Origin of the sequence: Polynucleobacter sp. JS-Safj-400b-B2 (assembly GCF_018881975.1) — a bacterium.
Taxonomy (GTDB): domain Bacteria; phylum Pseudomonadota; class Gammaproteobacteria; order Burkholderiales; family Burkholderiaceae; genus Polynucleobacter.
This window is the reverse complement of record NZ_JACVPJ010000005.1, coordinates 1-56689: the sequence shown is the minus strand read 5'-3', so window position 1 is coordinate 56689 and position 56689 is coordinate 1. Positions and strand designations below refer to the sequence as shown.

At 44.2% G+C, this 56689-nt stretch carries 59 protein-coding genes, 1 tRNA gene and 1 pseudogene (1 of these 61 cut by a window edge); 41 read left to right on the top strand and 20 right to left on the bottom strand.

Translation table 11 applies throughout. The annotated features are described in order from the left end of the window. The 8 genes from ICN48_RS07630 to ICN48_RS07595 form a co-directional block, all read left to right on the top strand. A protein-coding gene (locus ICN48_RS07630) for an ABC transporter ATP-binding protein (protein WP_216153115.1) crosses the window boundary here: on the top strand, positions 1-1184 show its 3' portion. The gene continues 1162 nt to the left of window position 1, outside the view; only the last 1184 of its 2346 coding nucleotides appear in the window; its start codon lies beyond the left edge, outside the window; it ends in the stop codon at positions 1182-1184. Next, entirely contained in the window at positions 1181-1660 is a 480-nt protein-coding gene (locus ICN48_RS07625; RefSeq protein WP_216153114.1) for a DUF1854 domain-containing protein, read from the top strand. The genes ICN48_RS07630 and ICN48_RS07625 overlap by 4 nt, the downstream gene beginning before the upstream one ends. A gap of 546 nt (positions 1661-2206) precedes the next feature. Further along, positions 2207-3469, top strand: coding sequence for an oxalate/formate MFS antiporter (oxlT, locus tag ICN48_RS07620; protein ID WP_216153113.1), 1263 nt, complete (start codon positions 2207-2209; stop codon positions 3467-3469). 77 nt (positions 3470-3546) lie between these two features. Next, entirely contained in the window at positions 3547-3918 is a 372-nt protein-coding gene (locus ICN48_RS07615; protein WP_216153112.1) for a DUF2946 domain-containing protein, read from the top strand. A 79-nt stretch (positions 3919-3997) separates the two neighbouring features. After that, positions 3998-6190 (top strand): TonB-dependent receptor, encoded by a 2193-nt coding sequence (locus ICN48_RS07610; RefSeq protein WP_216153111.1) that lies wholly within the window; start codon positions 3998-4000, stop codon positions 6188-6190. Positions 6191-6192: 2 nt separating this feature from the next. Beyond that, complete coding sequence (locus ICN48_RS07605; RefSeq protein WP_216153110.1) at positions 6193-7440, top strand: sialidase family protein; 1248 nt, start codon at positions 6193-6195, stop codon at positions 7438-7440. Beyond that, entirely contained in the window at positions 7437-7913 is a 477-nt protein-coding gene (locus ICN48_RS07600) for a TlpA disulfide reductase family protein (protein WP_216153109.1), read from the top strand. The genes ICN48_RS07605 and ICN48_RS07600 overlap by 4 nt, the downstream gene beginning before the upstream one ends. A 39-nt stretch (positions 7914-7952) precedes the next feature. Continuing rightward, on the top strand, positions 7953-8432 hold the full coding sequence (locus ICN48_RS07595; protein WP_216153108.1) for a copper chaperone PCu(A)C: 480 nt from the start codon (positions 7953-7955) through the stop codon (positions 8430-8432). A gap of 84 nt (positions 8433-8516) precedes the next feature. On the opposite strand, the gene ilvD is transcribed toward ICN48_RS07595, so the two are convergent. Next, the gene (ilvD, locus tag ICN48_RS07590; protein WP_216153107.1) at positions 8517-10208 is read right to left on the bottom strand and encodes a dihydroxy-acid dehydratase; all 1692 of its coding nucleotides are present in this window, start codon (positions 10206-10208) and stop codon (positions 8517-8519) included. A gap of 228 nt (positions 10209-10436) precedes the next feature. On the opposite strand from ilvD, the gene ICN48_RS07585 reads away from it, so the two are divergent. Together ICN48_RS07585 and ICN48_RS07580 are read left to right on the top strand one after the other, a co-directional pair. Beyond that, on the top strand, positions 10437-11066 hold the full coding sequence (locus tag ICN48_RS07585) for a response regulator transcription factor (protein WP_216153106.1): 630 nt from the start codon (positions 10437-10439) through the stop codon (positions 11064-11066). A 109-nt stretch (positions 11067-11175) separates the two neighbouring features. After that, positions 11176-12177 carry a RodZ family helix-turn-helix domain-containing protein gene (locus tag ICN48_RS07580; protein ID WP_216153105.1) on the top strand — a complete coding sequence of 334 codons (1002 nt, stop codon included), beginning with the start codon at positions 11176-11178 and terminating at the stop codon, positions 12175-12177. Between the two features lie 60 nt (positions 12178-12237). Here the strand turns inward: ICN48_RS07580 and glnK are convergent, their stop codons facing one another. From glnK to ppa, 3 genes are all read right to left on the bottom strand, one after another. Then, positions 12238-12576 (bottom strand): P-II family nitrogen regulator, encoded by a 339-nt coding sequence (gene glnK / locus ICN48_RS07575; RefSeq protein ID WP_216153104.1) that lies wholly within the window; start codon positions 12574-12576, stop codon positions 12238-12240. 72 nt (positions 12577-12648) lie between these two features. Continuing rightward, positions 12649-14268 (bottom strand): NAD+ synthase, encoded by a 1620-nt coding sequence (locus ICN48_RS07570; protein ID WP_216153103.1) that lies wholly within the window; start codon positions 14266-14268, stop codon positions 12649-12651. A gap of 47 nt (positions 14269-14315) precedes the next feature. Further along, entirely contained in the window at positions 14316-14852 is a 537-nt protein-coding gene (ppa, locus tag ICN48_RS07565) for an inorganic diphosphatase (protein ID WP_216153102.1), read from the bottom strand. Between the two features lie 194 nt (positions 14853-15046). Here ppa and ICN48_RS07560 point away from each other — a divergent pair, with 194 nt between their 5' ends. Together ICN48_RS07560 and ICN48_RS07555 are read left to right on the top strand one after the other, a co-directional pair. Next, positions 15047-17107 (top strand): sodium-translocating pyrophosphatase, encoded by a 2061-nt coding sequence (locus tag ICN48_RS07560; RefSeq protein WP_216153101.1) that lies wholly within the window; start codon positions 15047-15049, stop codon positions 17105-17107. Between the two features lie 114 nt (positions 17108-17221). Further along, on the top strand, positions 17222-17479 hold the full coding sequence (locus ICN48_RS07555; RefSeq protein ID WP_216153100.1) for a hypothetical protein: 258 nt from the start codon (positions 17222-17224) through the stop codon (positions 17477-17479). 41 nt (positions 17480-17520) lie between these two features. On the opposite strand, the gene trxB is transcribed toward ICN48_RS07555, so the two are convergent. Beyond that, positions 17521-18477, bottom strand: coding sequence for a thioredoxin-disulfide reductase (trxB, locus tag ICN48_RS07550; protein WP_216153099.1), 957 nt, complete (start codon positions 18475-18477; stop codon positions 17521-17523). A 39-nt stretch (positions 18478-18516) separates the two neighbouring features. Here trxB and ICN48_RS07545 point away from each other — a divergent pair, with 39 nt between their 5' ends. Genes ICN48_RS07545 through serS form a run of 3 tightly spaced genes read left to right on the top strand, consistent with a single transcriptional unit; the run spans position 18517 to position 22877 of the window. Beyond that, positions 18517-20829: a DNA translocase FtsK gene (locus ICN48_RS07545; protein ID WP_216153098.1), complete on the top strand. Its 2313-nt coding sequence runs from the start codon at positions 18517-18519 to the stop codon at positions 20827-20829. A 9-nt stretch (positions 20830-20838) separates the two neighbouring features. Next, a complete protein-coding gene (locus tag ICN48_RS07540) occupies positions 20839-21519 on the top strand; it encodes an outer membrane lipoprotein carrier protein LolA (protein WP_216153097.1) in 681 nt (226 codons plus the stop codon). A 47-nt stretch (positions 21520-21566) separates the two neighbouring features. Beyond that, complete coding sequence (gene serS, locus ICN48_RS07535; RefSeq protein WP_216153096.1) at positions 21567-22877, top strand: serine--tRNA ligase; 1311 nt, start codon at positions 21567-21569, stop codon at positions 22875-22877. On the opposite strand, the gene ICN48_RS07530 is transcribed toward serS, so the two are convergent. Both ICN48_RS07530 and ICN48_RS07525 read right to left on the bottom strand, forming a co-directional pair. Further along, on the bottom strand, positions 22874-23296 hold the full coding sequence (locus ICN48_RS07530) for a type II toxin-antitoxin system VapC family toxin (protein ID WP_216153095.1): 423 nt from the start codon (positions 23294-23296) through the stop codon (positions 22874-22876). The genes serS and ICN48_RS07530 overlap by 4 nt on opposite strands. Then, the gene (locus ICN48_RS07525) at positions 23296-23541 is read right to left on the bottom strand and encodes an AbrB/MazE/SpoVT family DNA-binding domain-containing protein (protein WP_072583827.1); all 246 of its coding nucleotides are present in this window, start codon (positions 23539-23541) and stop codon (positions 23296-23298) included. Before ICN48_RS07525 ends, ICN48_RS07530 begins: the two co-directional genes overlap by 1 nt. A gap of 136 nt (positions 23542-23677) precedes the next feature. Here ICN48_RS07525 and ICN48_RS07520 point away from each other — a divergent pair. From ICN48_RS07520 to ICN48_RS07510, 3 genes are all read left to right on the top strand, one after another. After that, a tRNA-Ser gene (locus ICN48_RS07520) sits at positions 23678-23767 on the top strand. 119 nt (positions 23768-23886) lie between these two features. Next, complete coding sequence (gene recQ, locus ICN48_RS07515; protein ID WP_216153094.1) at positions 23887-25725, top strand: DNA helicase RecQ; 1839 nt, start codon at positions 23887-23889, stop codon at positions 25723-25725. Positions 25726-25848: 123 nt separating this feature from the next. Continuing rightward, entirely contained in the window at positions 25849-27147 is a 1299-nt protein-coding gene (locus tag ICN48_RS07510) for a lipase family protein (protein ID WP_216153093.1), read from the top strand. Positions 27148-27446: 299 nt separating this feature from the next. On the opposite strand, the gene ICN48_RS07505 is transcribed toward ICN48_RS07510, so the two are convergent. The 3 genes from ICN48_RS07505 to ICN48_RS07495 form a co-directional block, all read right to left on the bottom strand. Further along, complete coding sequence (locus ICN48_RS07505; RefSeq protein ID WP_216153092.1) at positions 27447-28430, bottom strand: hypothetical protein; 984 nt, start codon at positions 28428-28430, stop codon at positions 27447-27449. A gap of 2 nt (positions 28431-28432) precedes the next feature. After that, complete coding sequence (locus tag ICN48_RS07500) at positions 28433-28852, bottom strand: hypothetical protein (RefSeq protein WP_216153091.1); 420 nt, start codon at positions 28850-28852, stop codon at positions 28433-28435. A gap of 84 nt (positions 28853-28936) precedes the next feature. After that, on the bottom strand, positions 28937-29767 hold the full coding sequence (locus tag ICN48_RS07495; RefSeq protein WP_216153090.1) for a hypothetical protein: 831 nt from the start codon (positions 29765-29767) through the stop codon (positions 28937-28939). Between the two features lie 112 nt (positions 29768-29879). Between ICN48_RS07495 and ICN48_RS07490 the strand changes: the two genes are divergently transcribed. The 8 genes from ICN48_RS07490 (at position 29880) to phoR (ending at position 37695) form a co-directional block, all read left to right on the top strand. Further along, positions 29880-30893: a CorA family divalent cation transporter gene (locus ICN48_RS07490; RefSeq protein ID WP_216153089.1), complete on the top strand. Its 1014-nt coding sequence runs from the start codon at positions 29880-29882 to the stop codon at positions 30891-30893. 184 nt (positions 30894-31077) lie between these two features. Then, positions 31078-32100: a phosphate ABC transporter substrate-binding protein PstS gene (gene pstS / locus ICN48_RS07485; protein ID WP_216153088.1), complete on the top strand. Its 1023-nt coding sequence runs from the start codon at positions 31078-31080 to the stop codon at positions 32098-32100. An 88-nt stretch (positions 32101-32188) separates the two neighbouring features. Then, a complete protein-coding gene (pstC, locus tag ICN48_RS07480) occupies positions 32189-33175 on the top strand; it encodes a phosphate ABC transporter permease subunit PstC (protein ID WP_216153087.1) in 987 nt (328 codons plus the stop codon). Positions 33176-33180: 5 nt separating this feature from the next. Continuing rightward, on the top strand, positions 33181-34038 hold the full coding sequence (gene pstA, locus ICN48_RS07475; protein WP_370624183.1) for a phosphate ABC transporter permease PstA: 858 nt from the start codon (positions 33181-33183) through the stop codon (positions 34036-34038). An 8-nt stretch (positions 34039-34046) separates the two neighbouring features. Then, entirely contained in the window at positions 34047-34883 is an 837-nt protein-coding gene (pstB, locus tag ICN48_RS07470) for a phosphate ABC transporter ATP-binding protein PstB (protein ID WP_223146599.1), read from the top strand. 13 nt (positions 34884-34896) lie between these two features. Beyond that, a complete protein-coding gene (phoU, locus tag ICN48_RS07465; RefSeq protein ID WP_216153085.1) occupies positions 34897-35604 on the top strand; it encodes a phosphate signaling complex protein PhoU in 708 nt (235 codons plus the stop codon). A gap of 14 nt (positions 35605-35618) precedes the next feature. Continuing rightward, positions 35619-36332, top strand: a complete 714-nt coding sequence (phoB, locus tag ICN48_RS07460; protein WP_216153084.1) for a phosphate regulon transcriptional regulator PhoB — start codon at positions 35619-35621, stop codon at positions 36330-36332. Positions 36333-36396: 64 nt separating this feature from the next. After that, positions 36397-37695: a phosphate regulon sensor histidine kinase PhoR gene (phoR, locus tag ICN48_RS07455; RefSeq protein ID WP_216153083.1), complete on the top strand. Its 1299-nt coding sequence runs from the start codon at positions 36397-36399 to the stop codon at positions 37693-37695. A gap of 4 nt (positions 37696-37699) precedes the next feature. Here the strand turns inward: phoR and ICN48_RS07450 are convergent, their stop codons facing one another. Together ICN48_RS07450 and ICN48_RS07445 are read right to left on the bottom strand one after the other, a co-directional pair. Further along, complete coding sequence (locus ICN48_RS07450) at positions 37700-37900, bottom strand: hypothetical protein (protein WP_216153082.1); 201 nt, start codon at positions 37898-37900, stop codon at positions 37700-37702. Positions 37901-37982: 82 nt separating this feature from the next. Further along, positions 37983-38459: an MgtC/SapB family protein gene (locus tag ICN48_RS07445; protein ID WP_216153081.1), complete on the bottom strand. Its 477-nt coding sequence runs from the start codon at positions 38457-38459 to the stop codon at positions 37983-37985. 470 nt (positions 38460-38929) lie between these two features. On the opposite strand from ICN48_RS07445, the gene ICN48_RS07440 reads away from it, so the two are divergent. The 8 genes from ICN48_RS07440 to ppx all read left to right on the top strand — a co-directional run bounded on the left by ICN48_RS07440 (position 38930) and on the right by ppx (position 46084). Next, on the top strand, positions 38930-39103 hold the full coding sequence (locus tag ICN48_RS07440) for a hypothetical protein (RefSeq protein WP_216153080.1): 174 nt from the start codon (positions 38930-38932) through the stop codon (positions 39101-39103). 26 nt (positions 39104-39129) lie between these two features. Beyond that, the gene (locus ICN48_RS07435; RefSeq protein ID WP_216153079.1) at positions 39130-39627 is read left to right on the top strand and encodes an arsenate reductase ArsC; all 498 of its coding nucleotides are present in this window, start codon (positions 39130-39132) and stop codon (positions 39625-39627) included. Positions 39628-39650: 23 nt separating this feature from the next. After that, entirely contained in the window at positions 39651-40091 is a 441-nt protein-coding gene (locus tag ICN48_RS07430) for a tautomerase family protein (RefSeq protein ID WP_216153078.1), read from the top strand. 60 nt (positions 40092-40151) lie between these two features. After that, positions 40152-41582: a DUF2252 domain-containing protein gene (locus ICN48_RS07425; RefSeq protein WP_216153077.1), complete on the top strand. Its 1431-nt coding sequence runs from the start codon at positions 40152-40154 to the stop codon at positions 41580-41582. 91 nt (positions 41583-41673) lie between these two features. Then, complete coding sequence (locus ICN48_RS07420) at positions 41674-43419, top strand: alkaline phosphatase (protein WP_216153076.1); 1746 nt, start codon at positions 41674-41676, stop codon at positions 43417-43419. 11 nt (positions 43420-43430) lie between these two features. Further along, positions 43431-44147, top strand: a complete 717-nt coding sequence (locus ICN48_RS07415) for an MgtC/SapB family protein (RefSeq protein ID WP_216153075.1) — start codon at positions 43431-43433, stop codon at positions 44145-44147. 54 nt (positions 44148-44201) lie between these two features. Next, entirely contained in the window at positions 44202-44411 is a 210-nt protein-coding gene (locus ICN48_RS14075; protein ID WP_370624175.1) for a GDCCVxC domain-containing (seleno)protein, read from the top strand. A gap of 110 nt (positions 44412-44521) precedes the next feature. After that, complete coding sequence (gene ppx, locus ICN48_RS07410; RefSeq protein WP_216153074.1) at positions 44522-46084, top strand: exopolyphosphatase; 1563 nt, start codon at positions 44522-44524, stop codon at positions 46082-46084. 114 nt (positions 46085-46198) lie between these two features. Here ppx and ICN48_RS07405 read toward each other — a convergent pair whose 3' ends face one another. Genes ICN48_RS07405 through ICN48_RS07390 form a run of 4 tightly spaced genes read right to left on the bottom strand, consistent with a single transcriptional unit; the run spans position 46199 to position 49410 of the window. Next, entirely contained in the window at positions 46199-47122 is a 924-nt protein-coding gene (locus ICN48_RS07405) for a GNAT family N-acetyltransferase (protein ID WP_216863767.1), read from the bottom strand. A 36-nt stretch (positions 47123-47158) separates the two neighbouring features. Continuing rightward, positions 47159-47563, bottom strand: a complete 405-nt coding sequence (locus tag ICN48_RS07400) for a diacylglycerol kinase (protein WP_216153192.1) — start codon at positions 47561-47563, stop codon at positions 47159-47161. Between the two features lie 12 nt (positions 47564-47575). Further along, on the bottom strand, positions 47576-48607 hold the full coding sequence (locus tag ICN48_RS07395) for a glycosyltransferase family 1 protein (protein WP_216153073.1): 1032 nt from the start codon (positions 48605-48607) through the stop codon (positions 47576-47578). Next, entirely contained in the window at positions 48604-49410 is an 807-nt protein-coding gene (locus ICN48_RS07390) for a UDP-2,3-diacylglucosamine diphosphatase (RefSeq protein WP_216153191.1), read from the bottom strand. The genes ICN48_RS07395 and ICN48_RS07390 overlap by 4 nt, the downstream gene beginning before the upstream one ends. Positions 49411-49518: 108 nt before the next feature. Here ICN48_RS07390 and ICN48_RS07385 point away from each other — a divergent pair, with 108 nt between their 5' ends. Beyond that, positions 49519-50313, top strand: a complete 795-nt coding sequence (locus tag ICN48_RS07385; protein ID WP_216153072.1) for a 1-acyl-sn-glycerol-3-phosphate acyltransferase — start codon at positions 49519-49521, stop codon at positions 50311-50313. A gap of 51 nt (positions 50314-50364) precedes the next feature. Further along, positions 50365-51270 (top strand): polyphosphate kinase 2, encoded by a 906-nt coding sequence (gene ppk2, locus ICN48_RS07380; RefSeq protein WP_216153071.1) that lies wholly within the window; start codon positions 50365-50367, stop codon positions 51268-51270. Positions 51271-51274: 4 nt separating this feature from the next. Here the strand turns inward: ppk2 (ICN48_RS07380) and ppk2 (ICN48_RS07375) are convergent, their stop codons facing one another. Then, positions 51275-52048 (bottom strand): polyphosphate kinase 2, encoded by a 774-nt coding sequence (ppk2, locus tag ICN48_RS07375; protein WP_216153070.1) that lies wholly within the window; start codon positions 52046-52048, stop codon positions 51275-51277. 5 nt (positions 52049-52053) lie between these two features. Next, positions 52054-52251 (bottom strand): annotated as a pseudogene (locus ICN48_RS07370) (serine/threonine protein kinase); the annotation flags it as partial. A 241-nt stretch (positions 52252-52492) separates the two neighbouring features. Here ICN48_RS07370 and ICN48_RS07365 point away from each other — a divergent pair. From ICN48_RS07365 to ICN48_RS07350, 4 genes are all read left to right on the top strand, one after another. Then, entirely contained in the window at positions 52493-52822 is a 330-nt protein-coding gene (locus ICN48_RS07365) for a helix-turn-helix transcriptional regulator (protein WP_216153068.1), read from the top strand. Further along, a complete protein-coding gene (locus tag ICN48_RS07360) occupies positions 52819-53298 on the top strand; it encodes an arsenate reductase ArsC (RefSeq protein ID WP_216153067.1) in 480 nt (159 codons plus the stop codon). The genes ICN48_RS07365 and ICN48_RS07360 overlap by 4 nt, the downstream gene beginning before the upstream one ends. Continuing rightward, positions 53295-54347, top strand: coding sequence for an ACR3 family arsenite efflux transporter (arsB, locus tag ICN48_RS07355; protein ID WP_216153066.1), 1053 nt, complete (start codon positions 53295-53297; stop codon positions 54345-54347). Before ICN48_RS07360 ends, arsB begins: the two co-directional genes overlap by 4 nt. Positions 54348-54721: 374 nt before the next feature. Next, positions 54722-54985, top strand: a complete 264-nt coding sequence (locus ICN48_RS07350; RefSeq protein ID WP_216153065.1) for a hypothetical protein — start codon at positions 54722-54724, stop codon at positions 54983-54985. Between the two features lie 36 nt (positions 54986-55021). On the opposite strand, the gene ICN48_RS07345 is transcribed toward ICN48_RS07350, so the two are convergent. Next, positions 55022-55900: a hypothetical protein gene (locus ICN48_RS07345; RefSeq protein WP_216153064.1), complete on the bottom strand. Its 879-nt coding sequence runs from the start codon at positions 55898-55900 to the stop codon at positions 55022-55024. Between the two features lie 217 nt (positions 55901-56117). Here ICN48_RS07345 and ICN48_RS07340 point away from each other — a divergent pair, with 217 nt between their 5' ends. After that, positions 56118-56333: a YdcH family protein gene (locus tag ICN48_RS07340; protein ID WP_216153063.1), complete on the top strand. Its 216-nt coding sequence runs from the start codon at positions 56118-56120 to the stop codon at positions 56331-56333. A 38-nt stretch (positions 56334-56371) separates the two neighbouring features. On the opposite strand, the gene ICN48_RS07335 is transcribed toward ICN48_RS07340, so the two are convergent. Beyond that, positions 56372-56575, bottom strand: a complete 204-nt coding sequence (locus tag ICN48_RS07335; protein WP_216153190.1) for a zinc ribbon domain-containing protein YjdM — start codon at positions 56573-56575, stop codon at positions 56372-56374. Between the last annotated feature and the right edge of the window lie 114 nt (positions 56576-56689).

Sequence of the window (56689 nt, the reverse complement as noted above, 5' to 3'; positions counted from 1 at the left end):
GCGAACTCAAGCGCTTTGTAGATTCAAACAAACATAATTTGCAGATTAATGATCGTGTAAATCGCGTGTGGGGATTGTTCTCACCAACAGTAACTTTGCTTACTGAAACCGGTTTGCTCGTAGTGTGGGGGTTTGGTATTTGGCAAGTGGCTCATCAGAAAGTTACAGTAGGTGTCCTGATTGCTTTCTTGGCATATATCGGCCGTTTTTATATTCGGCTAGATTCAATGAGTCGCATTGTTTCTCATACACAGAAAGCGGCTGCTGGCGCTAAGCGAATCTTTGATATTTTGGATCACGTTTCCAGTGTTCCGGAGCCAATTAATCCGCCTCCTTTGGGTGAGGTGAAAGGCCGTATTGCTCTGCGTGGCGTGGGTTTCCGCTATGGCAACCGCGCGGTTACGAAAGGCATTGATTTAGATATTGCTCCGGGAGAAATGATTGGCTTAGTAGGTCATAGCGGATCTGGAAAAAGTACTTTGGTGAATTTGATCTGTCGTTTCTATGACGTAAGCTCTGGATCAATTTCATTGGACGGGCGCGATATTCGCAGCATTGGAATTGCTGACTATAGAAAACGTATTGGACTGGTATTACAAGAGCCGTTCTTATTCTTTGGCACGATTGCTGAGAATATTGCTTACGGTAAACCAGATGCCACGCGCGAAGAGATTATTGAGGCAGCACGTGCTGCCCATGCTCACGAATTTATTCTCCGCCTTCCCTTAGCTTACGACTCATTGGTAGGGGAGCGTGGCCAATCCCTATCTGGTGGTGAGCGCCAGCGGATTTCAATTGCACGTGCACTACTGATTAACCCAAGCATTCTGATTTTGGATGAGGCAACTTCCTCAGTTGACACTACGACTGAAAAAGAAATCCAGCGCGCTTTGGATAACTTGGTTAAGGGCCGCACGACGATTGCAATTGCACATCGCCTCTCTACCTTAAGAAAAGCAGATCGCTTAGTAGTGTTAGATAAAGGTGAAATTGTGGAGATCGGCTCACATGACCAATTGATGGAAGCCCAGGGTGCCTATTACACCTTGTATCAAGCCCAGCTGCGTCATGCTGCAGAGCTTGTAGAAGGCGGCGCTATTGGCGAAAGCTTGGAAGAAGATCAAGCAGAAAAACAAGAAGAGCAGCTCGAAGAAATTGCCAAGAAAATTGGGGGTGGGGTATGACGCAAGTCAATCAATCAACTCAACAACTCGAACGTGATGCGCTAGGCCGCCTCGTCTTTATTGATAACAAGGGCGAGCGTCACGTTGGCGTTCATCCGGTACGCCCTTTTCCAATCACTGCACCTGGTGCTGGCATTGGCATCATGAACCAATCAGGCAAAGAGCTTTGTTGGTTCCCAAACATGGCTGCGATCTCTGAAGCAGAGTTAGGTTTGATCGAGGAAGAGTTGGCTGAGCGTGAATTCATGCCAGTCATCCAAAAAATTACCAATGTCTCAACGTTTGCTACCCCAAGCATTTGGGATATCGAAACGGATCGTGGTCCAACCCGAATTCGTCTTAAGGGTGAAGAGGATATTCGCAGAATCGCAGGTAACACCTTGCTCATTGCCGACTCCAACGGACTGCAATTTCTCATCAAAGACTCTACGCAATTGGATAAAGTCAGCAAAAAACTGCTAGATCGGTTCCGCTAAAAAAGGACTTACCCTGCCAATCCCAGTTCGGCAGGCGTCACAAGGGCATCTCCCCAATTGAGTTAATTCCCTGTCAAAACAGAGGGTTACGACTTGCGAATCCGTGTTTTGGGCCTGTTGCACTGCAATAGTATTAGGGTTATAATCTAGGTACTAACCCTTAAGGAGATTCAAATGACTGTTTTATTGAATATGATTAACCAGCTTTTTTCTGAAAGCAAACCAAGCCAAGACAAGCCTGCTCGTCACTATGATTTCGACGGCGCATATCGCGGCATGTAATTTAAAAAATTACAGCAATTCAAAAGCCACCTTCGGGTGGCTTTTTTGTTTCCTATCATCACGCCTAAGTTGTGTCGCATATCTGATGATTAACCCTTGTTAAGCTTATATTTCAAAGGGTTAAGGCAAGGGTAATCACTAGTGGGGAATTGAAGAAAACTTGATTAGTGTCAAGTATCCCAATGTGTAAATGCTTAAAAATCACACAACCCAAATTTTTGGGCGTGATAAGTATTTATAAAAAGTAAAAATAGGAGATTCAGGATGAGCGGCGAGAAAACTGCAGGACCTTTAGGAGGTCGTTGGTTTCAGCTACTAATTGGCATCATTTGTATGTCGATGATTGCAAACTTGCAATACGGTTGGACTTTGTTTGTAAACCCAATTGACGCTAAGTTTGGTTGGGGTCGCGCAGCGATTCAAGTTGCTTTCACCATTTTCGTATTGACTGAAACTTGGTTAGTTCCGATTGAAGGTTACCTCGTTGATAAGTTTGGCCCACGCCCTGTTGTTTTCTGCGGCGGTATTTTGTGTGGCCTTGGCTGGATCATGAACTCCCATGCAGATACATTAACGATGCTTTATATAGCGGCTGCTGTTAGCGGTGTTGGTGCTGGCGCTGTTTACGGTACTTGCGTTGGTAATGCGCTCAAGTGGTTCCCAGATCGTCGCGGTTTGGCTGCTGGTATGACTGCTGCTGGCTTTGGTGCTGGCTCTGCTTTGACAGTGATTCCAATTGCAAACATGATTGCTAATCAAGGCTACCAAGAGGCTTTCTGGTACTTTGGTATTTGGCAGGGTGCAATTGTAGTTGTATTGAGCTTGTTGCTTTCTAAGCCGATCAAAGGCGCTATCACTACTGTTAAGGCAGCTGTTGCTCAGACTCGTAAAGATTTCCGCCCAATGGAGATGGTTAAGCAGCCTGTGTTCTGGATCATGTACCTCATGTTCGTGATGGTTGCTGCTGGCGGCTTGATGGCTACTGCACAATTAGGCCCAATCGCTAAAGACTTCCAGATTGCTGGCGTAACAGTGAGCTTGATGGGCTTGGCATTACCTGCCTTGACTTTCGCCTTGACAGTTGACCGGGTATTGAACGGCTTGACACGTCCTTTCTTTGGTTGGGTATCTGACAAGATCGGTCGCGAGCAAACCATGACTCTTTGCTTCACATTTGAGTGCTTAGGTATTCTTGGTTTGTACTACCTCGGTCGTGACCCAGTGATGTTTGTTCTGTTAACTGGTTTAGTGTTCTTTGCATGGGGTGAGATTTATAGCTTGTTCCCATCAACTAATGCCGATACTTTTGGATCAACATACGCTGCTGGTAACGCAGGTCTTCTCTACACAGCAAAAGGAACTGCTTCATTGTTAGTGCCTTTGTCTAGCGTATTGGTAGCTACTACTGGTGGTTGGGAAGTGGTGTTCTGGGTTGCGAGTTTCTTGAATGGAACTGCTGCAATCTTGGCTTGGTTTGTATTGCGCCCAATGCGTCGCAAACTCATCGAGCGCTCTGCTTCTATGTAATTCAGGTTAAAAGCCTAATCAAAGGGGTCTTCGGACCCCTTTTTTTATTGCTGAAAATCAGATAAAATCTCCCAATCATGAATGCCTCCAAAAACCGCTTCGTTCACTGGATTGCTGCCTTGGCAATCGCAATGAGCGCGCTTGCGCCGGCTGCATCTCAAGCGGTTTCAGTGGCCAAGCATGGCGAAGGTTTTGCAATGGAGATTTGTTCTGTCGATGGCAGCAAGATGCAAATCGATATTCAAGATGACGGTCAAGATGTTGCCAACCAAATGAAGCCTTGCCCGTATTGTGTAGCGCAGAGTGTTATCACTCCGGCATTCAATACTAATCTCAGATTTGAAGCTCCGCAGACTTTAGCTCTGCTGCCTCAGCTTTTCTATCAATCACCCAAGCCACTTGTTGTTTGGGTAACTCCACCTTCAGCAGCTCCACCAGCACTAGCCTAATCAATATTAGGGCATAGCCTAGCTATGTAGTGGGCAACGAAAAAATATTACGTTGTCATAGTAATCAGTGGAGTAGTAAATGTTGTTTGAGCAAAAGAAAATCAGCGCATGCGTGGGCGTGCTATTTGGGTCGGTACTAATCAACGCGCAAGCACAAATTGCGCAGCCACCCGACTACGGTCAAAAAATAGGTGATGTGGTTGTGAGCGCTACTCGCTCTGGTACTGAGTTAAAGGACATGACTCAAAATACTTCTATTTTGACGAATGAAGATATTCAAAACGCCCCGGAAATGACGGTTGACCAGGTCTTAAAGAATCAAGCAAGTGTATTTTTAAATGATCAACCGTATTATGAAAAGGACCCCACCGGTCAGAGTTTGAATGTCCGTGGTCTTGGTGCTGCGCGGACTCTGGCATTGATCGATGGACTGCCTGCAAACGACGCTATGTATGGAACTATTCAATGGAATCTGGTCCCGCTCTCAGCAGTGCAGGATGTAGAGCTGGTTCGCGGTGGCGTCTCCAATCTTTATGGCAACTATGGCATGGGTGGTTTAATCAACATCACTACCAAGCCCATTAACGATAACAAAGGCGAAGTGTCTGCCAGTTATGGTTCATACAATACAAGCAATGTGGCCGCTTCAAAAGAAGTGGCAGTAAATGACGTATTAAAGCTGCGAGTATCTGCGGACTACTTTAATACGGATGGTTATATTAACCAGCCCACTATCTCTCCGGCAACAGTCTACCCAGTAAAGAATAAAGTAGGGCAGTCTGCACCACTATTGCCTGGGATGGGTCCTGAAAGCGCTAACAGTACAAATTACCGACTTCAAGGAGCCTTGAAATTAAGTTCTGATGCGGATGCATTTTTTAATCTTGGTTCCCACAATATGCAAAATCTACCAACTGGTGGATATAACTTTGCTACCAAGACAACTCAAGAAACTACTTTTTCTGGAGGAGCAACTACGCGTTTGAGCGCAGCGCAAAAGGTTCAGGTAAATGCGTTTTATGAAAACACCACTCTTTGGCAGCAAAATGTCAGCAATAGCGGTGCAACCCCAGCTTATATAAGTGCCAACTATAACGATCCTTATTCAACGCTAGGGGCATCTGCGCAATATACCCATGACTTAAAGGATCAAACCATCAATCAGGTGGTGGTAAGCATTGATGGAAGACAGGTGGCTGCTCAGAATTTAACGAATACCTTTAGCTCTGCTGCTGGATATGCAAATGGGGTGGTTACCTCTTCTGATTACGCAAAAGGTCAGCAGCAATTTTATGGTGTGATGGCGCAAATGAAGGCTAAAACAGATGTCATCCCATTGCAAGCCACACTCTCGCTTCGAGAGGATCTATGGCAAAGTCAGACTCCAACCTATTGGATCGCGGGTGCAAATGGTGTTCAAAATTACACCAATGTCCCTAATCAAACTGCATATAAGTTCAGCCCTAATCTGGGCTTGTTATTGCAGGCTACTAAGGAATGGGATTTTAGGGGTGCGGCCTATCAGGGCTTCCATGCACCTGGTTTGAACAATACGCTTCGTACTTATGGGAATTCAACGAGCGTTAGCCTGGCCAATCCTTTGCTGAGCCCCGAGAACATGACTGGCTATGAACTAGGAACCGACTATCGTTGGAATGCGGGCTTTGTTCAGATTACTGGCTTTAATGCGAATGTAAAAAACGCAGTTTATGCACCCAATGTTTCTCAGGTGCAAGCTGCTGCTGCAGGTTGTCCAATCTCAGTTTGTACCGGAGCTAATGGCCAAACATATAGTTTGTATGGCAATAATCAGAATCTTCAAAGTCGTGGACTTGAGGTGCAGGCACATCATGATCTCAATGCTCAGTGGGCTGTTGATGGCACATACACCCATACGAACACCATCCTTACTTGGATTGGTTCGGGGGTTAATGCATCCTTAAATCCAATCGGATCTCAGGTTGGTGGTGTGCCACAAAACATGGGTTATGCAGGAGTGACCTATATGCCGCTTCCAAAGACCAGTCTGACAGCCAATATTCGTTATATTGGTAATTCTTGGTTGGATGGCGCACACACCTTACCAGTTCCTTCCTATGCAGTTGTTGGTTTAAAGGTGAACCATCAATTAACGCCAGAAGCCTCAGTATTTGCCAGTGTGATTAATATGTTCAATCGAAGCTACATCACTTACGGTACGGGAACTAGTCAAGGGAGTTATATCGCTGGGCAACCACAGAGCATTACTGTCGGTGCACGTATCATCTTCTAATCATGAATCCGACCCCATCCTCTCTTAATCGATTCTTATTGCTCGGAACGCTTCTTTCGGGAGTGCTGAGCCTTCCTGCGCAGGCACAAATGCAAATGGATCATTCTTCTATGGTTAGTGCAAAGCCTAGTAATGCCTGTCAGGGCGCTGGTTTGGAGTGCGCCAATGCTGCAACCCCATTTTTTACGCAGGATGGAAAACTCTTGTTAGCATGGACGGCAAGTGGGGTAGTTGCTGTTGCGCAGTCTTCTGATTTGGGAAAAACATTTTCACCAGCAGTCAAAATTGCTGAGCATGGTAAATCATTAGACGCTGGCGCTGATGCACGTCCGCAAATTGTTGCTGATAAACAAGGTAATATCTTTTTGGCATATGCTTTTTTCAAAGATACTAGTTGGAATGCTCAAATTAATACTGCTAGATCGACTGATGGGGCTAAGACATTCACTAAACCAGAGCCCTTGGTCAGTGACAGATCCAGTCAGCGTTTTCCATCGGTTCTGATAAAGCCAGATGGCGATATTTTTATCTCTTGGATCGATAAGCGTTTAGTTTCTGCTGCCAAGCAGGGTGGACAAAATCGTCTTGGCGGCTCAATTGCTTATTCTTTTTCTCAGGATGGTGGCAAAAGCTTTCAGGCAGAACGCTTTGCAAATGAGAGTAGTTGTGAGTGCTGTCGCATCGGCGGTAGCCTTGATCCGAAAGATAATCCTGTGTTAGCGTACAGGGCAATATTTCCCGGAGGTATTCGGGATCAAGCTAGCCAAGTGATTTTAGCTTCAGGTGCTGGACCAATCCGTAAGGTGGCTGATGACAACTGGAAAACTGATGCTTGCCCACATCATGGACCATCCATAGCAGTATCAAACGCCGGCACATACCATGTAGCTTGGTATACCCAAGGCAGTAAGCGCTCTGGAGTATTTTATGCAAACTCTAGCAACCAAGGGGCTAGCTATACTAAGCCTAGTCGCGTAGGCTCTGAAAGTGCCAATGTATCCAGGCCATATCTATTGGCATTGGGCCAGCAAGTTTGGTTGGTATGGAAAGAATTTGATGGCGTGCAATCTTCCGTATATTTAAAAGAATCTAGCGATGATGGAAAAACTTGGGCAACTCCTAAAATACTATCCAGCACAGCAGGGTACAGCGACCATCCATTATTGCTAGCCCAACGGAACAATGTATTTTTATCTTGGCTTACGCGTCATGATGGATACCAGTTAATTAATATTGGACAAAAGCAATGAAAAGATATTGGCTCTTTTTTATACTCGCCTTATCAGTGACTGGGTTTGCCTTTGCAGATCCAATTTCTCTGAAGCAGTATCAGACTGGAGATTGGAAATCGATCATCAAAGCAGCCAACGGCGGACCGCTAGCAATCAACTTTTGGGGCGTGACTTGCCCATCCTGCGTTAAAGAGATGCCGCAGTGGGGTCTTTTTATCAGAAACAATCCAAGTGCTAAAGTAGTTTTTATTCAGGTTGATGATGTCTCAATTGAGTCGATGAAAAAAATGTTGAGCAAAGCAAATCTAGATAAGGCCAATAATTATTATGTCGCAGCGCCTTTTGATGAGCGCCTGCGCTATGAAATCGATCCTAAATGGCATGGCGAAACACCTACAACCATAGTGATTGATAAAAATGGCAAAGCTACCAGAAAAACAGGCTTAGTAGACTTTCAGCAATTACAAAAAGCTTTGATAGTTAAGCCATAATTAAATGAATCGCTTTTCAATTACCGGGAGAATAGAAATATGAAGACAAAATTATTATTAACAATATGTACTGTTACAGGAATGGCTTTAGTAGGATCGGCATGGGCACAAAACGTTTCCAAAACTGTCACTACTAACGCTATCAAGATTGAAGATGCCTATACCCGTGCTACAGTTCCTGGCCAGCAGGTAGCCGGCGGCTTTATGAAGATTGAAAACAAAGGGGCAGCCGATCAACTCGTTTCAGCAAGCTCATCAGTTGCCGGCGAAGTGCAATTGCATGAAATGGCCATGGATGGCAATGTGATGAAGATGCGCCAAGTTAAAGATATTCCTTTGCCGGCGGGCAGCGCTGTTGAGTTAAAGCCAGGCGGTTTACATCTCATGTTTATAAATATTAAAGCGCCTTTAACAGCAGGTGAGACTGTGCCAGTGAAATTGAAGTTTGCTAAAGCCGGTGAAGTGGAAGTGAAGATGCCTGTAAACGCGATGGGCAACCCAGGCGTAATGAAGCACTAAGGCATTAATTGAGCGGTAATGCTGAAGTAATAAAAAAGCCCCTAGTTTTACTTAGGGGCTTTTTAGCAAGAACGATTAACTCAATTAGATTTTTAAATCTAAATCCGTTACCGCTCCTTTGCTCGCACTGCTTGCAAGACTTGCATATTTAGCAAGCAATCCGCGGGTATAACGCGGCTTAGGTTGTACCCAAGCTGCGCGACGTTTCGCAATTTCTGCTTCATCAACGTTCAATTGAATCAGTAGTTGATGGGCATCAATGGTTACCGAGTCCCCTTCATGAATGAGGGCAATCGTACCGCCTACATAAGCTTCAGGAGCTACGTGACCGACAACCATGCCCCAAGTGCCACCAGAGAAGCGACCATCGGTAATCAGGCCTACTGATTCACCTAGGCCTTGACCAACAAGGGCAGAGGTGGGGGCAAGCATTTCACGCATACCAGGACCGCCTTTAGGGCCTTCATAACGAATCACAACAATGTCGCCATCCTTGATTTTCTGAGCCATAATCGCTGCCATTGCATCATCTTCTGAATCAAATACACGCGCTGGGCCTGTAATTGATGGATTCTTGAGACCAGTGATCTTAGCAACGCAACCCTCAGGGGAGATATTGCCTTTGAGAATGGCTAGGTGACCTTGTTTGTATAAAGGATTGTCTAAAGTGCGAATCACTTTTTGATCAGCGCGTGGTACAGATGGAACATCCTTTAAGACTTCAGCAATCATTTTACCAGTGATGGTCATGCAATCGCCATGAAGCAAGCCACCATCGAGCAAAATCTTCATTACTTGTGGAATGCCACCAGCTTGATGCAGGTCAGTTGCAAGATAAGTACCAGATGGTTTCATATCAACGATCACTGGAACGCGTTTGCGAATACGCTCAAAGTCATCAATTGTCCAATCGATTTCAGCTGCGCTGGTAATAGCCAAGAAATGCAATACCGCATTGGTTGATCCACCAACTGCCATGATTACGCTGACAGCATTCTCAATGGATTTTTTGGTAATGATGTCGCGTGGACGAAGGTTATTCTTGACAGCCTCTACCAGGACGCGCGCTGATTCAGCGGCGCTCACTACTTTCTCTTCATCAACATTGGCCATAGTAGAAGAGTAGGGCAAGCTCATGCCTAAAGCCTCAAACGAAGAGCTCATGGTATTTGCTGTGTACATGCCGCCACAAGAGCCGCTACCAGGGCAGGCATGCTGTTCAACACCCTTTAAGTCTTCTTCACTTAATCGACCAGAAGTAAACTCACCAACCGCTTCAAATGCAGAAACAATATTGAGTTCTTTACCCTTGTAATGACCTGGCTTGATCGTACCGCCATAGACATAGATGCCCGGTACATTGGTACGCGCTAAGGCCATCATGCCACCTGGCATATTTTTATCGCAACCACCAATGACGACAACGCCATCTTGCCAAAGACCATTTACACAAACCTCAATACTGTCGGCAATCACTTCGCGTGAGACAAGGGAATATTTCATACCCTCGGTACCCATGCCGATACCATCAGAAACTGTTGGCGTACCAAATACTTGCGCTTTTGCACCAGCCGCTTCTAAAGCATTAACAGCGGCATCAGCTAATTTTTGTAAACCACTGTTGCATGGAGTAATAGTGGAGTGACCATTCGCAACACCAACCATTGGTTTTACGAAATCCTTTTCTTCGTAACCCATGGCGTAATACATCGAACGATTAGGTGCGCGAGCAACCCCTTCGGTGACCATGCGCGAGCGTTCATTAAGGCGTTTCATGCTTATTACTCCAGAAAAGGTTTGTGTCGAAAGACTCTATTGTGCCGTGAGATGAGCTCAAGGGTGACTAAGTTGCAGTAGCCTTCCTTGACTGATCTTTATGTTGCAATGCAATATAAAGATATCAATGAAATCATTGATTTAGACCTAATATTAGCTAAACAGCTAATAGCTTAGTAAAAGATGCTGCAGTACATTAAGTTATCGATCACTTTTCCTTTGAAATCAATGACTAAAGTCGGCCATATTTACCTAATTGATGATGACGAGTCAATGCGCATTTCTCTATCCAGAATGTTGCGTGAACTGGGATATATCGTAGATGACTATGCATCTGCTACTGTTTTCTTGGAAAAATCCGTTCCAGTCTCACCTGCCGTCATTCTGTTAGACATGCAAATGCCAGATATGAGTGGGCTAGATTTGCAAGAAATGCTGCAAAAGTTTGGTCGCAAGACGCCTATTGTGTTTGTCAGCGGCCAAAGTCATCCCCACCAAATCGTTCAGGGCCTGAAGAAGGGGGCGTTGGATTTCTTATTTAAGCCATTTAATTTGGAAGAGCTCTTAAAGGCAGTTGCAGATGCGATTGAGTTTGATGGCCGCCAACTGAAGCGCATTTCTTTGGATATTGAAGCTAAAAAAGGTTACGAGAGCTTAACCCCGAGAGAGCATGAAGTCTGTGGATGGCTGGTTAAAGGACTTTTAAACAAAGATATCGCTCTAAAGCTAGGAACTACGGATGCCACGATTAAGGTTCATAAAGCCAGAGTGATGGAAAAAATGCACGCAGATTCAGTGCAAAATTTAGTAAAGAAATACTTAGAGTCTGATTTAGAGAGTCACCCCTTGACTAGCTAGTCTCAGAGCTAATTTATTCATTGGTATAAAAGTACTAATATCTTAAAAAGCATTAAATTGAGCAATGCATTAGAGTTATACGATTAACAAATAGTGAGACAAATCTGCAGTGGTAATTAAAGCCAAACTTCCCGAGATTCGTAAAGAGGTATTTACCAGGGCTAGAGAAAGTCTAGGATTAAGCACGAAAGATCTATCGGGGATGGCTTGCCTGTCTGTTCGTCAAATAGAGCAGATTGAAAATGGCGAAAGCAGTAGTTTCTATGGTGATCAAGTTAAATTTACCGCAGCAAAAAAAGTAGCTGGCCTACTAAAGCTCACTCCAGAAGAAGCATTTGATTTTGGTGATTTTCCACAATCTGTAAGAGCAACAGAAGTCGAAGAGAAATTGCAGGAGGGGACAAATGCCTCTGCGGTAGAGAAAAAACCAAAGCCTGAAAAAGCAAAAGAAACAGAACAGGCAAAAGCCCTCGACCCAAAACCCGAAAAGGTCAGCGCAAGCACAATATCTGAAAGTGCTCTTGACTACAGAGTTAAGTCAAAATCTTCAGCCGACCCCAAAAAGAAACTCTTCCTACTATTAGCAATTGGCGCAGCGCTTATTTTTGCTGCGGTGAACTTGCAGCCTCTATTTTTTCCGGAGCCAGTTAAAGAAGAGGTAGTCATTATTCAAGAGGCGGCGCCAGAGCCTGCGCCGGCAGAACCCATAGCAGATGCAAGGCCAGTACCAGCGGTAGCCCCAGAAATTGTTTCTGCCACCGTTCCAGCTGAATGCCCGCCTATAGATGTCTCAGTCATCAATTACAAGCCTGAGGCGCCTAAAAAGGCCGGCGATATGGTTTACCTACAATCAAAGACTGAACAAACAGTTTGCGTAGTCGATGCTACTGGCAAGACCCAGAATAAAGCTTTGGAACCTGGTGTTGGTGTGAGTGTTTTCGGTAAGCCTCCGTTAAAGGTTCTTACTGGCGGCTTAAATCAGGTGGATTTGTACTACCAGGGTGCAAAGGTGCGTATCGGCAATACGACTGGTAAGACAATTATTTTGGAGCCAGCTGAAATCATTCAGCCAGTAGCTCCATCAACAACTTCAGATTCTCAGTTGCGTTAATCCAAATAAAAACAGCGGCTCGTCAAGCCGCTGCATTTGTTTGCTACGTTAAGCCTACTCTTACACTGCTGCGTTATCAGTTTCACCGGTACGAATACGAATCACTTGCTCTACTGCAGTAACAAAAATTTTGCCGTCACCAATCTTGCCAGTACGTGCAGCTTTCGTTATCGCTTCGATAGCGGCTTCAACGCGGTCATCCGCAACCACGGCTTCTACTTTCACCTTAGGTAAAAAATCGACTACGTATTCAGCGCCACGATAGAGTTCGGTATGACCCTTTTGACGACCAAAACCCTTCACTTCAGTAACGGTTAGACCTGTAACACCTACTTCCGCTAATGCTTCACGGACTTCGTCGAGCTTGAATGGCTTAATGATGGATGTAATTAATTTCATTTATTCCCCCTATTGGAGCAATCATACCTAGAACTTGAATGACTTGCCAAAAAGCCGGCAGTTTTTGGGTGTCTAGGCTCTAAATTGCGATGTGATTGGGTAGCGCCAATCCCTCCCAAAGGCGCGCGTAGTCACACGGACTCCTGGAGGTGCTTGACGACGCTTGTATTCATTAAGCTTAATTAAGCGGGTCACCTTCTCAACGCTTTCAGGATCAAAGCCAGCGGCAATGATCTGGGTAATCGATTGATTTTGCTCCATGTAGCGCTCAACAATCCCGTCCAATACTTCGTAGGAAGGAAGACTATCTTGGTCTTTTTGATCGGGACGTAATTCGGCGGAAGGGGCGCGAGTCAAGATTCGCTCAGGAATAACGGCGCCAATACTATTGCGGTAAGCACATAAGCGATACACCAAAGTTTTGGCAATATCTTTAATGACGGCAAAGCCACCGGCCATGTCGCCATATAGAGTGCAATAACCGACAGCCATTTCACTCTTATTACCAGTGGTTAAAACCAGTCGACCCGTTTTATTAGAAAGAGCCATCAGCAGTGTTCCACGTACGCGCGCCTGAATATTTTCTTCAGTAGCATCAACATTGAGGCCTTTGAATTGCTCGGCTAGCGATGCCTCTAAAGCATCTACTGGTCCGCTAATCGGAATCTCATCGTATTGGACGCCCAGGTTTTGAGCCATCTCACGAGCATCGATCCACGAGATATCGGCGGTGTAGCGTGAAGCCATCATGACTGTACGCACTTTGTCGGCGCCGAGGGCATCCACAGCAATAGCAAGGACCAGGGCTGAATCTACGCCGCCAGATAGGCCAATAATCACGCCGGGGAAGCGATTTTTGGTGACATAGTCACGTACGCCTAAGACAAGCGCTTGATAGGCTTGCGCTTCTACTGATTGGGGTGGAGTAATTAAACCTTTTTCTAGTTCACCAGAAGGAGAGACTGCAACAAGACCTAAGCCTGTTTCAAACTGTGGCATTGCCATGACAACCTCGCCACGACTATTTAGCGCAAATGAGCCGCCATCAAATACCAATTCATCTTGACCGCCAACTGCATTAACGTAAACCAGCGGCATATTGGTTTGCGCAATATGCCCACGCAATACTTCAATACGAAGCGCCTCTTTCTTGAGGTGATAAGGCGATGCATTCGGAACTAGTAATACCTGCGCTCCAGCAGCATGCGCCTGTTTAGCGGGACCTGCATGCCAGGCATCTTCACATAAGATCAAGCCGTAATGAATACCTTCGCATTCAAATACGCAAGCTTGATTGCCGGGAACGAAGTAGCGGACCTCATCAAATACTTCGTGATTGGGTAATTCTTGTTTGGCATAGCCTACGATCACTTTGCCGCTTCTTAAGACGGATGCGTAGTTTTGCAAACCTGCAGATGTCTGTTTGGGGTGACCAACGATGACGGTCAGATCTGAGTGCTGAGCTAACTCTTTCATTAAGAGCTCGAGCTGTAATTGCGCCGCCTCAATGAAAGCAGGGCGGAGCAATAAGTCTTCTGGGGGATAGCCCGTAAGCGAAAGCTCAGGGGTGACTACGAGTTTGGCGCCCTGATAGTAGGCGTCTAGAGCGGCTTTGTGAATGAGTTGCGCGTTGCCAGCCAAATCACCCAGTAAAGGGTTGATTTGGGCTAAAGCAATTTTCTGTGCACTCACTCCGACTCACAAAGCCTTTACTAATAACTATTTAAATAAATACTAAATTAACCGTGCTCTTTGTTGTAACGATCGATACCCTCAAGAATTTCCTTATGAGCATCTGCAACGCCACCCCAACCTCTCACTTTTACCCATTTTCCTGCTTCGAGATCTTTATAGTGTTCGAAGAAGTGTTGGATTTGATTTAAGCGAAGTGGGTTCATGTCTTCTGGTTTTTGCCAGTGTGTATAGATTGGCAAAATTTTGTCTTCTGGGACGGCCAATAATTTGGCATCTTCACCACCTTCATCTTCCATTTGCAATACGCCAATTGCGCGGCAAGAAACAACTACACCTGGAATGAGTGGGAACGGGGTAATGACGAGTACGTCAACAGGGTCACCATCACCGGCGATGGTTTTGTTGATATAGCCGTAGTTGCATGGGTAGTGCATTGCAGTGCCCATAAATCGGTCAACGAAAATTGCGCCAGACTCTTTATCCACCTCGTACTTCACTGGATCAGCGTTCATTGGGATTTCAATAATGACGTTGAAGCTTTCAGGGATCTTTTTACCTGGCTTGACCTTTTCGAGACTCATAAATACTCCGAATAATGATTAGTAAATACCCTGATCCTATCAAGGGGGCGCAGGGGTGATTCTGCTACATACTGGTACAGCTTAAAGACCTTAGTTTAAAGCTTTCGGGAACCAGGTCTACCTAAGTGCAAGTTATACAGAACAATAAAGATTAACAAATGATTAACAAATGATTAACTTTAGGGAGTTAAAGCATGAGTAATGTCACTTTAGGCTTGTATTTTGCCTTGGCGTGCGGTGTCATAGCCGTGATTTACGGTTTTGTGATGCGCGGCTGGATTTTGAAGCAAAGTACAGGAAACGCCAAGATGCAAGAAATTGCTGAGGCGATTCAGCAGGGCGCGGCAGCGTATTTGTCACGTCAATATAAAACGATTGCCATAGTTGGGGTGGTTTTAACCATTCTGATGGCGCTCTTTCTTGATTTTGCAACAGCGATTGGCTTTGTCGTCGGTGCGGTACTTTCCGGTGCTTGTGGCTTTATTGGCATGAATGTTTCTGTACGCGCAAACGTGCGTACTGCAGAAGCTGCTACTAAGGGTATGAATGAAGCGCTCAATGTGGCATTTAAAGGTGGCGCTATTACCGGCATGTTGGTAGTTGGCCTTGGTCTATTGGGTGTTGGCTTGTTCTTCATGTTCCTCGTGTCGATTGGTGCAGGGCAAGACCTTTCTTCTGTATTGCATCTATTGATTGGTTTGGCATTCGGCTCTTCTCTGATTTCGATCTTTGCCCGTTTAGGTGGTGGCATCTTTACTAAGGGTGCAGACGTTGGCGCTGACTTAGTTGGTAAGGTTGAAGCAGGTATTCCAGAGGATGATCCACGCAATCCTGCAGTGATTGCTGACAATGTTGGTGACAACGTCGGTGACTGCGCAGGTATGGCTGCTGATTTATTTGAAACTTATGCGGTGACTTTGATTGCAACCATGGTCTTGGGTTCCCTCATGGTGTCTGGCGCGCCAGTCGCGGCAATTATTTATCCATTAGTACTTGGCGGTGTTTCCATTATTGCTTCCATCATTGGTTGCTCATTTGTAAAAGCCACGCCTGGCATGAGAAACGTCATGCCAGCTTTGTATAAAGGCTTGATCATTGCTGGTGGCTTGTCGCTGATCGCTTTCTACTTCGTAACCAACTTCATCATGCCAGACGATGCATTAGGCATCCCCGGAAGCCAATGGCGTTTGTTTGGTTCAACTGTAGTGGGCTTGTTGCTTACAGCAGGCTTGGTATGGATTACCGAATACTACACCGGTACCCAGTTCAAGCCAGTTCAACATATTGCTGAAGCTTCTACCAAAGGACATGGCACCAACATCATCGCTGGTTTAGGTATCTCGATGAAGTCAACTGCTTATCCAGTTCTGTTTGTATGCGCAGCGATTTTTGCCGCATATTGGTTAGCCGGTTTGTACGGCATTGCGATTGCAGCAACAGCTATGTTGTCCATGGCAGGTATTGTGGTTGCGCTTGATGCCTACGGCCCAATTACGGATAACGCTGGTGGTATTGCAGAGATGGCAGGCTTGCCACAATCTGTGCGCGACATTACCGATCCATTGGATGCGGTTGGTAATACCACTAAAGCGGTTACCAAAGGCTATGCGATTGGTTCAGCTGGTTTGGCATCGCTCGTCCTCTTTGCTGACTACACCCATGCTTTAGAGGGTATGGGCCAACAAGTGTCTTTTGACTTGTCTAACCACATGGTGATCATTGGTCTGTTTATTGGCGGCATGATTCCTTACTTGTTCGGTGCGATGGCGATGGAAGCAGTTGGTCGTTGTGCTGGCGCTGTGGTTGAAGAAGTGCGTCGTCAGTTCCGTGATATCCCTGGAATTATGGAAGGTACTGCCAAGCCTGAGTACGGCAAAGCGGTAGATATGCTCACCTCAGCTGCTATTAAAGAGATGATCGTTCCTTCCCTCTTGCCAGTAGTTGCCCCAGTTGTCGTTGGTCTCTTATTAGGACCTGCTGCATTGGGTGGCTTACTCATGGGAACTATCGTGACTGGCTTGTTTGTAGCGATCTCGATGTGTACTGGTGGCGGTGCTTGGGATAACGCCAAGAAATATATCGAAGAAGGCAACTTCGGCGGCAAAGGTTCTGAAGCTCACAAGGCTGCAGTGACTGGCGATACCGTAGGCGACCCTTACAAAGATACCGCGGGCCCTGCTGTTAATCCACTCATCAAGATCATTAACATCGTGGCATTGCTCATCGTGCCACTCTTGCCAGTAGTCTCACGTTAAGCAATACAAGTGCAACAAACAAAAACGCCTAGCAATGCTAGGCGTTTTTTTGTCCACAAATTATTTGGGTAATTATTAAATGCAATACTACTATTTTATTTATAAAGGGGCTCTATGACTAAGAGGAATTTGTGGACCTCATTTTTTCTCAATGACTCGAATGTATCTGAAGATTTTTTTGGCGATCAAAGTATATGTCCAGAAGGAGAAATTACGATTAAGATACCTGTGGATCCTAATAATCCGGAGACATTTCCCAAAGGCTTTGTAAATAAAGATGCTCTTGATGCAACTACTGATATTGAAGTTGGGTTGCATAAAAAAGAAGATGATGATCAGGCGAAATTAGATGCCCTAAATAAAAACACCTAGCAAAGCTAGGTGTTTTTATTATTGCTCAGTTACTTAGATTCTTATTCCAAGGTTTCTAAGTAACGCTGCGCATCTAATGCAGCCATACAGCCTGTTCCAGCACTGGTAATCGCTTGACGGTAAATATGGTCTTGCACATCGCCAGCAGCAAACACGCCAGGGATATTAGTAGCAGTGGCATTGCCTTCAAGGCCTGAATGGGTCTTGATGTAGCCATTGTTCATATCGAGCTGACCAACAAAGAGTTCGGTATTCGGTTTATGGCCAATGGCAATAAAGGCGCCGGTTACAGCAAGATCTTCAGTGCTGCCGTCTTGCTTCTTAATGCGTACACCAGTAACGCCTTTTTCATCGCCCAGAACTTCGTCGAGAGTGGAGTTCAGTTTCAGTTCCACTTTGCCTTCAGCAACTTTTGCCATGAGGCGATCATTCAAGATTGGCTCAGCGCGGAATTTATCGCGACGATGAATCACTGTGACTTTTTTAGCAATGCCAGTGAGGTAGAGCGCTTCTTCAACTGCAGTGTTACCACCTCCGACTACGCACACATCTTGATTGCGATAGAAGAAGCCATCACAAGTTGCGCAACCTGAAACACCTCGACCCATAAATGCTTCTTCACTAGGTAAGCCAATGTATTGTGCTGAAGCGCCAGTGGAAATAATCAAAGCATCGCAGGTATAGACTCCAGAATCACCAACCAGGCGAATGGGTTTTTCTGTGAGTGCTGCCGTATGAATGTGATCAAAAATGATTTCAGTATTAAAGCGTTCGGCGTGCTTTAAAAAACGCTCCATGAGTTCCGGGCCTTGAACGCCATCTGCATCCGCAGGCCAGTTTTCCACGTCTGTGGTGGTCATTAATTGACCGCCTTGAGCCAGGCCAGTAATGAGGGTGGGGTTTAAATTGGCGCGGGCGGCATAGACAGCCGCTGTGTAGCCAGCAGGGCCAGATCCGAGGATGAGAACTTTGGAGTGTTTTGGGGTATTTGTAGTCATATTCAAATTATAGGTTTGCTTGATTACAATCGGTAGAACATGGCAAGAACCGCATACCCGAAGTCCAAGGCTCCTTTGAGCCCTCAGCCCCCAGAGAATGGCGGTCAGGGCAGGATGCCCCGCCTTTTATTAGAGGCCCGTTGGTTCATCTCTTTAGGCCTTTGCCTGGGTTTATTTGCTATTTTGCTCACGTATTCCAAGGCAGATCCAGCCTGGTCGCATGCCAGTTTTGAGACCCCTAAGAACTTGGGAGGTCGTTTTGGGGCCTATTTAGCCGATTTAATGCTCTATATCTTTGGCATTTCGGCCTTTTGGTGGGTCGCTCTCTTTGGGCGCCGCGTTCTCAATGGCTGGCGCGAGCTTTGGAGCATTCCATTGCCACCCGATCCAGATGCCAAGCCAGATTCTCTATTGATGCGTTGGTTGGGCTTTGGCCTGACTTTAGTCTGCAGCATGGGCTTGGAGTCTATCCGCATGCATTCCCTGTCCTGGGAGCTTCCAAGACCGCCTGGCGGCATTTTAGGCGAGTTGATTGGAGATCCCCTGCAAATGTCTCTCGGGTTTACGGGTGCAACCTTAGTTCTACTATTTGGCCTCTGTGCAGGTTTATCTCTATTTCTCCATTTCTCTTGGTTAGATGTAGCTGAAAAAGTAGGGCGCTTTCTGGAGGTTACCTATCACCGCATTCGGGAGCGTCGCGACAGTGAAGAGGATCGCAAGTTGGGTGAAGCTGCTGCGGAAGAGCGAGAAGAGTTTGTGGAAGAGTTCCGTGGGCGCGTTGAAGTGGCCGCTCCAGTACAAATCGTGCGTGCTCCTATTGAGATTCCAAAGAGTGCTCGTGTGGAGCGAGAGAAACAACAACCCTTGTTTGTGGATATTCCTGATTCTGAATTGCCTCCACTGGCATTACTTGATCCAGTGCCTGAAGCAAAAGAAACCATCTCTGCTGACGTTCTAGAATTTACTTCACGCTTAATTGAGCGTAAGTTAGCCGAGTTTAATGTCCAAGTGAAAGTAATTGCCGCCTATCCTGGCCCAGTAGTGACTCGCTACGAGATTGATCCAGCGATTGGTGTGAAGGGTAGCCAGATTGTTAATCTGTCACGCGACTTAGCCCGCTCGCTTGGCGTAGTGAGTATGCGTGTTGTAGAAACGATTCCTGGCAAAACCTGTATGGCTTTGGAATTACCAAATCCAACTCGTCAATCTGTTTACTTGTCAGAGATTCTGACTTCACAGGTCTACAACGACAACCACTCATTGCTGACTCTCGCTTTGGGTAAAGACATCTCTGGTAGCCCAATGGTGGCTGACTTGGCGAAGATGCCGCACTGCTTGGTTGCGGGTACTACCGGTGCCGGTAAGTCGGTTGGTATTAATGCCATGATTTTGTCTATACTCTTTAAGGCAAAGCCAGATGAAGTGCGTTTGATCATGATTGATCCGAAGATGCTAGAGATGGCAATGTACGACAAGATTCCGCATTTGTTATGCCCGGTAGTAACCGATATGAAGCAGGCTTATAACGCCCTCAATTGGGCCGTGAATGAGATGGAACGTCGCTACAAACTGATGAGTAAGTTTGGTGTGCGTAATCTAGCTGGCTTTAATAAAAAGATTCTCGAGGCAGAAGAAAAAGGTGAGAAGCTTACCAATCCATTTAGCTTAACTCCAGATGATCCAGAGCCAATTTATAAAGCGCCAGTGATCGTCATCGTGATCGATGAGTTGGCTGACTTAATGATGGTCTCTGGCAAGAAGATCGAAGAGTTGATTGCGCGTATTGCGCAAAAAGCGCGTGCAGCAGGTATCCATCTGGTATTGGCAACACAGCGTCCAAGCGTCGATGTTATTACTGGCTTGATTAAAGCTAACGTACCAACTCGCATCTCATTCCAAGTTAGTAGCAAGATCGACAGCCGTACGATTTTGGATCAGCAGGGTGCAGAAGCATTACTTGGTATGGGTGACATGCTTTACATGGCGCCAGGTACTGGCTTACCAGTTCGTGTGCACGGCGCATTTGTATCTGATGATGAAGTTCACCGTGTTGTAGAGTGGCTTAAAGAGAAGGGCGAAGCCAATTACATCGATGGCGTGCTTGAAGGCGCAGATGAATCCAATGTGGATGCATTGACTGGCGAGGGTGGTGGCGAAGCCGATCCGCTTTACGATCAAGCTGTTGCCATTGTTCTGGAAAACAAACGCCCATCTATCTCATTGGTGCAGCGCCATTTGCGCATTGGTTACAACCGTGCAGCGCGCCTGCTTGAGGATATGGAAAAAGCAGGTCTCGTATCCAAGATGGGTAATGGTGGCAATCGCGAGATCCTTCATCGTCCTTCAGAGTAAGGCTTCATTTTGCAAAGATTCTTTTCCGCTTTATTTCTAGGAACAGTCATTCTGTTTTCAAATGCAGCCCATTCCCAAAGCGAAAGTGGTTCAGAGCAGTTACGTCAGTTTGTCCGTAACTCCAAAACTGCTGAAGGCGACTTTGTGCAACAACAGCTGCGCGCTCCTAAGGCGAACGAATCACAAGACAAGGGTTTGAAAGTCCTCCGTCAAACTCAGGGCCATTTTGTCTTTCAGCGTCCAGGTCGTTTTATCTGGGATACCCAAAAGCCCTATGAGCAAAAATTAATTGCTGACGGCAAGCAACTGATCTTGTGGGACAAGGACTTAAATCAAGCGACTTTTCGTCCGGCAGGACAGGCATTGGCGTCTACGCCTGCAGCGATTCTCTTTGGTGAAAACTCCTTGGATCAGCACTTTGACTTAATTGAAGGTGAAGAGCGTCTAGGGATGAAGTGGGTTGCCTTGACTCCTAAAAAAGATCCCAACGCCAAGAATAAAAATGATCTTCCTTATACAAAGATCTCTATTGGTATGGCTAATGGCTTGCCTAAGGCGCTTGAATTAACTGATGGACTGGGTAGCGTAGTTCTAGTGACTCTGGATAAGATTCAGCTCAATGTGAACCTGCCAGCCAATCGCTTTACCTTTACTCCACCAGCAGGGGCAGAAGTCTTGCGCTTAAACTAGAGCCACAATATTAATAAGTACCAAACCAGACCCAAGCAAAGCTCCATATGATTGATCCGCAATTACTCCGTAAAGATATCGCCGCAGTCGCTGCGCGTTTAGCCACCCGTAAATTCCAATTGGATGTTGAGAAATTCAACACCTTGGAATCAGAGCGTAAATCTTTACAAACCCGTACTGAAGAATTGCAAGCAAAGCGGAACCAATTATCTAAAGCCATTGGTATGAAAAAAGGTAAGGGCGAAGATGCTGCTGCGGAAATGTCTGAAGTTGCCCAAGTCAATGCAGACATGGAATCTGGTGCTGCACGTTTAGCAGTTTTACAGGCGGAAATTTCTGATTTCTTGATGGATATTCCCAATCTTCCGCATGAATCCGTTCCTGCTGGTAAAGACGAAACAGAAAACAAAGAAGTAAAACGTTGGGGTCAAGAGCCTATCTTTGATTTTGAAATTAAAGATCACGTTGATCTGGGCGCTCCATTAGGTTTGGACTTTGAAGTTGCAGTCAAGATCAGTGGTTCGCGCTTTGTTGTTCTCAAGGGGCCGATTGCAAGACTGCATCGTGCCTTAGCGCAGTTCATGATTGATACGCATGCTACAAAGCATGATTATCAAGAAGTGTATGCACCGTATATGGTTAATGCTGCATCTATGCGTGGTACAGGACAGCTCCCGAAGTTTGAAGAAGATCTATTCAAAGTTCCGCGTCAAATGGGTGGCGAGGATGAGGGCGGTGAAGCTAAAACAGAAAACTTCTATCTCATTCCAACGGCAGAAGTACCAGTTACCAATCTAGTACGCGATGAAATCGTGAACGCTGATAACTTACCGATGAAGTTTGTTGCACACACGCCATGTTTCCGCTCAGAAGCGGGAAGTTATGGTCGTGACGTACGTGGCATGATTCGTCAACATCAGTTTGACAAAGTGGAGTTGGTTCAAATCACTAAGCCCGAAGACTCCATGCAAGCTTTGGAAGATCTCACGGGCCACGCTGAACGTATCTTGGAGTTGCTCGAGTTACCTTACAGAAAAGTATTGCTCTGTACTGGTGATATGGGTTTCGGCAGTACCAAGACATATGACTTAGAAGTGTGGGTTCCATCACAAAATGCCTATAGAGAAATTAGTTCTTGCTCTAGTATGGGCGATTTCCAGGCAAGACGGATGCAAGCGAGATTTAAAGCAGGCCAAGGTAAGCCAGAGCTAGTGCACACTTTGAATGGTTCAGGTCTTGCTGTTGGTAGAGCATTGGTAGCACTGCTTGAGAACAAGCAACAGGTAGATGGCAGTATTGCTATTCCTAAAGCATTGCAACCTTACTTGGGGGGTTTAGACGTATTAAAGCCGAATTAAATCAAAACAGCTTTAATTTTTACTTTATAAACATTTTTCGCTAAAACTTTATCAAGAGTTGCCAAAGATTTAGATTTGAATTGCCTTGCGGCGGCAAGATGAAGTGCGTCACCAGCCCTGAGATTTGATTTGCTATCAACAACTAAAATTCCAGCAGAGTAATACGTTTTGTTCTCAATCGGAATTAGTTCAATGTCGTTTTGGCAGAGATTGTCAAATTTTTTCCAAGCTTCACGACTCTGTTTTTCAGTTATTTGATTGGTTCTGACCTTTAGACAAAGTGCGCTAGAGAATTCTGTAAATGCCCAAGTCGAGGAAATCATTTTTGCGGAACTGTTTTCATACCATTTATCAACAGCATCACTCTTTTCTTCTGTTGTGCATAAAGCCACTAAAATACTGGTATCAACATAAATCATTAGTAACGCGCCCCTGAACGAACTTCATCCATTACTGATTTACCCATCTTCAATGTAGCTCTAAATGCTCTAAGATCTGCTGCAATTGCTTTGCGATCTAATTTTTGCGGCCTAATAATTAGTGAGCCATCCTTCGATAGGGTTGCTTCAACCTTATCCCCATCCTTTAGTTGGATTTCTTTGATGAATGCAGCGGGAATCCGAAGCGCCAGGCTATTACCCCACTTTGAAATTTGAATATTCATGTTTTAACCTCCTTAAAATAGATATACATTTGTGTATATCTATTTTAAGGAGGCTTATCTCTTTTGACCAGCCATTTTTAAGTCAACATTGGCTATATGGCTTTATGTGTCGCTAGCTATAATGATCACTTGGTTCGGAGAGGTGGCAGAGTGGTCGAATGTACTTGACTCGAAATCAAGCGTAGGGTCAAACCTACCGTGGGTTCGAATCCCACCCTCTCCGCCACTTAGACTCTGTAATTGTTCATATGCAGAAATATTGAAAATGCCCCGCATGACGTGGGGCTTTTTATTTGTACGTAGTTTGTAATATGCGGGCATTAAATAGACAAGGGAGCATTACTGTTGCAATCGAGTCATCAAGTACTTCATGACGTTTTTGGCTTTGATCAATTTCGCGGGGCACAAGAGTCTATTGTTAATCATGTAGTGGCAGGCGGGGATGCTTTGGTCCTCATGCCCACAGGTGCTGGTAAGTCGCTGTGTTATCAAATCCCCTCGCTTGTTCGTCGCGGTGTAGGGGTGGTAGTTTCACCCTTAATTGCCCTGATGCAAGACCAAGTTGATACATTAAATCAGTTGGGCGTTAAGGCTTCATTCTTAAACTCCAGTCTAGATGCAGCTACATCTCAACAGGTGACCAGTCAATTACTGGCTGGAGAACTTGATTTAATCTATGTAGCGCCAGAGCGTCTAATGAGCTCTAGTTTTCTATCGATACTCGATAGGCTCAATAGTGGCCCAGGAATTGCGCTATTTGCTATCGATGAGGCACACTGCGTTTCTCAATGGGGCCATGATTTCCGCCCAGAATATCGCCAATTAACCGTTTTGCACGAGCGATTTCCAAAGGTGCCTCGTATCGCCTTAACAGCCACTGCGGATGCACCAACCCGAGCAGAAATTGTAGAGCGCCTTTCACTGGAATCTGCCGTGCAGTTTGTGTCTAGCTTTGATCGTCCCAATATTAAGTATCGAGTACTCCAAAAGCAAAGTGCTAAACAACAGTTAGAGCATTTTTTAGATGCAGAGCATACCGATGACTCAGGAATCATTTACTGCCTATCGCGTCGTAGTGTAGAAGAGATTGCACAATGGTTGGTAGATCGCGGCTGGGATGCAATGCCGTATCACGCAGGTTTAAGTGTGGAAACACGCAGCGCCAATCAAAAACGCTTCTTGCGTGAAGAGGGCGTCATCATGGTTGCAACAGTAGCGTTTGGTATGGGTATTGATAAGCCCAATGTCCGCTTTGTGGCGCACCTAGATCTTCCTAAAAGCATGGAAGGCTATTACCAAGAAACTGGACGGGCAGGACGTGATGGTTTGCCAGCAAATGCGTGGATGGCCTTCGGCTTTGGGGATGTAGTGAGTTTACGGCAAATGGTGGATTCTGGCGAAGCCTCTGAAGACCGTAAGCGGGTAGAGCGCCAAAAACTCAATGCGCTACTAGGCTATTGTGAATCTACGACCTGTCGCCATCAAACAATCTTGCGTTACTTTGGAGAAACGCATGCTGGTGGCTGTGGAAACTGCGATAACTGTCTAGAACCAGTGGCAACTTGGAATGCCACGCATGAAGTGCAAAAAGCATTGTCATGTGTATATCGAACGGGCCAACGTTTTGGTGTAACCCATTTAATTGATGTGCTTCTGGGCAAAGCAACTCCTAGAGTGAAGCAATTTTTTCATGAGCAAGTGAGTACATTCGGCATTGGTTCGGAACTTAATCAGGCGCAGTGGAATAGCATCTATCGTCAATTAGTAGCGGGCGGTTATTTAGATGCTGATATTGCATTACATGGTGGCTTAAAGCTGGTAGATGCGATTGCCTTGCCGGTGTTGCGTGGAGAGCAAGAGGTTTGGCTGCGCAAAGAAACAGGCTATTCCAAAAGCAAAGCTACGAAGTCTGGAGCAAACAAGAAATCTACCCATCCCTTTAGCAATATTGCAGATGAAAAACTATGGGAGGCACTCAAGGCCAAACGTACTGACTTGGCACGAGAACAAGGAGTGCCGCCCTATGTGATTTTCCATGACAGCACATTGCATGAGATGGTTAAATCTGCGCCAACTACCTTAACTCAGTTCAGCCGTATTGGCGGGGTGGGGCAAGCTAAGTTGGAGCGCTATGGCGAACACTTTCTTGAGGTTATTCTAGAAAATCTAGAGCGCTCCAGTTAACCCATTATTGATATTGACAGTCAGAGCGTCTATTACAATCTGAGCGAGACGGGTGCATTAAGGCTACACAGCCCCCTATCTGCCAGTATCCCAGCTTAATTCCTTTTTTGATTAGAGGCTCATATGAAAAAAATTCTCTCAAATTTAGTTGTTGGTTTTTTGCTTAGCATTGGCTTCTCAGCAGCCCATGCCGATCCACCAATGCAACCTTTTTACGCTGCCGTCATGAAAATGGCGCCTGAAGGCAAGTTGGGGCAAGTAATTAAGCAAGAAAAAATCATCACCTCCATTAAAGGCGCGCAAGCTTGGAAGATTGCTTACATTTCTTCAGATGTTTCTGGTCGCAAAACTATTTCAACTGGTGTAGTGGTTGCACCTACAGGGGCAGCTCCAGTAGGTGGTCGTCCGGTAATGACTTGGGCGCATGGAACAACAGGCTCAGCACAAAACTGTGGCCCATCACAAGTTATCGATCCTGCCGTTCCTTTAAATGAGTACTTTTTATTAGGGGGCAATTCTTGGACTGATTACGGTCTTCCTGCGGCTGAAGAGTTCATCAAAGAGGGTTATGTTCTTGTTGCAACTGACTATCAAGGTCTGGGCGGTGGCGGTAGACATCAATATAGTGTTGCCGCTACTAATGGCATGGATACACTCAATGCTGCCCGTGCTGTAGTTTCTATGAAAGAAACAGGCGCCAGTAAAAAGACTTTAGTTTATGGATGGTCACAAGGTGGCGGGGCAACGATTGCCCTGGCTGGAATGCCTGAGTACATCAAGCAGACTGGTACGGTTGCCGACAATCTTGATATTGTGGGTTTTGTAGCCTTGGCGCCGCAAGATATTTCGATACTTGCCCCTGCAGGCAAACATGATCAAGCTACCGCAGATAAATACTTCCAAGACTCACAAAAAATGTTCTTGGATAACGTTTTCAATTTCACACATGCAACCATGTTTTATTGGGGCACGCAGGCTGCATTCCCTAATCTTAAGTTATCGGACATTTTTACTGACGAGGGTGTAAAGGTTGCTAACGAGATTTACAGTAATAAATGTATGCACACCGCTAGCGATACATTTAATTTTAACTATGGTTCAAGCTATGCCAGTTTGTTAAAGCAAAAGCCGAGCAATACTGTTGCTTGGGCTGAGGCGATGTTAAAGGGCGGGGTTCCAGTTGTTAAACCTGTTGCACCAATACAGATTTATTTTGGCTCAAAGGACACAGCAGTTCCACCAATGATGCATAAGCTCTATCAAGAGCAAGCCTGCAAGTTAGGCGGTAATGTTGGAAGAATGCAGTTACCTGGAGAGCAATCTCACTTTACAACTCCTGGATCATCCAAGCCCTTCTATCTAGCCTGGGTGAAAGACCGTATTGCTGGCAAGCCATTGGCTAACGCCTGTCCACAAAACTAGAGAAAGTCTTTCTCTTAAATAGAAAAGCCACCTTCGGGTGGTTTTTTCTTTGGCCTATTCAGATTAATGCTGAAGAAATAAAGCCATCTAAAGGAGTTAAATTTGGTTACCTATGGGCTGATGGCACAAACTATTCGTAACCAGAAACGAGAGAATTACACCTCATCTCCCATAAGTAGAAGATCACTTTACAAATGTAATGTGACAGGCTGATGTTACTTTGATGACATTTCATAGTCTGAAAAATCAAAGCACTATCGAATGCCTTTTAATAAAATAAAAGCGCTCTTAATAGGCTTTTAGGGTTTTGGAACACTCATATTTTGTCTTAGCAGGATTGGTGTAAAGCTAAAAGGTTGCTCAGACTTTGGATTTACTCCAATCATTACCGCCTGGACTTGTTCTGCACCCATAAGCTCTAGGCGGAGAACATTCTCAAGTATATGTTTTTGATCCACGGTCTTTAGTGGTTGATCCAGAATAAGGCGATGACTGTCGCCATGAATCAAGAGTACTGGCTTTTTGAATTCCTGCGCATTTTTACTTAAGGCGTGTAATGTATCTCGATACCCGCTATCCGCATCAGTTGCTTGTGTAGGCGTATAAAACATATCGGCTTGGTAGCAAAAAACCATTCCCAAATATCCCTTGGTTGACGCAAGGTCAAAGGCACGTTGTATCCAGTCTAAATTAGCCTGATTACGTTCGTAGTATTCAGCTTTTGCTTGCTCATTTCGTTCAAAGTTATTGTTTGAACCAGGAATGTGTAGGCTCACAAACAGAATATGATTTTTTACCCAGTAAGCGTTCTCAACAAACTTCTTGTGCCTTGGATCTATATCAGCCTGTCTGATGAGGTTAATCTGTTGCTTGCCAAAACTTTTTTGTGTGTCAAAGAAAGTGCTTCTTAGATTGTCTAAACGTTCGAGGGGGTCGTAAGATCCCGCTAGCGGACGATGACAATCAGTCCATTCATTGTCTCCAATGCTATAAATTAATGGAGATGAAAATTGATTGAAATATCCCTTAACTTTTTGGTTATATTCATCGCTACATGGCGTAGAACCCGATTTAGTATCGCCAACAAAGACGCTAAAACTCGGATTAGATTTGTTGATTGCTGAAATTAATCTTTCGTATCGAACATAATCTTCTGGAATGGAGTAGGGCACATCACCTAAGGCTATAAATTTAAACGGCTCCAATGACTGCGCAGATGCTATCAAAGAGCCTGCGATGAGAAGCCCACTGAATAGTGCTTTGAATGCCTTAAGTGATTTCATATTTATTTATAAGAAATGGGTGCATCGTCTAGCTCTTTAATTTCAAGCTCGCCAAATATGTAGGCCTTTGAGCTTACTCGAATCCAGCCCAAATCATGGAAGACATCTTCGTGGCTCTTCGAATACTTTCGACTGCTTTGGTAAAATATGTCCGTTAACTCATCTTGCTCTTCTTCTTCGACGGTATCTGAAAAATAAATAACTTTTTCGCCGCTATAGGTTTTGCTGACAACGCCGCCAGGGATATCTTCAATACAGATTCCAATATTGGGATCGTAGACCTTAATGAATGCGGGTTTAATGTTGGTTAAAACGGAGCCCAACCTCCAGACTGTGCCGCACTTAATCTCTTTATTTGATTGCTGAAATACATTGCGCTCTACTAAGGAGCCTATTTCTAGTGGAATAATCTGATAGAACATTATATTGTTCCAGTTCAAAGGTAATGTGTGCTCTTAGTTTGCTTCAAAATTATGACACTTTTATATTCACAGTCCAGTTTAAATTTAAAATCTCCAGGTAACTCCAACTTCACTGCGTGTGGCGCCGGCTTGTTGTGATGCAAAAGTTTCGCCATAGTTTGAACCAGTCCGCATGTAAGACACGCCAAGATCTATGCTGTCAGTAAGCGAATAAATTCCCGCAATTAAGGCGTAATGGCTTAAGTATTGTTCAGATGAAGGTGGATTGGTCGCAGCTCCAATATCTAATGCGATTTTGAAATTCTTGGATATCGACCAAACGGGAGCAATGGAAATCAAAAAGATATTTGTGCGATTAAGTTCGGTTGTGGTTCCGACGCTGTAATTCGTGTTGTAAGGTGAACGCATGTATACGGCATTCAGATGTAACTCTATGTCTTGCCAATATTTAGACGCGATGAAATTCACGCCATAGTTAAACGCGGCTAAACCTAATCCAGCAACTTGCTGCTGCTTGCCAGCAGGTAATACCACTGTAGGCTTGATAGCCAGAGCATAGCCCAGATTCTCGTCTTCGTAAAACCGCCATTTGCTTGCTAGCACATAGTTGGCGAATTTAGAGTAAGTACCGCTTGGTTCATTGAAGTACGTTGCGGAGATCGATGCTTCTACTTGGTCACTTAGTCCACGGGTGTACGTAAAAGGAAAGGCCTTTGCATCTATTCTACCGGTGTACTCTTCGCCGGGCGTAATAATATCTGCCTGTTGTGAGCTCCCTTGTCGATTGATGGAGAAAAAATACTGTTCTATCTGATTTCCACCGGCTTTTACAGTAGCCGCATCATCGGTATTTAAAGGTTCAAATGCAAAAACTAGCGTTGGTATAAGAAGAAGGGAAAGGCATAAGCTTTTCATGAAGGCCTGACGTAGCCAGAAGATTGGTAAATGAATCTGTTTAGATCACTTTCATGACATTTTGATGTCAGGTTGGTAAGAGCCCATTGATGTTGTGCCATACAATTTATCGATGTCTACAGAACTTATTGCAAAACCTTTTCCGGTAGCAGGTGTTGTGTTTGCCTGGGCTATGCCTACGTCAGGTGATGGGTATGAAATTCCTTTATTCGAAATTTCTGAGGCACTTGAAAATCCAAATATCTCAATCTGGCTACATTTAAATCTATCTAATTCTCAAATACAGCGATGGCTTGAAGATACACCATTGATTCCTGAGCGGGTAGTGGAGATGATTCAAGAAGGCGTCAATCTGAGTCGTTTAGAGCGTATTGAAAAGCTAGATGATTGCCTCTTAATGGTGATGAATGACTTTCAGCAGGAGTTTGGGGAGGAGGCCGGCGACTCAAGTCTGGGAACCCTTTGGGCAATTGTTCGGCCAAAGCTGATGGTCTCTCTACGCAATAACCCTCTTAGAACTACTGACAAGTTGAGGTATGACTTAAGGGGCGGTCAGCTCAACCCCTCCTCCATTATTGAATTATTCCATGAGCTACTCGATTTACGTGCCGAGCAATTGAGAACGCTCTTAGTTCATCTTTCAGAGAATATGGATGATCTTGAGGAGAACCTTCTTAGAGGAAGGGAATTTCCAGAGCATGAAAATCTCGGCAGAATACGGATTCAATGTAGTCGTCTTCGCAGACATTTTTCACCAGAATTAATAGCCTTACATCGTTTATTGAAACGGCTTCCATACTGGTTTAGTGAGGAAGATAAAAATAGCCTGAATGATGATTTGGACTTACTCTCCTACTTAGTGCAAGAGATTTCTAGCCTTTATGACCGCGCTAGAGTATTACAGGATGAACAAGCTGCCCATGTGGCCGAATTTAATGCAAAAAACTTACAAGTTTTGTCCGTAATGACAGTGATCTTCCTTCCTATGACTTTGATAACAGGTGTTATGGGTATGAATATGGAAGATCTTCCTGGGTTAAAAGGCTCCTTTTATGAGGTGATGGTTCTCATGTCTATTACTGGTGGAGCAGTTTTTGCATCATTAAAGCTTAAAAGGATCATTTGAGTCATCTAAGAGGGTGTCCTTCAGATTACTAAATTGCGCCGCATTAAGCTATCAATATTTTCTGTAAATCATTGTTTTATATAAGAAATATTTATTAAAGACGCGTTGTCATTAAACCGACACAGTGAAAAAGTATCGTCATGCTATCGCAATGTTGCGTTATTTCAATATCAGGACTATTTACATGAAATCTTTTTTGAAAAAAGCACTAATAATTAGCGCTATTTCACTTGCTCCATCAGCATTTGCTCTGGACATGACGGGCGCAGGCGCAACATTCCCTTATCCAATTTATGCCAAATGGGCTGAAGCCTTCAAAGCAAAGACTGGTTCTAATTTGAACTACCAATCTATTGGTTCTTCTGGCGGTATTAAGCAAATCAAAGCGAAAACTGTTGATTTCGGAGCTACTGATAACCCAGTTCCTTTTGAAGAATTAGAAAAAGACGGTATGGTTCAATTCCCAGCCATTATCGGTGGCGTCGTTCCAGTGATCAACGTTGATGGTGTAAAGCCAGGTGAGATTAAATTGGACGGCCCTACATTAGCTGACATTTTCCAGGGCGTTATCTCTGATTGGGGTGATAAGCGTATTGCAATCATGAACCCAGGCGTAAAAATTCCTTCTGGACCTATTACTGTTGTCACGCGTGCAGATGGTTCTGGAACAACAGCCATTTTTACTGATTACCTAGCTAAAACAAGTAAATTGTTTAAAGACGCTGTTGGTTCAGGCGCTAACGTTAAATGGCCTGCTGCTTCTACAGTAGGCGGTAAGGGCAATGAGGGTGTTGCTGCCAACGTTACCCGTGTAAAGAACGCCATTGGCTATGTTGAGTATGCATACGCCAAGAAAAACAAAATGACATTTATTTCTTTGAAGAACAAAGATGGTAATTTTGTGGCCCCTGATGACAACACCTTTTCAGCTGCAGCAGCTGGTACAGATTGGTCAAAGATTCCTGGTATGGGAACATTCATCACCAATGCTTCTGGTGCTAAATCATGGCCAATTACAGGCGCTTCTTTTATCTTGCTCTACAAAAATCCTGAGAATAAAGCTAATGCTGCTGAAGTGATTAAATTCTTTGACTTTGCATTCAAAGACGGCAAGAAAATGGCGGAAGAGCTGGATTACGTTCCAATGCCTGATGCAACTACAGATTTCATTCGCAAGAATGTTTTCACAAAAGTTGTAACCAAGTAAGGTTTGATGGTCTTCTTATCAAACATTTTTTAATGAACAGCTCCACATTATCGTGGAGCTGTTTCAATTTTTAAATAAGCCTACCTCAATGGATATTACTCAGTCTCATTCGGCGCCCACACCGCAGGCTCTTCGGATTGCTAAATTACAGCGAGTCCAGGACTTCTTGTTCCATGGGATAACGCAATTCTTTGCTTTATCCGTTCTTATTGCTTTAATGGGCATTCTGATCTCACTCGTCATAAATGCATGGCCGGCTTTACGTACGTTTGGCCCTGGTTTTTTCTTCTCAGAGGAGTGGGATGTTGTTAATGGCGAGTTTGGTGGGTTGATTGCCATCTATGGCACGGTTGTTACTTCTTTGATTGCATTGTTGATTGCCGTCCCTTTGAGCTTTGGCATTGCTGTATTTCTAACAGAGCTCTGCCCAGGCCCGCTCCGTAGACCTTTGGGTACAGCTGTTGAACTGCTTGCAGCCGTTCCATCGATTATTTACGGTATGTTTGGTCTATTTATTTTTGCACCATTGTTTGCAGAATATGTTCAACCTACTTTAGCCGCAACTTTGGGTCAAATTCCTGGCTTCGGTATCTTATTCTCAGGCGCTTTTAACGGCATTGGTATTTTGTGTGCTGGATTAATCTTGGCAATGATGATTCTGCCTTTCATTGCATCCGTTATGCGCGATGTATTTGAAATCGTTCCGCCAGTTCTCAAAGAGTCTGCTTACGGAATCGGCTGCACTACTTGGGAAGTGGTCAAGAATGTGGTTCTCCCATATACCAAGGCCGGCGTAATCGGCGGTGTGATGCTTGGATTAGGTAGGGCGCTTGGTGAAACAATGGCAGTTACCTTTGTTATTGGTAATGCACATCGCTTATCTGCGTCATTATTTGCTCCGGGCACATCTATTGCATCAACTCTGGCCAATGAATTTGGTGAGGCGGAAGCGGGTAACCATTTATCTTCTTTGTATGCCTTAGGCCTGGCGCTATTCATTATTACCTTCGTTGTATTGGCTTGCGCTAAGTGGATGCTAAACAATATGGAGAAGAAGCAAGGATTAAAAACATGAACAGTATGTCCAATATTGATCAAGCTGTTTTTGCCAAGCGCAAGCGCGCAAATAAGATTGGCTTGACCCTATCAATGGGTGCAATGACTTTAGGTATGGTCTTTTTGCTTTGGATTTTGAGCGTCTTAGTATTCAAGGGGCTATCGGCGATTGACTTAAGTCTCTTTACGCAAAGTACTCCAGCCCCAGGCTCTGATGGCGGTGGTCTTGCAAATGCCATTGTTGGAAGTCTTTTGTTGGTAGGGACCTGTACTTTAATTAGTACGCCGATTGGTGTTTTAGCGGGACTATATTTATCAGAATACGGTGATCGTAGTCGCGTTGCGGCTGTTACTCGCTTTGTTACAGACATCATGCTTTCAGCACCATCCATTGTGATTGGTTTGTTTGTATATGCATTTGTGGTTGCCCAAGTTAGACACTTCTCAGGGTGGGCGGGAACCATAGCGCTGGCTTTAATTGCTATTCCTGTAGTGGTTCGTACAACAGAAAATATGCTTCGCTTGGTGCCTGGTAGCTTACGTGAGGCTGCTTATGCCTTGGGTACGCCAAAGTGGAAGGTAGCTTTTATGATTACCTTGCGTGCTGCGCAAAGTGGCGTAATGACAGGAATTTTGCTTGCTCTGGCGCGCATTAGTGGTGAAACAGCACCTTTGCTGTTTACAGCGTTAAACAATCAATTTTTCTCAACCAATATGAATGCTCCAATGGCAAATTTGCCAGTGGTGATTTTCCAATTTGCTATGAGCCCATACGATAACTGGGTCGGACTGGCTTGGGGTGGTGCATTACTCATCACCTTTGCCGTTCTTGGCTTAAATATTTTGGCACGAGTAGTATTCCGTGAGAAGGTTCAAGGATGATGAGTAATATGAAAACAATGTTTGACTTAAATAAGATTGATGGTCAAGGGGGTAAAGTGGAAACAACAATTCAACATTCAGAGCAGGCCGCTATTAATGCGCTTGAAGTGAGAAATCTGAATTTCTATTACGGCACATTTCAAGGTCTAAAAAATATTAACCTTGATATTGAGCAGGGCAAAGTAACAGCATTCATCGGTCCCTCTGGTTGCGGTAAATCTACTTTATTACGCACCTTAAATCGCATGTATGACCTTTACCCTGGTCAACGGGCTGAAGGTGAGATCAACTTTTATGGCCAGAACATCCTTGAGCCAGGTCAAGACTTAAATTTGCTGCGTTCACGTATTGGTATGGTTTTCCAAAAGCCAACTCCATTCCCAATGTCGATCTATGAAAACATCGCCTTTGGAGTACGCTTGTACGAAAAGCTTTCTCGTTCAGAAATGGATGAGCGGGTTGAATGGGCTCTGAATAAAGCGGCCCTATGGAATGAGGCTAAAGACAAGTTAAACCAAAGCGGTTTATCTCTGTCCGGTGGACAACAACAACGTCTTTGTATTGCTAGAGGCGTTGCAGTAAAGCCATCCGTGATTCTGCTAGATGAACCTACTTCTGCATTGGATCCTATTTCAACAGGAAAAATTGAAGAGCTTATTAATGAGCTTAAGCATGAGTACACCATTGCGATTGTGACCCACAATATGCAACAGGCAGCTCGCGTTTCCGACTACACTGCTTATATGTACTTAGGCAGTCTGATTGAATATGGTAAGACAGATGAAATCTTCATCAAGCCTAAGCGTAAAGAAACAGAAGACTATATTACCGGTCGCTTCGGTTAATTGGAGACATTAAATGCCAGATAAACACCTATCATCACAATTTGATGCCGATCTTAATTCTCTTTCAAGCCGTTTGCTTGAAATGGGCGGCTTAGTTGAGTCACAAATTGCTACTGCGATGCGTGCATTCACTCAGATGGACATTGATACTTGCAATATCGTTATTGAAAACGAAAAGCTTGTTAATGATCTTGAGATTCAAATTGATTTGGACTGTACAGAGGTTATTGCGCGTCGCCAACCAGCTGCCCGTGACTTGCGCTTAGTAATGGCTGTTTCAAAAGCAATCACTAATTTAGAGCGTGCCGGTGATGAAGCTGAGCGTGTAGCTAAGCGCACTAAACGCTTAATTGAGGCTGGCTCAGTACATAACATTAACGTTGCTGAGATTCGACTTTCTGGCCAAATGGCGATTACCTTATTACGCCGTAGCTTAGATGCATTTGCAAGGCTAGATACCATTGCGGCTGCAGAAGTAGTCCATGAGGACCGCCATATTGATGAAGAGTTTAGGGGTTTTGTTCGCAAGCTCATCACTTACATGTCTGAAGATCCCCACACCATCAGTACTGGCCTCGATATGCTAACTATTGCAAAGGCAATTGAGCGTATTGGTGATCATGCAAAGAATATTGCTGAATTTGTAATTTACATTGCAAAGGGAGCTGATGTTCGCCACATACCGCATGCTGATTTGGTTCGCGAAGCTACTAAAGATTAAAGCAAACCAATCAAATGACTCACCGCATACTAATAGTTGAAGATGAGCCATCCATTGCAGAACTCATTGCAATTAATTTGACACATGCAGGTTATGAAGTGCAAAAAGCAATGCAGACTGATATTGCTCAAGGCATTATGAAGGAGCAATTGCCCAATCTTGTGATTTTGGATTGGATGCTTCCTGGTAAGTCTGGCGTTCAGTTTGCTAAAGAGCTCAGGGCCAATGAGCGTACAAGAGGCTTGCCTATTTTGATGCTCACCGCTAAAAGCGAGGAAGCCGATAAAGTGATGGGTTTAGATTCTGGGGCGGATGATTATGTCACCAAGCCTTTCTCACCCAAAGAGCTTATTGCTAGGGTTAAGGCCTTATTGCGTAGACAAACTCCAGTAGATGACACTGGCCCCCTGACGGTTGGGCCCTTAAAGTTGGATCCGAGCTCTCACAGAGTGCTAGCAGTCTGGCCCAATTCAGAACCAAAGCCTATTTCTTTGGGTCCTACGGAATACCGACTTCTCCAATACTTTATGGCTAACCCTGAGCGGGTTCACTCCAGAACTAGTTTGCTAGACAATGTTTGGGGTAATGAGGTTTACATTGAAGAACGTACTGTTGATGTCCATATCAAGCGTTTAAGAGCCGCCTTAAGTCCGTTAGACTGCGATCGTTTTATTGAGACAGTTAGGGGTAGTGGTTACCGTATTACCAAAATCCCAACCGATATCTAAAGCCTATTTTTTAGGCTTTTTTAGTCATTTCTGGGGTGTCCCTGAGATCGTCTAAGATTGCAATATGATTTTCACCTTTGCTCGCTTCGTTTTCTTTGTTTGTGTTGTATTGATAGTCGCTTTTATCATCCTTTATAACTGGGGTGCTCAATGGGCTATTTTTACATCAGTTGCATTGACATCCATTCCCCTGGTGTATTCCTGCATTATTCTAGTTCGACTTCAAAAGGCCATTAAATTGGACTCAGTTGAGACTATGACTTTGCCTGGTGGTTTATGGGAAGAAGTCTTGTTTCGATTGCAGCGCCTGGTTAATTCATTGAAACAAAGAATGCTGAGTATTGAGCAGCAGCATGATCACTTTATTGAAGCTTTTCAAGCTTCACCTAATGGCATTCTGATGCTTGATCAAAATGATCAAATTGAATGGTGCAATGAGATTGCAGAACGCTTTTTTGGTTTGAGCTTTAAGCGCGATGTATTGCAGAGAATTAACTTCCTCATCCGTCGTCCGGAATTTATTCAATACATTAATAAGCGTAATTTCGAAGAGCCCTTGCTACTGGAAAGAATGGGTCCAAATAGCAGTCTTAGTTTGCTGCTACAGTTATTTCCGTTCGGCAATCAACGTCATTTATTGTTGGTCCAAAATGTCACTGACCTACAAAAAACAGATGCGATGCGTCGTGACTTCGTTGCTAATGTCTCTCATGAGATGAGAACGCCTATTACTGTTCTGATGGGGTTTCTCGAGACAGTCCAAACCTTGGATCTTGAGAAGAGTCAACGCGATCAGTATTTCGACATGATGATGTCGCAGGCGCAGCGCATGAAAAGTTTGGTCGAGGATTTATTGACTTTGGCTAACCTAGAAGCCAACTCATTACCTGCAGTTACTAATGGTGTCAATGTTGAAACCTTAATGGCGTTGCTCAGGAATGATGCTGAGGCTTTATCTAAAGGCAAGCATAGCTTTAGTTTTAAGGTACAAGATCCATCTTCTTTATTGGGCGATGAAAGAGAGATGCTTTCTGCATTTAGTAATTTAGTCTCAAATGCCATTCGTTATACGCCTGACTCTGGAGCAATTGATGTGAGTTGGAGGTTAAATGCGCAAGGGCAGGGAGAGTTTTCCGTAATAGATAGTGGCCCTGGGATTGCATCGGAACATCTTTCGAGGCTTACTGAGCGGTTTTATCGTGTTGATAGAAGTCGTTCTCGGGATACGGGTGGAACAGGCCTAGGTTTGGCTATCGTCAAGCATATTGCCAGTCGCCATCAAGCTCAGCTGATTATTGAAAGCACGCCAGGTAAAGGTAGCACCTTCATACTGCGCTTTCCTAAAGAGCGTATCGCTCCCTAGGGGGCTAGTCCTTTTTCTTTTTCTTCTTCTTTTTGGACTCTTTAGGAAGCTTTTCGGTCTTGCCGCCAGCATATAGGCACCAGACTTTGATTTCTTCAAATAACTCATCAAGATCTTCATGAGGAAGGCTCTTTAGGTCGACAAGGCCAATGGCGCCAGTTTCCTGTAGCTGTTTTACTGCATCTTCATATTTGTAATCACTCATGGCTTTTTCTTGTATTTGACAAAGACGACTATCCTATCAAATAAATATGACAAAAGTCACTTTTTTGAGTATTTTAAGGGGGTTAGTCGGGTTCCCCTGAGATTTCAGAGCTTCTCCTAACGCCGTTAAGCTTGGCAAATAGTCTTTCTAGAGGGCCGCCAAGCAAGAGGGTGAGCAAAATCGCCCCCAAAGACAGCCCTCCAAGCGCAAATTGCCCGGCTCCAAAGGCTGCCCCAATGAGGGCGCAGGCCCAAAGGCTGGCTGCCGTAGTCAGTCCATGAACCCGTTGAGAGCGCTGTTCGCGAATAATCACGCCGGCACCCAAAAAGCCAAGCCCAGTAATAAGGCCTTGAAGAACGCGGCTGACTGATTGCGCATCATCTTGCGCAAAGTCGCCAATAAGCATGACGGCAGTTGCCGAGCCTATTGCCACTAAGGAGTGTGTGCGAATGCCGGCAGATTTATGGTGTAACCAGCGATTTAGGCCAAGAACAGCGCCAACCAACAAAGCTAAAGCCAGGCGGATCACAATAGTTCCGTAGAGGTCCCAATCAAACATGTCGTTTCCTTATTGGATATGGGTATAGGTGCAACTTAGTTTATCTCAGCTACATCATTGCGTCATAAAAGCGCCTTCACCCCGTCACTTCCATCATAAATAATCAACGTGTAGTCAATTTTGCTTCTCTACAAAATAGGGATGCCTAAAAATCTTTCACCACAAGGATGCAATATGAAAAAATTAATCACACGTTTATGGCAAGCATGGAGCGAAGCAAGAGTAGAGTACGCAAAACGTTATATTAGTCATCGGCTTGGTAGCTAAGCGATTCGTCATCAAGGTGTCATGAATCGGGGGTACATTGAATCGTCAGATCGCATCTGACCAAGATAAAACATCTTGTTTTCCTTTACAACCCAGCATGTGCTGGGTTTTTTCTTTTCCTCGCCATAAAAATAACTATTAATAAAAGTGAAATATAGATAGCCTAGGATAGTGGCATTCACCATCTTTATAAAGCCAAATTTATGAATGCTACGCTCACCAAATATTTATCGGATGTGCTGAGAAATGAAGTGCAGGAAAAAACGGGCTTAGGGTCAAAGGGGCAAGAACTTAAGGCTCCTGCCTTAAATGATCCAAAAGTGAGTCAATTTCTGATAGATAGAAAATATGCATTACGGCTTGATGAAATCATTTGAAATTATTAATGTTTAACTGAGGCTACATGACTCGTCCCTACAACATTCTCTTTTTGTGTACCGGTAACTCAGCTCGCTCCATTTTAGGTGAGGCTCTGGCAACCACTCTGAGTCATGGCCGATTTATCGGGTACTCTGCCGGCTCAAATCCAAAGAAGTCTGTTCATCCAATTGCTCTAAAGCTTGCTAAAGAGATGGGATATCCCCTCGAATTACTTAGAAGTAAGACTTGGGATGAGTTTGGTGGGCAAGACGCGCCACATATGGATTTTATTATCACTGTTTGTGACTCTGCTGCAGGTGAGGACTGTCCTTATTGGCCCGGTCATCCGACCACTGCTCATTGGGGTTTTATTGATCCAGCAGCTGTGACTGGTAGTGAGCAAGAAATCTGGGATGCTTTTAGAAAAGTCGAGATGGGTTTGCGTAATCGCATTGAGTTATTGCTTGACCTTCCAATTGATAAGTTAGATCACTTACAAATAAAAGATGAGCTTCACTCCATTCACCAAAAATGTAACTAGAGCTTTGATGAGCGCATATCACTATGGCTACATATACCGTTAATTACGCTGGTTTTTCACTCACGACCCATCAAAGATTTACTATTGCTAAGGCAATTACTAAAATTCATGCTGATGTCACTGGTGCAGAGGCCTATTTTGCCCAAGTGATTTTTAAGCAATTAGATCTGCATGATTGTTTTATTGGCGGCATTCTTCTTGATGAGCCCCACCTCTTTTTGAGTGGACAAATCCGCAGCGGTAGAAGTGAGCAAATGAAAAAGCAACTTCTAGTTGAGCTTGAGGTGGCACTTCAGAGCGCTTCTGGATTGGCTGGGCATCAGATCTGGGCATATATTGATGAAATTACCCCGGGTCAAATGGTCGAATATGGCCAAATATTGCCTGCGGTAGGGGACGAGAGTATTTGGTTCTCAACTCTGCCGGCGGGCATTCAGAAGAAGTTAAATTACCTCAATTCATAGTTAGCTCTGTTTTAGGAATGGCTTTAAGATGGGTGGGTATATTCATTGCTCAGGTAACCCATGCCCTCACAGAAGAAACCCCAATTTGCTGTTCTTAGATCGGTAGAGTCTTTTAGTGTTCCTAGGCCCAGCATTAAAAAGCGCATGGGAGATGGTAAGGCCTTGCGAAAAATGGTGAGCATTGCACAGCAGGGTATATATACCCCACCAAAAGATCGAATTGATCCTATTACTATTTTAGAGAATCAAGCCAAGACTCGAATTGAGTCTTTGATTCCGATTCGTTATGAGCGCATGCTGCAGTCACCCTTTGCTTTTTATCGCGGTGGTGCGGCCATCATGGCTCAAGATTTGGCAAGTCAGCCATACACCAATATTACAGTTCAGCTTTGTGGCGATATGCATGTATCAAATTTTGGTCTGTTTGGGACTGCAGAGCATCGACTGGTATTTGGGATTAATGACTTCGACGAAACTCTTCCTGGTAGTTGGGAGTGGGATATGAAGCGCCTTGTTACCAGCGCAGTCATTGCTTGTGAAAGCAATGGTGGGGATAAAGCATTAAGCAAAAAATTAGCATTGCGTATATGCGCTGAGTATCAAAAACGGCTAGCTCAATATGCCAAAATGCATTATTTGGATTTAGCGCAAGAGTTCATTGGCGAAGCGGATGTTCGCAAGAATTTTAGTAAAGAACATCAAAAACAAATTGAGATCTACTTAAAGCAAACTAAAGGTCAAGGGAATGTGCAGGTACTGCAAAAACTCACTACCCTTGTTGGCAAAGATCGCAAGATTATCAATAAACCTCCATTAATAGAGCACTTCAAAAAGAATGCCTTTGGACATCCCTTGAGTTCCCTAATAGATAATGCTTTACTCAATTATTCCAGCACCTTGCTGGCTGATCGCAAGGTTTTGTTTGAGCGTTACTTTTTGAAAGATTTTGCACGTAAGGTAGTTGGTGTTGGCAGTGTGGGTACTAATTGCATGCTGCTATATTTTGAGGGGGATAGTGAAAACGACGCCTTATTCTTGCAATACAAGGAAGCTCAAAAATCTGTCTTGAGTCCTTATTTGGGTGAATCCATTTATAGAGATATGGGTCGGCGTGTCGTAGCTGGTCAGAGGTTGCTCCAAGGCGCACCAGATATCTTTTTAAATTACGGTTCTATGCAGTTCGATATTAATAAAAGCCAAGGGTTTTATCTGCGTCAATTACGCGATATGAAAGGCGGCATTCAGATTGGGCCAGGCGGCATTTCCTTGAAGAATTTTGCGGACTATTCCAAATTATTTGGTTGGGCACTCGCTCTTGGCCACGCGCGCTCTGGAGATGCAGCTGAACTTACTGGATATTGCGGTCAAGAAAAAGAGTTTGGTGAGGCAATGTATTCATTTGCCAGATCCTATGCAAAGCAGAATGAGCGCGATTTTGAGTTATTTTGTAAGGCAGTCAAGAGCGGAAGACTTAAGGTTGCAAAGACATGATTCAGTCTGAGTAAGGCGTTGTAGGGCCGTCATCAAATTGTCACTTGATTGGAAGATAGTCTAATTTGACCTATCTTAAGCCCATTTTTCCATGAACACATTACCATTTCTGAGAACTGTATTTCTGATTGTCGTTGGAAGTCTTGCTGGCATAGCTCAGGCTGCAGCAGTTTATCCAATCGATCAAGCCTCTATTTTGGCCGGCTCTAAGTTTGATATCAAGATTGAATTTAACAACGTCATTAATTCTGATGAGGCTATTATTGAGCTTAATGGCGTACCAATTAATAAAATCATCAGCGTTAAACCAGAGTTTATTTCCAATGAAAATGGTAAAGGCAGCTCCATTCTGTTCAGGGATGTTCAGCTATCTAAGGCCGGTAAATATCAAGTTGTTGCTCGAGCATCTCAAGAGCGTTTGCAAGTCAATTGGGATGTTTATGCTACTGGTCCACGCCGTGTAAAGAATGTGATTCTATTCATTGGCGATGGGATGACGATTGCCAATCGCACTACTGCTAGAGTTCTCTCTAAGGGTATTCAGGAGGGAAAGTATCAGGGCAGATTGGCTTTTGACGATATGTCTAATACCGCAATGATTGGTACATCTGGGTCTGATTCTCTTATTACAGACTCCGCTAATTCAATGAGTGCTTATACAACCGGGCATAAAACAGCAGTAAATGCCATGGGCGTTTATGTATCGCGTGCAAATGACAATCTTTCACATCCCAAGGTAGAGACAATTGCAGAATTGATCAAGCGCAATACCAAAATGGCAGTGGGTATTGTTTCAGATGCTGAGTTAGAGGATGCTACTCCAGGCGCTATGGTTTCACACACAAGGCGCAGGGCTGATAAGCAATACATCGCGGACCAATTGCTATCTAGTGGTGCGGAAGTTATTTTAGGTGGCGGATCTGCTTACTTTTACCCAAAGTCAACTAAGGGCTCGAAGCGCAAAGATGAGCAAGATTTAATTGAAAACTTTAAGTCAAAAGGCTATCAGTTAGCTTTTACAAAACAAGAATTACTTTTAGCATCTGAGAGTAAGGGAACAAAAAAATTATTCGGCGTGTTTCATCCAGATAATATGGACGGCTCTCTAGATCGGCTATACCTTAAAAAGAATACGGTTGAGCAATACCCTAATCAACCAGACCTCACTGAAATGACGCAATCAGCGATTGATGTTCTATCCAGAAATCCCAATGGATTTTTCTTGATGGTGGAAGCTGCGCTGATTGATAAGTTTAATCATCCCCTCGATTGGGAGCGGGCGGCGTTTGACACCATCATGCTCAGTAATGCTGTTCAAATTGCCAAAGACTTTGCTAAAACCCATCCCGATACTTTAATCATTGTGACGCCAGATCATACCCACAGTGGCTCAATTAGTGGTGTAGTTCACGATGATAAGCCAGGTCCGCTGCGTGAAAAGGTGGGTATTTATGCGGAGGCAGGCTACCCAAACTATCCTAAGGCCGATTTACAGGGCTACCCAAACAAGATTGATGTCTCTAAGCGTATCGCATTCTTTTATGGCAATTACCCAGATCACTATGAAACCTTGCATCCAAAACTAGATGGCACTTTTGTGCCTGCTGTTAAGGATGATTCCGGTAAATATGTAGCCAATCCGAAATATATCCAGCTGCAGGAGGATGCTATTCATGTGGGTGGTAATTTACCGTCACATCAAGATTCTGGTGTGCATACAGCAGATGATGCCGTTCTGAATGCGATGGGTCCAGGGTCAGAAAAATTCAAAGGCTTCATGGATAACACTGAGGTATTTAAAGTGATGGTAGAGTCTTTAGGTCTTGGCTCAAAATAATTACTAGCACGATGGAATTTGTTAACAACATCAACTATGCATCCCTGACTGATACTGCAATTAGCTTGATTGCTGCCTTTTTCTTTGGCGGCTTAATTGGTCTAGAGCGTCAATATCGTCAAAGAACCGCTGGTTTGCGAACCAACATCTTGGTTGCTATTGGAGCTGCCATTTTTGTAGATGCTGCAAATCGTCTTACTGGTCATGAGGGTGCTGTGCACGTCATGGCATATGTTGTTTCAGGTATTGGATTTTTGGGTGCCGGTGTCATCATGCGTGAAGAGGGTAATGTTCGCGGGATTAATACAGCGGCAACCCTATGGGCATCAGGAGCGGTGGGAGCTTGTGCTGGCGCGGACTTGTTACTTGAGGCTGGACTTGGAACGGTATTTGTGTTGGCAGCCAATACACTTTTGCGTCCTGTAGTGACTTTCATTAATCGCCAACCCCTTGATACCATCTCAGTTGAAGTAACGAATTCGGTTTACATCATCACTCCTAAGCATGCTCAAAAGCATGCATTAAAGCAATTTATTAAAACGCTGGAAGAGGCAGGCCACCAAACCCAAGACATTGAAGTGCATCAATTTGGCAGTGAAGATGTTGAAATTCAAGCGGTATTAACAGCATCAGCTGTAGATGGCGATAAGATGGATAAACTCATTGATAAAATTGCTGATCAGGACTTTGTAACCCAGGCCTTCTGGAGCCCCAGCACAACAGATTAAGTCGAGCATCTGCCTTGACATACGATTGACATAATCTTGATTCAGTATTGCATTGTGAATAAGACTATCCAATACTCGCAAGCTACTGTCACTTGCCCATATTGCCAGGCCTCTGAAATCATTAACTCCGAAGAGGGTGCTCAGCATTTTTATCGCTGCCGTTCCTGTAGCGCGATTCTGAAGCCTAAATCAGGTGATTGCTGCATTTTGTGCAGTTTTGGTAATCGCGACTGCACAAGTTCAGAGCAAAATTTGGCGATCTAGCTTTAACTTCTTCCCCAGCCATAAAGGCTTTCTGCCCTTTTCATCAATGTGCCATTGTTTTTACTTAAAATAGACATAATTCATATAGCAGTCCATTTTTGGGGAATATTTTGGCCAGCAATCCCGTAGATCCTTTAGCGAATTCCGCAGACCTTGTCGCTGCCGTTGATTTGGGATCCAATAGTTTTCGTATGCTAGTGGCTCAGGCAGTAAATACATCATCCGGTACACAATTACGCCCAATCGATACCCTGCGTGAAACGGTTCGTTTGGCTGCAGGTCTTACTGATAATAAATTGCTTGGTAATGATGCATATCAGCGAGGGTTAATTGCTATTAGGCGTTTTGGTGAGCGTATCTGTGGATTTGATCCTTCTAATGTGCGGGCAGTTGCGACAAACACGCTACGGGTTGCTAAAAATGCCCAACAATTTGTTCAGGATGCGCAAGAAGCCTTAGGGTTTCCAATCGAAGTTATTGCTGGTGTAGAAGAGGCGCGACTGATTTACATCGGAGCAGCGCATGAAGTCCAGGCTATCCAGGGTAACAGGCTAGTTATAGATATCGGCGGGGGTTCTACAGAATTCATTATTGGCAAAGGCTATGAGCCAAAACTGATGGAGAGTCTTTATATTGGCTGCGTCTCTCACAGTATGCGTTTTTTCCCCAAGGGAAATATTGATGCGCATGCCTTTAAGGAGGCTGAGCTAGCTGCCCGCCGTGAAATACAGGTTATTTCAGGGGCTTATTTAAAGAGTGGCTGGAAGCAGGTGATTGGCTCCTCTGGAACTGCTAGAGCCTTAGCGGATTTGATTACAAATAATAACTTCAATAGATCCGGAGATGGTTTAACGATGGGTCGTGTCAATGGTTCAAGTGGCCTAATTACCCGTGAAGGCTTGAAGAACCTCAAAAAGCATCTCCTGAAGTATGAGCATGTAAATCAGGTTGAATTAGAAGGCCTAAAGGATGATAGAAGAGCGGTGTGGCCGGGTGGGCTAGCAATTATGTTGGCAGCATTCGATGAGTTGGGTATCGAAGAAATGGAAGTAACGGATGCCGCATTGCGAAGCGGTGTTTTATATGACTTGCTTGGTCGTTCACAACATCATGACATGCGTTATGTCACTGTTGAGCAATTTATGCAGCGATATGCAGTCGATCGAGAGCAGGCTGACAGGGTTGGTAAATTGGCTGCCGATTTTTTACAGCAATTACCTAAGCCTGAGGTAGAGAGCAGAGCAGATAACGTTGCTTTATTGCAGTGGGCAGCAAACCTCCATGAAATTGGTTTATCTATCTCGCACAATGGATATCACAAACATTCAGCTTACATAGCAGGCAATGCCGATATGCCAGGATTCTCTAAAAATGATCAAGCAAGGCTTGCTGCGCTATTGATTGGGCATACAGGTAAGCTTGGTAAGCTGGCCAGTAATCATAGTTTTGAAGACTGGCGGATGCTCTTTTGTTTGCGATTAGCACAGGTGCTCTGTCGCGGTCGAAATGACGTGAACTTCCCCAAGGTCAAGGTTTCTGAACATGGCGGCTCTTATCTTGTGAGCCTTTCTAAAGAGTGGGTAGCCCAGCATCCTCTAACGGAATTTAGTCTTATAAAAGAGGCTGCAGAGTGGGAGAGGGTTGGCCGCTCTTATCAAGTAAGTTTTAAGTAAGCCTCAAATAAGCCCCAAGTAAGGCTCAAGTAAGCTTTAAATAAATCTTAAAGTAAGCATAAAAAAAGCCACTTCAATCTGAAGTGGCTTTTTTTGTTAATGAATGTGCTGAGATTACAGGCCAAAGAAATGCTTTGCATAACGTGGGTTGATATCAGAGAGACGCAACATAGTTAATAAGTCAGCCGTATTGAAGTCTGGATCCCATGCTGGAGCGCTACAAATTTTTGCGCCAAGTTTTAGATAGCCTTTGATCAATGGTGGTGGTTGCACCTCTAAACCACCATTTAACTTATCTAGAGGCAAAGGCAGGCGTGGGAAGGCGTGAAGCTCCGTTGGTGCCATTTGATCGTTGCCTAGTGAGTTATAAAGACTCGCTGCAAAGTGGCCGCCATCAGCCATGGGGATGCTAGCGCAACCCAACATGATTTCATAACTATTCTTTTGCATGTACTGGGCTAGACCACTCCATAGCGCCATGATGACCGCGCCTGAGCGATAGTCTTGGTGAACACAGGATCTGCCTAATTCAACCAATTTCGGGCGGAGGTGGTCAATGCGGGAGAGGTCAAACTCGGAATCAGAGTAAAGACGACCAATTTCCAGCGCTTTATGTGGAGGTAGCACTCTATAAGTGCCGACTACTTTAAGGCTATCTTGATCGCGAATCAATAAATGATCGCAATACGAGTCAAATTCATCAACATCTAAGCCTTCAGCGTTTTTTGGGAGCTTGGCACCCATTTCTTCAGCAAATACCTTAAAGCGTAGTCTTTGCGCTTCTTTAATTTCGCTAGGGCTGCTTGCCCAAATAATTTGGAAAGCTGGCTTTTTAGGCTTATCAATTTGAATGGCTGGACTTGGATCTACTTCCCTTAATTCAGATCTTGTTTTAGTAACAAATGTTTTCCCAAATAATTTTTTTGCTACTTTTTTAGAGAGTTGTTTAAATGCATTTGGCTCTTTTCTTTTTAGTACCTTGACTTTCTTGAGGGCGAAAATCTCAAATGAGCCGATTGGGTTAGGGATATCAGACATAGTTAGCCTTGGGTATGATGAAATAGATAAAAGGTTTTAAATATTGAGGGCCAAAGGGGCGCAGACTGCAGCCCAGAGTAGCGCTGCTACAAGTAGCGCTAGCATGACGGCGGCGCTACCAAAATCTTTTGCTCGCTTGGAGAGATCATGATGTTCAAATGAAATGCGATCGATTGCTGCCTCTACGCTTGAGTTGAGTAGCTCAATGACGAGGACCATGACTAATGAAGAAACCAGCAATGCTTTCTCTAGCAGTGAAATCGGCAACAAGCAGGCAATTGGTGTTAGCAATGCAAATAAAGTAAGTTCTTGCCTAAAGGCACTTTCTTCCATAAAGGCATATACCAATCCACACCAAGAGTTTTTAGCTGCATGCCATGCCCTGGCAAGCCCGCGGTTGCCCTTATGGGGGTTTTGGTCGATATGGTACGGAGCGTTCAACAAGAACTTTCTTTAGGCCAGCGCAGTGACGTGCACTTCTGGAGTTGGTACTACAGGCTTGAGATGATTGGCAAATTGCTCAGAAGCAGCGCGCCAAGAGAACTTCTCGGCATGTGCGCGGGCTACCTCACGTGGAATCTTCAGTGCCTGCATACAAGCTGTACGCAAGTCTTCATCCATAGCGCCGGAATTAGAGTTCCCTAAAACATCGATAGGGCCAGTCACTGGATAGGCTGCAACTGGAGTGCCACATGCCATTGCCTCAAGTAAAACCAAGCCAAATGTATCTGTCTTACTCGGGAATACAAATACATCAGCCGCCGCATACACTTTTGCTAATTCATGTTGCTCAAGCACTCCCAGATAGTTCACTTCTGGGTATTTTTCTTTTATACCAGCTATAGCTGGACCGTCACCTACCACCCACTTCGAGCCTGGTAAATCAATTTCCAGGAATGCGTTGATGTTTTTCTCAACAGCAACCCGGCCTACATATAAAAAGATAGGATGGGCAGTATTCAAGGCTTTTGAATCTTGCATCTTAAAAATATCGAGATCCACACCCCTTGACCACAACACGACATTCTTGAGGCCATATTTTTCCAGATCATCTTTTACAACAATGGTTGGTGCCATCACAGCCATCGATGGACCATGAAACCAGCGGATAAATGCATAAGTAATTGCCAAAGGAATGCCGGTACGCGCTTTGACATATTCCGGGAAGCGGGTGTGATAAGCCGTGGAAAACGGTAGGCGATTTTTGACTGCGTAGGCACGGGCGGATAAGCCTAGCGGGCCCTCTGTTGCAATGTGCACTGCGTCGGGAGCAAATTCTTTAATGCGACGAGCTACTTCTTTGCCTGGGAAGAGTGATAAAGCAATGTCAGGATAAGTTGGGCAAGGAATGGATTTAAAGCCGGCTGGCGTAATCATCTCTACTTCATGACCCATAGCAGTTAATTCAGCGCGAGTTTGCTTGAGGGTTCTGACAACGCCGTTCACCTGTGGATCCCATGCATCGGTGATGATCATAATTTTCATAGCGCAGCCTCTTTGATAAGTGATTCAATAGCGGGTTGAAGGGTGATTTGAGGGGTCTCAACTGGTTCACCCTTGATTTGTGTCCAGAAAATCAGTTTGAGTTCGCCAGTTTGAGTTTCAACCAGGGCAGAGAGGCTTTCGACCCAATCACCATCGTTGCAATACAACAGTCCATCGATCTCGCGAATCTCTGCTTTGTGAATATGTCCGCAAACAACGCCATCGCATCCTCTTAAGCGGGCTTCTCTGGCCATAATGTGTTCAAAGTCTGCGATATAGCTGACTGCGTTCTTTACTTGGTGCTTTAGATATTGAGATAGTGACCAGTACTGCAGGCCCATCTTGGCGCGGACCATATTGAAGTAGCGGTTGACGTAAAGAATGAAGGAATACAGATTGTCACCAACATAGGCAAGCCACTTGGCATATTGCATTACGCCATCAAATTGATCGCCATGCGTTACCCAAAGCTTTCTACCGTCAACCGTTGTATGAATAACTTCCTCAACGACTTTGACGTCGCCAAAAGAGAGTCCAAAAAACTGTCTAGCGCTTTCATCATGATTTCCGGGGACATAGATAACTTCGCTACCTTTACGTGCTTTACGTAAAAGCTTTTGTACTACGTCGTTATGTGATTGAGGCCAATAGAAAGACTTTTTCAGTCTCCAGCCATCAATGATGTCGCCTACGAGATAATATTTCTCGGCTTCATTGTGTTTTAAAAAATCGAGAAGGTAGTCCGCCTGACACCCTGATGTTCCTAGGTGTATGTCTGAAATCCAGATGGCTTTGTAATGCATCATGAAACAGTATTAAGCCTACTGACTATGAAACTAGCATGACAGTTCTACGACAGTTTTATGACGATACCGCTATTTTTTAACAATTGATTTATATTCTTAACTCATATGAGTCAGAATCAAACCATAAAATATTCCCCTTTGGGGCGCTTGGCCACTCTATGGTCTTGGATTCTGGTATGGGGTCATGTGATCGGTGGATTGTTAACGCTGTCTTTTCGATTTCCATTTGCTACCCAGGAAACCAAAAATAAACTGATTCAAAATTGGTCAAGAAGACTATTAGATGTTTTTGGAATTACCATAAGACTGCAGAATCAGGAGATACTTCCCTCTACTCCATATCTACTGGCATCAAATCATATCTCTTGGATGGATATTCATGCGATTAATGCATTCAGGCCTATTCGATTTGTAGCTAAATCGGATGTGGAGGGCTGGCCAGTATTTGGATGGATGGCCAAGCAATTGGGTACAGTATTCATTAAGCGTGATAGCGCCCGTCATGGAAAGTATGTGGCTAGCGAAGTTAGCGATGTACTGAAAACCCAATCCGTCTGTATTTTTCCAGAAGGCACATCTACAGTAGGTGAGGGCGTTCTCCCATTTAAGCCTAATTTATTTGAATCGGCCGTTATCGCTCAGGTGCCAGTCTATTCACTAGCCATCTCCTACCAATCCAAGGGGAGTGGCGCTAGAAGCGAGGTGGCAGCATTTATTGGGGACATGGGACTTTTGGGGTCCATGGCGAAGATCTTAGGAGATCGGAATCTAGTGGTTGAATTAAGCTTTATTTCGCCCTCAGGAGCAAGCCCAGAGGCATCTAAAGATCGCAAGTGGCTTGCCTTGAATAGCCAAGAGGCTATTTCCAATCATTTAAAAGGGAATCATCGTCTGATTTAATAAATGTGTCATTATTTCTAGCTATAAATCTATTACTAGGAGCAAAAACCAATGACATCAAAGCATGCAGAAATGGCCGAGTGGTACCGACGTGCTCAAGAAGAGATCCTTGACAGCATGGATGAAGAGCTTGAAATGGAGCTCGATGATGATCGCTTATCTCAAGATGGTGATGAAAACTCCGAGATTCCACGCAATGTTTACTTCCGCGAGCTCTTCAGACTCCAGGGCGAGTTGGTAAAGCTCCAAGACTGGGTTGTAGCCAATAAGCTCAAAGTAGCGGTCTTATTTGAAGGAAGAGATTCTGCAGGTAAGGGCGGCGCCATCAAGCGAATTACTCAGCGACTGAATCCCCGCGTATGTAAGGTTGTTGCCCTGCCGGCTCCTAATGAGCGCGAGAAAACCCAATGGTATTTCCAAAGATATATTTCCCACCTGCCAGCTGGTGGCGAGATTGTTTTGTTTGATAGAAGCTGGTACAACCGTGCTGGCGTTGAAAGAGTAATGGGATTCTGTACCGATTACGAGTATGAAGAATTTCTTAGAACGGTTCCCGATCTTGAGCGCATGATGATCAGCTCTGGAATTATTCTCATCAAATATTGGTTCTCCATTTCTGACGAAGAGCAATACAACCGTTTCATGATGCGTATCCACGATCCATTAAAGCAATGGAAGCTAAGTCCAATGGACCTAGAGGCAAGAAGGCTCTGGGAGGCTTACACCAAAGCCAAAGAAACTATGCTGGAACGTACGCATATTCCTGAAGCACCTTGGTGGGTGGTTGCTGCCAATGATAAGAAAAAAGCTCGTTTAAATTGCATCACCCATTTACTAAATCAAATTCCTTATAAAGAAATTGATCATCCCATGATCAGTTTGCCTGAGCGCGTTCATAACCCAGACTATTTACGCGGGCCAGTGCCTCCTGAGATGTACGTACCTGAGGTCTTCTAAAGACTTATTTTTCAAGCTTAGATAAATTGCCATCCCACTTGAAGGTGATGTCTTTATCAGCCTTCAGTAGGCTCTCATCTTTGCCTGGATAAGAAACTCTAGATAGAAGATCTTGAATCATATTGATGTGGGCTACTTTTTTATCGTTTGCCTTCACGATAATCCAGGGCGCATCTTTGGAGCTGGTTTTTTCAAGCATGTCATCTCTACACTTGCTATAGGCATTCCAATTAATTTGCGCTTGCTGATCTATTGGACTGATCTTCCATTGCTTCAGAGGATCTTTGGCTCTATCGGCAAGACGGAGGGCCTGTTCTTTCTTGGAAATGTCTAAATAGTATTTGAGAATGGTCATGCCTGAGCTAGCCAGAATGGACTCAAACGCATTTACAGTTCCCATGAAGTTAGCGTATTGTTCTTTGGTGCAAAAGTTCATCACCACTTCAACGCCAGCACGGTTGTACCAACTTCGATTGAATAGAACAAGCTCACCTTTCTTAGGCAGCTGTGCAACATAGCGTTGAAAATACCATTCCGCAGCTTCGGCATCTGATGGCTTGCCTAGAGCAACCACACGAGTTTCTCTAGGGCTTAAATGTTGGTTAATCACTTTAATAGTGCCATCTTTACCGGCCGTATCGCGGCCCTCAAGAATGAGCAATATCTGATCACCATTACTGATTAGGCTATTTTGTAATTTTACTAATTCAATTTGTAACAGGCGAAGTTGTTCATCATAGCCAGATTGCTCTAGCTTATCTTTACTTTTTTGGCCCATTAGTTTGCTTCGGTTGTACTAACTACTTTTTTAGCTGGCACCTTTTTAGCTGGCACCTTTTTAGTCGGCACCTTCTTAGCTGCCGTCTTTTTCGCTGGAGCCTTCTTAGAAGGCACTTTCTTGGCTACCACTTTCTTGGCGGGTACTTTTTTGGTAGCCACTTTCTTATCTAGCTTATCCAATGCTTTTGCAAGCTTATCTATGAGCTTTTCTCTATCAGACTCTAATTTATCGAGCTTTTTTAGTAGTTGCTTAACTAGTTTCTTTTGGCTCATGATTTTCCTTATTTAGGTATGAATCTCGTAGATTATTGAATTTGAAATGAATCTTAGCAAATCCTACGTTTTATTCATGCTATTTTCAAGTGTTCATGACAAATATATGCCATTTATGGGGCATTGATTGTCATGAATATGAAATATATATTTCTATATAATTGGAAATATGAAAAATACAGATGCCATCAATGTATTTCTGGCTTTGGGTCAGGAAACCCGTTTAAATATCTTTCGCTTAGTGGTGCAGCGAGGTGATGCGGGCTTAACGCCTGGTGAGATTATTGAAAAACTGGGGGTAGCCAATGCCACACTCAGCTTTCATCTAAAGGAGTTGGTGGGGGCTGATTTATTGTCAGTAGAACGCCAGAGTCGTAATCTCATTTATCGACCTAATGCCAGCTTGGTTCAAGAGTTAAGCGGGTTCTTGCTTGAAAACTGCTGTGGTGGAAAAGCATGTGCACCAGTAACGATTATTAAAAAGGCCAAGGCTAAATGAAGCAGTTCAATATTCTCTTCCTATGTACACATAACTCTGCTCGCTCCATTCTAGGCGAGGCATTGGCATCGACTCATCCTAGTGGCAAGTTTGCGGGTTACTCGGCGGGATCAACTCCAGGCAGCAGTGTTAATCCCATTGCAAGAGAATTAGCTGTCGAGATGGGGATGGACCCCGAAAAGTTAAAGTCTAAAAGCTGGGATGTATTTGGCTTGCCCGATGCAGCTCAGATGGATTTCATCATCACGGTTTGTGATAATGCTGCTGGTGAACAGTGCCCATTCTGGCCGGGTAATCCGGTAACTGCACATTGGGGCTTTCCTGATCCATCAAGAGTAGAGGGCACCGATATAGCGAAGAAGACGGCCTTTGTTGAGGTCATGAACGGACTCAAGAAGCGTATTGATATTCTTGCTGCAATGCCATTGGATAAATTGGATTCCATGAGCCTAAAAGAAATTCACACCAAATTATGAGTACTGTTACTAGCAAGCTTTCTTTTTTAGATCGATATCTCACTGTTTGGATATTTACTGCCATGGCAGTAGGTATTGGCTTTGGGTATTTTGTGCCGGGGGTAGAGGGGTTTATTAATTCCTTTCAGTCTGGCACAACCAATATCCCAATAGCGATTGGGTTGATATTGATGATGTATCCACCCTTTGCCAAGGTGAAGTACGAAGACTTGCCAGATGTATTCAGAGACAAACGTATATTTGGTTTGGCATTTCTGCTGAATTGGATTGTGGCGCCAACCTTAATGTTCTTTTTGGCCATCCTCTTTGTGCCTAACCAGCCTGAGTACATGGCTGGCTTGATATTAATTGGCATTGCACCTTGTATTGCGATGGTCATTGTATGGAACGATATTGCTAAAGGCTCTACAGAGTATGCAGCCGGCTTAGTTGCCTTTAATGCGGTCTTTCAAGTCCTATTCTTTAGCTTCTACGCCTATTTTTTCTTAACTGTTCTGCCGCCCTATTTTGGCTTTGCAGGCTCTGTTGTCAATATCACTATTGCTGAGATCGCTAAGACAGTTGCAATCTATTTGGGAGTTCCATGTGTTGCAGGATTTCTGACTAGGTATATTGCGCTTAAATTTGTATCGAGAGAGTGGTATCAAAATACTTTCGTTCCTAGAATTGGCAAACTCACATTAATAGCCTTGCTCTTTACGATCGTGGTGATGTTTAGCTTGAAAGGTAAGTTAATTCTTCAGTTGCCAATGGATGTAATCACTATTGCTATTCCATTACTAGTCTTCTTTGTGGCGATGTTCTTGCTGACGTTCTTTATCACCATCAAGATGGGTATTGAATACAGGCGCTGCTGTACTTTATCGTTTACGGCGTCTAGCAATAACTTTGAACTAGCTATTGCAGTAGCTATCGCTGTATTTGGCATTGATTCAGGAGCGGCATTTGCCGCAGTGATAGGGCCCTTAGTTGAGGTGCCAATCATGGTTGGCTTAGTCTCAGTGGCTCTTTGGTTTAGGGAAAAGTTTTTTCTATCCCCTAATAACTAAATTATGAATGGAGCGTGAGCTTGATGAAGTTCACCTCTGAAATATATTTGATAAATATCAGGGTAAACCCTTGACTTTTGAGGAATTAAAGAATATAGTGATAATTCGCTGAGGGTTCGCCCGCAGCATTAAAGAGCGTACGGACGTAAAGTTTTACCGCAGATGTGGAGACTGTTAGTACGCTCTTTAAAAGAAATCTATCACAGATGTGAGGTTAACCAAGTTGACCGGTCGTTTCAAACGAATCACTACTGCAAAAAATCAAAAATATTAGAAATAAACAACGAAGTAAACAATGAAATAAACAACAGCAGCAGGGTCTCTGCTCGTCTTCACTCTAGGTGCTTTAAGATCAAAGAAATCATGGAGATTAAATGAAAGTCTTAAATAAAGCGATGTTCCTGGGATTGGGCTTTGGCTTGTTTGCTTGTTCCACACCACAAAGTGATTTTGGCGTCTATCAACAATCTGACGGAACGATTGGGGTTCATGCGCCTAAGACTGCCAAGGAAAGCGAGGCTCAGGAAGCAGCTCTTGCAGAGTGCAAGAAGCAGGGTAAAAGAACAGTAACGATTCTAGAAAGCAGAAAAACGGTCAATGACCGTTTTCCCTTAACTTATATCTATCTTTGTAGATAGTGGCGGGTAGTCACTCCGCCATTTGTTAGTGCTCAATTAGCTTAGCAGCCACTTCTTGATGGACTTATTTACACACATTGCATCTAAGGCGAGACCAAAGAATTCTGAACCATTCGTAACCATGCTTTCGATAGCTTCCACTTTGCCTGACTTGATGCCGCGCAAATAGGTTGCAGCACGATAGCGCAAGAAATGCTCAGTTACACCTTCTTCATTCTCAGTCGGGCAGATTTCTAGGTTACCGTAGCGAGTTTCTGGATTGATATTGAGAACAGCAAGACTTAAGGCCCCAACCAATTTCTCGGGTACTGGAATAGGTACATAGGAGTAGAGGGAGATCATCATTTCTTCTTCATCTACTTCAATGATGTGATCAATATCCAGAACATCTTTTTCAGTTAACTCTGTCTCACCAGAATCGCCACCACCAAAGGTAGATTCAAACTGCAACATCGCAGTATTGCTTCCCTTGGATATCTCGATCATGTCAGGATATCCAAGCAAGCCTTTCCACCAATACATGAGTGAGAAGGTGCAAGGTTTTACCTCAACCAATCCCTTGTTGGTGGACTTTGCAAAATAAAGACCGTAAAACTCATCATCTTGCTCGAGACCATATTGATCTACCTTTGGAGCTTTAGATGAAGCTGATTGAACAGTCTTTTTGGCAACTTTTTTAGCTGCTGGCTTTTTAGCCGCAGGTTTTTTTGCCAGTGATTTCTTAACGGCTACTTTTTTGGCAGCCGGCTTCTTTGCAGCCACTTTCTTAGCCACTGGTTTTTTTACTACCGTTTTGACCGTCTTTTTACTTGCCACTTTCTTGGCGACAACGTTTTTGACAGCTTTTTTAGCGGGGGCTTTTTTTACCACCTTGGTAGCTACTTTCTTTTTTGCTGGAGACTTCTTTGTAGCCATGGTTTATTACCCTTCTTTTGGTAGTTATTGTGCTTAATGCACTTACTGATATTACTGCAAAATTCTGTAGGAATTTATCTTTCCAATGTGGGGTTTTTCCTGCGGATTGCAAGGGGAGGGATGAAATAAATAGATGAAGGAAGTGATTGTTCTTGAAATGGAGGATTGCTACACTAAAAGTACGTAGTTTTGTACAACCCAAATATCAAGAGGTTCTATGTTTCCCGAATATCGCGAACTCATTACCAGGTTAAAAACGTCTGACCGTCATTTCTCGCATTTATTTGATAAGCACAATAATTTAGATCAGAAGATCCAGAGAATGGAAGCGCACAGCGAGCCAAGTACTCCGGAAGAAATTGAGATCTTAAAAAAGGAAAAGCTACTTCTGAAGGATCAGATTTATGCCGTCTTAAAAAAGGCGGCCTCTTAAGTTCAGTCAGTAGTCAAAAGCCTAGATGCCAAATGGTTTTAGGCTTTTTTCAGAAAGCAGGCCTTAAGCAACATATTGCCAGCTTCTGTTTTGCAATCGACTTCATGGTCTCCAGACACGAGGCGAATGCCTTTGATCTTGGTACCGACCTTAAGCGTAGTGGAAGAGCCTTTTACTTTGAGGTCTTTAATGAGGGTAACGGTATCGCCGTCAGCCAAAAGATTGCCGTTAGGGAAGCGCAGATTAAATCAAAATTAGCCTGAAGAACGCCGCAAAAATATTTCCCTATTTATTTTTTACGAAGTCTGTCTGATTTTTCTAAGATTTGACGCTATTTTGCCCTCTCTGAGTAGCCT

Bases quoted from the DNA above. Each gene is read 5' to 3' on its own strand.
- ICN48_RS07625 (WP_216153114.1), top strand. From the start codon at position 1,181: ATGACGCAAGTCAATCAATCAACTCAACAACTCGAACGTGATGCGCTA.
- oxlT (WP_216153113.1), top strand. From the start codon at position 2,207: ATGAGCGGCGAGAAAACTGCAGGACCTTTAGGAGGTCGTTGGTTTCAG.
- ICN48_RS07615 (WP_216153112.1), top strand. From the start codon at position 3,547: ATGAATGCCTCCAAAAACCGCTTCGTTCACTGGATTGCTGCCTTGGCA.
- ICN48_RS07610 (WP_216153111.1), top strand. From the start codon at position 3,998: ATGTTGTTTGAGCAAAAGAAAATCAGCGCATGCGTGGGCGTGCTATTT.
- ICN48_RS07605 (WP_216153110.1), top strand. From the start codon at position 6,193: ATGAATCCGACCCCATCCTCTCTTAATCGATTCTTATTGCTCGGAACG.
- ICN48_RS07600 (WP_216153109.1), top strand. From the start codon at position 7,437: ATGAAAAGATATTGGCTCTTTTTTATACTCGCCTTATCAGTGACTGGG.
- ICN48_RS07595 (WP_216153108.1), top strand. From the start codon at position 7,953: ATGAAGACAAAATTATTATTAACAATATGTACTGTTACAGGAATGGCT.
- ilvD (WP_216153107.1), bottom strand. From the start codon at position 10,208: ATGAAACGCCTTAATGAACGCTCGCGCATGGTCACCGAAGGGGTTGCT.
- ICN48_RS07585 (WP_216153106.1), top strand. From the start codon at position 10,437: ATGACTAAAGTCGGCCATATTTACCTAATTGATGATGACGAGTCAATG.
- glnK (WP_216153104.1), bottom strand. From the start codon at position 12,576: ATGAAATTAATTACATCCATCATTAAGCCATTCAAGCTCGACGAAGTC.
- ppa (WP_216153102.1), bottom strand. From the start codon at position 14,852: ATGAGTCTCGAAAAGGTCAAGCCAGGTAAAAAGATCCCTGAAAGCTTC.
- ICN48_RS07560 (WP_216153101.1), top strand. From the start codon at position 15,047: ATGAGTAATGTCACTTTAGGCTTGTATTTTGCCTTGGCGTGCGGTGTC.
- ICN48_RS07555 (WP_216153100.1), top strand. From the start codon at position 17,222: ATGACTAAGAGGAATTTGTGGACCTCATTTTTTCTCAATGACTCGAAT.
- trxB (WP_216153099.1), bottom strand. From the start codon at position 18,477: ATGACTACAAATACCCCAAAACACTCCAAAGTTCTCATCCTCGGATCT.
- ICN48_RS07545 (WP_216153098.1), top strand. From the start codon at position 18,517: ATGGCAAGAACCGCATACCCGAAGTCCAAGGCTCCTTTGAGCCCTCAG.
- serS (WP_216153096.1), top strand. From the start codon at position 21,567: ATGATTGATCCGCAATTACTCCGTAAAGATATCGCCGCAGTCGCTGCG.
- ICN48_RS07530 (WP_216153095.1), bottom strand. From the start codon at position 23,296: ATGATTTATGTTGATACCAGTATTTTAGTGGCTTTATGCACAACAGAA.
- ICN48_RS07525 (WP_072583827.1), bottom strand. From the start codon at position 23,541: ATGAATATTCAAATTTCAAAGTGGGGTAATAGCCTGGCGCTTCGGATT.
- ICN48_RS07510 (WP_216153093.1), top strand. From the start codon at position 25,849: ATGAAAAAAATTCTCTCAAATTTAGTTGTTGGTTTTTTGCTTAGCATT.
- ICN48_RS07505 (WP_216153092.1), bottom strand. From the start codon at position 28,430: ATGAAATCACTTAAGGCATTCAAAGCACTATTCAGTGGGCTTCTCATC.
- ICN48_RS07500 (WP_216153091.1), bottom strand. From the start codon at position 28,852: ATGTTCTATCAGATTATTCCACTAGAAATAGGCTCCTTAGTAGAGCGC.
- ICN48_RS07495 (WP_216153090.1), bottom strand. From the start codon at position 29,767: ATGAAAAGCTTATGCCTTTCCCTTCTTCTTATACCAACGCTAGTTTTT.
- ICN48_RS07490 (WP_216153089.1), top strand. From the start codon at position 29,880: ATGTCTACAGAACTTATTGCAAAACCTTTTCCGGTAGCAGGTGTTGTG.
- pstS (WP_216153088.1), top strand. From the start codon at position 31,078: ATGAAATCTTTTTTGAAAAAAGCACTAATAATTAGCGCTATTTCACTT.
- pstC (WP_216153087.1), top strand. From the start codon at position 32,189: ATGGATATTACTCAGTCTCATTCGGCGCCCACACCGCAGGCTCTTCGG.
- pstA (WP_370624183.1), top strand. From the start codon at position 33,181: ATGTCCAATATTGATCAAGCTGTTTTTGCCAAGCGCAAGCGCGCAAAT.
- pstB (WP_223146599.1), top strand. From the start codon at position 34,047: ATGAAAACAATGTTTGACTTAAATAAGATTGATGGTCAAGGGGGTAAA.
- phoU (WP_216153085.1), top strand. From the start codon at position 34,897: ATGCCAGATAAACACCTATCATCACAATTTGATGCCGATCTTAATTCT.
- phoB (WP_216153084.1), top strand. From the start codon at position 35,619: ATGACTCACCGCATACTAATAGTTGAAGATGAGCCATCCATTGCAGAA.
- phoR (WP_216153083.1), top strand. From the start codon at position 36,397: ATGATTTTCACCTTTGCTCGCTTCGTTTTCTTTGTTTGTGTTGTATTG.
- ICN48_RS07450 (WP_216153082.1), bottom strand. From the start codon at position 37,900: ATGAGTGATTACAAATATGAAGATGCAGTAAAACAGCTACAGGAAACT.
- ICN48_RS07445 (WP_216153081.1), bottom strand. From the start codon at position 38,459: ATGTTTGATTGGGACCTCTACGGAACTATTGTGATCCGCCTGGCTTTA.
- ICN48_RS07440 (WP_216153080.1), top strand. From the start codon at position 38,930: ATGAATGCTACGCTCACCAAATATTTATCGGATGTGCTGAGAAATGAA.
- ICN48_RS07435 (WP_216153079.1), top strand. From the start codon at position 39,130: ATGACTCGTCCCTACAACATTCTCTTTTTGTGTACCGGTAACTCAGCT.
- ICN48_RS07430 (WP_216153078.1), top strand. From the start codon at position 39,651: ATGGCTACATATACCGTTAATTACGCTGGTTTTTCACTCACGACCCAT.
- ICN48_RS07425 (WP_216153077.1), top strand. From the start codon at position 40,152: ATGCCCTCACAGAAGAAACCCCAATTTGCTGTTCTTAGATCGGTAGAG.
- ICN48_RS07420 (WP_216153076.1), top strand. From the start codon at position 41,674: ATGAACACATTACCATTTCTGAGAACTGTATTTCTGATTGTCGTTGGA.
- ICN48_RS07415 (WP_216153075.1), top strand. From the start codon at position 43,431: ATGGAATTTGTTAACAACATCAACTATGCATCCCTGACTGATACTGCA.
- ICN48_RS07405 (WP_216863767.1), bottom strand. From the start codon at position 47,122: ATGTCTGATATCCCTAACCCAATCGGCTCATTTGAGATTTTCGCCCTC.
- ICN48_RS07395 (WP_216153073.1), bottom strand. From the start codon at position 48,607: ATGAAAATTATGATCATCACCGATGCATGGGATCCACAGGTGAACGGC.
- ICN48_RS07390 (WP_216153191.1), bottom strand. From the start codon at position 49,410: ATGCATTACAAAGCCATCTGGATTTCAGACATACACCTAGGAACATCA.
- ICN48_RS07385 (WP_216153072.1), top strand. From the start codon at position 49,519: ATGAGTCAGAATCAAACCATAAAATATTCCCCTTTGGGGCGCTTGGCC.
- ppk2 (WP_216153071.1), top strand. From the start codon at position 50,365: ATGACATCAAAGCATGCAGAAATGGCCGAGTGGTACCGACGTGCTCAA.
- ppk2 (WP_216153070.1), bottom strand. From the start codon at position 52,048: ATGGGCCAAAAAAGTAAAGATAAGCTAGAGCAATCTGGCTATGATGAA.
- ICN48_RS07365 (WP_216153068.1), top strand. From the start codon at position 52,493: ATGAAAAATACAGATGCCATCAATGTATTTCTGGCTTTGGGTCAGGAA.
- ICN48_RS07360 (WP_216153067.1), top strand. From the start codon at position 52,819: ATGAAGCAGTTCAATATTCTCTTCCTATGTACACATAACTCTGCTCGC.
- arsB (WP_216153066.1), top strand. From the start codon at position 53,295: ATGAGTACTGTTACTAGCAAGCTTTCTTTTTTAGATCGATATCTCACT.
- ICN48_RS07350 (WP_216153065.1), top strand. From the start codon at position 54,722: ATGAAAGTCTTAAATAAAGCGATGTTCCTGGGATTGGGCTTTGGCTTG.
- ICN48_RS07345 (WP_216153064.1), bottom strand. From the start codon at position 55,900: ATGGCTACAAAGAAGTCTCCAGCAAAAAAGAAAGTAGCTACCAAGGTG.
- ICN48_RS07340 (WP_216153063.1), top strand. From the start codon at position 56,118: ATGTTTCCCGAATATCGCGAACTCATTACCAGGTTAAAAACGTCTGAC.